Raw genomic sequence first — 57671 nt, 5'->3', positions numbered from 1 at the left:
GACTGTGGGCCCTAGGCCATACCCTTTTCCCTCAACGCTCATCCGATGGAGGTTCTACACTTTGTGGCGACCATTTTAGTCATTGAAGATGAACTCAGTGTTTTAAATATTTTGCGGGACATTTTAACCGTCGAAGGGTTTGCTGTAATCACAGCGACCGATGGGCAAATCGGCTTAGAAACGGCCTATGCGCAGCTCCCCGATCTCATTATTTGCGATGTAAATTTACCGCGATTAGACGGGTACGGTGTTCTCAAAGCACTCCATAGCAACTCAACCACCACCACTATTCCGTTTATTTTTCTGTCAGCCCGCGCTTCCCGTTCTGCCCAACGCCAAGGGATGGATCTAGGGGCCGATGACTACATTCCCAAGCCCTTTACCCGTCAGGAACTGCTCAATGCGATCCGGGGACGCCTCAGTCGCCGTCAGGGTCTCGCCCAACATTCAGCGCAACAGTTAGAGCAACTGCGACGCAATTTAACCATGGCCCTTCCCCATGAGCTGCGCACTCCCCTCCAAGGCATCATGACCTCAGCGGAGTTGCTGGGGGAATGTTGGGAAACCCTAGACCGCCAAGAAATCCGAGAAATTAGTGAGAGCATTCGTATTTCAGCCAGTCGCCTCCATAATTTAATCCAAAAGTTCTTGCTATACACCAAGCTCGATTTAGCCACCCACGATCCCGATGATTTTCACCTCTGGTATAGCCCTGTCACCGAGAAAAGTGACACGCTCATCACTACTTTGGCCCGACAAATTGCCAAACAATACCAGCGACCAGAGGACTTGAAGCTGGAGTTATGTGCGGCGAAGGTTGCAATCTCAGAGAAGTGGCTTGTTACCCTGGTGCAGGAAATTGTCGATAATGCGTTTAAATTTTCGGAGCACACTTCCCAAACCCAGAAACGCATTCTGCTGAAGAGTCGGATCAATGGCAATGTATGGCAGTTAGCGATCAAAGACCATGGTCGTGGCATGAGCCCAGAGCAGATTCGGGCCTTGGGGGCCTATATGCAGTTTGACCGTCAACAGTATGAGCAGCAGGGGTCTGGTCTCGGATTGGCGATCGCCGAACGGATCGCAAAAATTTATAATGGGACGGTGACGATTAAGAGTACTGTAGGGACAGGAACCACGGTGATTGTCACATTTCCGACTGCGACTTCGGAACAAATTCCGACAGAAAACCGCCTCAGTTAGTGCCCGCTGTTATTTTTTCTCCATGAGTCAATTACACAATGCCTTTACCCTGTTTGTCAGCCTGTTGGTGGAGGCGATGCCCTTTCTGCTACTGGGGGTAATCCTTTCGAGTGTGCTGTTGGTGTGTGTAGATGAACGCCAACTGATCCAGCGTTTACCGAAAAATCCAGTTTTAGGGGCTTTTATGGGCAGTTGCATCGGGTTTTTGTTTCCGGTGTGTGAATGCGGCAATGTGCCCGTGGCCCGTCGCTTTATGCTCCAGGGGATTCCCACGTCCGTGGCGGTAGGTTTTTTGCTGTCGGCCCCCACCTTAAATCCGGTGGTAATTTGGTCGACTTGGATCGCCTTTCGGGGCCAACCGGAAATCGTCCTCTATCGGGTGCTGGGTTCCTTGGCGATCGCCACCATCGTCGGCACAGTGTTTAGCGTCGAATCAGACCCCAAAAAGCTGCTCCAACCGAAACTGGCCCAACGCTTAAAATTTGTCCAGCAGGTCAACGAAAACCAGGCCCAGGCAGCGAACACCAGTCCTCTGCTCCAATCGGGGACATTTTTCCTCGGTGCCCAGCAGACAGTCCCCCTCGAAACAGTGGCGACCCAAATGCCAGCACCAGCGACGACCCAAGACCGGAGCTTTAAAACCCTCTTTGGGGCCTTGGTTAACAATATTTCTGTGGAATTGCGGGAACTGGGAGCGGTATTGATTTTCGGCAGTGCGATCGCCGCGTTGATCCAAGTCTTTGTGCCCAGGGAAGTGGTCTTGAGCCTCGGCCAAGGGACGATTACCTCCATTGTGGCGATGATGCTGTTGGCGGCGATTGTTTCCATCTGTTCGACGGTAGATTCTTTCTTTGCCCTGTCCTTTGCTTCCACCTTCACGACGGGTTCCCTACTAGCCTTTTTGATTTTCGGGCCAATGATCGATATCAAAGCAGTCGGCCTGATGCTCTCAATTTTTAAACCCCGCTTTATCCTGTATTTTTTCCTCTTGGCGGGTCAGCTCACCTTTCTTTTTGCCCTCGGCTATAGCTATTTCCTTTAGGGGGCCAGGGAATTTTTGCGGGGAGACGCGTTTCAGTTTTCCAGAAGTCCGCCGCAACGTACAATAAAGACCGTCTTCACAGTTTGAGTTCTATGCAGTACCACGCACAAGTTTATGTTACTCTCCGTCCCTCTGTTCTTGATCCGGCTGGTGCCGCTGTCGAATCAGGTCTAAGTCAATTGGGCCATGGGGGCGTCTCTGGGGTACGCATTGGGAAATATATCGAATTAAATCTTGCCGCCGCTGACGAAGCAGAAGCCAAGGCGAAAGTGGATCAAATGTGCGATCAACTGCTTACCAACCCAGTCATTGAAAATTATCGCTTCGACCTCACCCCCCTGAAATAACGATAAATTTCCGCCCGATCTTCCCTTGCAATCCTTCAATTAATTGGTAACGACACGATGAAATTTGGTGTAATTGTTTTCCCTGGCTCAAACTGTGACCGTGACATGGCAATGGTGACGGAAGGGATTTTTGGGCAGCCGACACGGATGGTCTGGCACCAGGAAACAGATATTACGGACATCGATGTGATTGCGGTGCCTGGGGGCTTTAGCTACGGGGATTATCTCCGCTGTGGGGCGATCGCCCGCTTTTCTCCGGTAATGCAGAGCGTCATCGATCACGCCAACCAAGGAAAATACGTGTTGGGGGTTTGTAATGGCTTCCAGGTGTTGACGGAAGTGGGTCTGCTGCCTGGGGCTTTGGTGCGCAACCGAAATCTGCACTTCATTTGCGATCGCCAATATCTCCGGGTTGAAAACAACGACCAGGTGTGGACAAGGGGTTATCGCCAAAACCAGGTGATCAATATTCCCATCGCCCACGGAGAAGGACGCTACCATGCCGACCCCGACACCCTCAAGGCGATCGAAGATAAAGATCAGGTGCTGTTCCGTTACTGCGATGCCCAAGGCAATGTAAATGAGGCTGCCAATCCCAACGGTTCTCTCAACAACATCGCTGGCATTACCAACCAAGCTGGCAATGTTTTAGGAATGATGCCCCACCCGGAACGGGCCGCCGATGGCAGCCTCGGTTTAGTAGACGGGAAAGGTTTATTTGAAGGGCTCTTAAATCTCGTCGCCGGATAGCTTGAAGATTAGGCGAAAGCAGCAAAAAACCGCTCTAGACGACCATTAAGGTGCGAAGCGAGTATCTAACTACCGAGGCTCAAAAATTAAGAGGGCGTCGGTTGAGACTCCAGGTAGCGTAGAAATTCTAGCAACTCATCATCGGATAACAATTGGCGCGATCGCTTGCCATAGGTTTCTAGCAAGTAAGTGCGGCCCTGCTCACTAGACCAGCGCAAGCGCTTAAGCTCCACATCGGTGCGGGCAATAATCTCAGAAAAATCTAACGCATCTGTCGAGCTGCCTGCCGACCCTAAATCTAAGCTCGTATCAGGTGTCGCTTGGGGCTGATTTAGGGGGATTTCGGGAGTCTGGTCTACGACCGGCGCCGGAGATGGCAAGGGTAAATCATTTTGATGGCTCGGTATTGAGACTGGATTTGTCGGGGTTGCAACCGTTGGTGTGGAGGCAGCCATGACAGGTGCTGGTTTTGCAGAGACGACCGGGGCTGCTGGAGGAGATTGAACGGGCATGGTCTGCTTCGCGGGGGCTGGTGCCGGAATTGCCCCAGATCCCAAAAGATTTAACGCCCGGATTCTTGCTTGATCCTCCGCCTGTTCCACAGAGGGGGCTGCCGCCAAACCACTGGCGAGTTTTTTCCCTTCCAATTCCACCACAACCCGCACAATAAACTGGCCATGTTCAATGGCTGCCAGTTCACTGATTAAGCCCCCGTAGGGATAACGCTGCCGAAAAATCTCTGGTGTCATGGAACGCAATAGGAAAAATTTGACTCAATTTATTAGTTGAGTGCAATTGTACCCTTATTCTTCCTGATTCAGGGCAATTTGGTGGTGAATTCCCTAGAGGCCATGGAGAGAATTCCCTTGACAGGGTACAATATCGAAAAAGCATTGTGACAAGATAGTCAACACATACGTCTAGTGGCTTGGTCATTTAGATTTTGCCCTTGTCCCAGCCGCGATTGTATCGGACGATCCTCCTTTAATCACATTGCTTGTTTTTCCGTCGGGTTTGCTTAGCCACAGGCAGTCCCTGCTCTTTTCCTGAAACACGTCTTTTTGGGTCAGTTTCAGAACCAAGTCCCCGCCATAGCCGTTTCCTAAACGTAATGACCTCTAGAAGGGTTGGTGTGGGAGCTCCCCTGTTCGATGTTTGCTCAAGTTTTTCGACTGTGTACTTGCGAACTTGTCATTTCCTGAGGTGTTATCGGCCTCGCCCCCATTAGGCTTTGTTTCTTTTGTGAAACGGGCCATCCTTTCGGAAAGGGCATTGTTTTGATCAGTCAACCTTGGGGTTCCTGGGGAATTTGTGGCGTTTCCCATCAGAAATACAGGTCTGTTGACTGTCTAGGTTTAATGATAGCGACAAACAACAGACTGATACTGCTTTTCTGGTGGACTGTTGTCGTTTCACTTTACTTTCTAACGAAAAGGATAGTTTTGCATGGATTTTTCAATCGCCACACTGCTGTCTTTCTTTACAGATGACAAATTGGTTGCCGGTAAATTCCTCGAAAAGAAATTAGAGTGTCGCTCTGAGGAAGATACAGAACAGCTCCAGATTATTCTTGATGCCCTAGAGCGCTCGAATATTTTGGTGAAGGAACGGGGTAAATACCGCCGGGTGCCGGAAGCGGATGTGGTCGAGGCAAAGCTACGGTGTTCGAGTAAGGGTTTTTGTTTTGCGATCCAGGATTCTGAGGATGCTGATGATATTTATATCCGGGAAAGTTATCTCAGTAATGCTTGGAATGGCGATCGCGTTTTAGTCAAAATCATCAAAGAAGGAACGCGGCGGCGATCGCCAGAGGGAGTAGTCCGTTTAATTTTAGAACGGGCCAATCCTTCCCTCCTAGCGCGGGTGGTCCAAAAAGACGAAGGCTTCCGGGCAGTGCCCCTTGACGATCGCCTTTTGTTTGAACTTGAACTCCAGGACGAAACAGATCGGCTCCAGCAGGCCATTGATCACCTCGTCCATGTTTCGGTGGTGCAATATCCCATTGCCCAGTACCTCCCCCAGGGGTCTGTCACCAAGGTGTTGGGGAGTGATGCCGAGGCCGCCGCTGACACCGATATTGTCTGTTGTAAACATGATTTACTGCGCCAATTTCCCGAGGAGGTTTTGGCTGCCGTTAAAGACATTCCCACAAAACTAACCAAAAAAATGCTCGCCAAGCGGCGGGATTTTCGCGACCAATTGACCATCACCATCGAGGATGAAATTCACCTCACCCCAGAAAACCAAGCCTTCATTGAAAATGCATTTACGCTCCAAAAAACTGAAGCTGGACAGTGGCAACTGGGCATCCACTTAGCGGACGTGGCAGAATTCGTTCCGGCCCAGGGTGTTTTGGATCGGTGGGCGAAAAAACACGGCACGGCAGTGTTTCTCGGTCAAATGACCATTCCGCTATTTCCGCCAGAATTTAAGGAAAAGGTGGAGCTTCGTCCTGGGGGCGATCGCCTGACGATGTCCATTCTCCTCACCTTTGATGACCAGGGGAACGTGGCAGAATTTGAAATTACCCCCAGTGTGATCCGCGTTGACCAGAGCCTGAGTTACCAAAAGATTCAGCATCTCCTCAGTAGTGGGGAAACCGCAGAGGCTGAACTGGCCGATGTGGCAACCCTGCTGAATGATTTAATTTTTAACCTCAGTCCTTTAGTCAAAGCCCAGCGCCTGCAACGGGGCGGTTTCCAGATTTCTCTACCCGAAGTAACTTCTGCTTTTAAAGATGAAGGGCGTTTCGGGACGATGATTGTTTCACCGAGCTTGCCGGTGCGGTCTCTCTTGGCAGAGGTGATGATCCTGGCGGGTCGAGCCGTAGCCCAACATATGCTGGCCCTAGAACTGCCAGCCATCTATTGCTACCAAGCGAATCCTGATTTTGAGAGCCTTGAAAATCTCATTAAGTTGGGCAATAATCTGAACCTGAAGCTCAAGCTCGAATCGGAAGAGGAGCTGTTGCCCCACGATTATCAGCACTTTATCCAAGAGTTTAGCCAGACGGACATGACAAAGATCCTGAACTATCTGCTTCAGGAAACCCTCGATGTTCCCCGCTATGGTGCCCATCCCCACCCCCATTTTGGTCTGGCCTACCGGGACGGTTATAGCCGTGTCTGTGCACCGGGACAACGCTATGGTGACTTGGTGATGCAGCGCATTTTAAAACTCATTTTCTCTGAGGGGCGCGATCGCCGTTCGAGTCGCGTCAAGGTCGGGGTTAACCTCGGCAGCAGCACTTGTCATAACCAGGTGAACTGGAAAGTGCTACCAACGCCGATCCAAACGGAATTAGAAGAAACCATTGCCAGCCTAATTTTGCAACTCAACGACCAAGAGAAGGTGGCCGATGACGCCGAAAAAGATCTCCAGGGACTCCAAAAGGCTGAAAAGATGAAAGCCCACACGGGGCACACTTTTAAGGGATTGATCACCGGGGTGCAGTCCTATGGTTTCTTTGTGGAAATTGAGGATCTGCTCGTGGAAGGTCTTGTCCATGTCAGTTCCCTCAAGGATGACTGGTACGAATATCGCGCCCGACACAGTTGTCTAGTGGGTCGGAAAAATCGCACTGCCTATCGCCTCGGCAATACCGTCGATGTGGAAGTGAAGAGTGTCGATTATTATCGGCAACAGATTGATCTGGCGATCGCCAAAAATACCAATTCAGACCCAGATGACGCGGTTGCGGAAAATTGGGAAGAAGAATAATCACCTGTCTATGACTCAACTGACGGGGGAAGCGTTAAATGCTTCCCTCTTTTTTTGTGACGATACGGCCCCCGGTGGCCTAGGGCATCCACTCCAGGAAAAAAACCACCTTACTTTCCTTTGCCGCACTCGAATTATGTTTTTGAATTTCCGTCGCCGCCCGCCAGTGGGACGTGAAGGCATAGCCGGCCCCTAGGGTCGTGATCCCCATTTCCTCTGGGGTCGCTAAGTTAACAAACTGTTGACTCAGGCTAATGGTCGAGGCCCCAGAGCGCGACAAATTAAGCTGCAACTTGGCGCCCACCTCTAGGCCTTCCCGTTCGTAATCTGGGCCAGAAAAGGATTGATAGCCGAGACTAGGGGCAATATTAAAGCGGTTGCCGAGGGGGAGTAAATAATAGTTGGCACGGGCGGCCACCTGGGTGCGATCGCCACTAAACAGGGTGTGACCTTCGGCACTGAGGGTCAGGGGAAAATCGGGTTTTACAAAAATATCTTCAACGCCGACACTGATGCCCCCCTGGTGATCATTGCTGGGAAATTGGGCATACCCAAGCCGCCAGCGGGTCTGAAAACTCGGTTCGTGGCGAATGCTATGGAGCACATCGGGAATCCCTTCTTCGCTCCATCGTTGCAGTACGGGGCTATTGTCAAAGGTTTCTGGGGGCAAATCAAGTTGCTCTGGGGTGAGGGTTTGGGCTAGACCTAGAGGGGCAAAGGCGATCGCCAAACTATTGGCCAGCACAACGTTCTGTAATCCGTTTCTCAAGGTTAATGCTCCCCACCACAACAAATCTTTTTCCTATCCTAGACTATCCCGCAAACAGATCGAGGGGGAAATGGCCATAGGTACCAGCAAGTTCCGGTTCAGGGGATTGCAGCGCCACTAAAACGCCCCGATACTGCCCCACATAGTCATCGAGGTAATGGCTCATTTTTTGAGTATTGAATTTTAAATACACCGGGCGATCGCCCCATTCGCCTGGATCAATGGTGATCGCCGCATCGTGGCCTAAACCCCGGAGATACTGCTGCACCGTTATTGTGGCGACGGCAACGTTATCCGCGCAGATGCCAATATTTTCCCAGTCCGCCGCCTGACAAGCCAAACGCAAATTTTGCCGGAGGGTTTCCCGTTCGGCTTCTGATTCTCGGACGGGGGTAGTCACACAGCTTTTTTGCTGCAAAAGGGCGATCGCCGCCGTCAACTCTGGGGAGATACTCATCGGTTATGTCACAAAATAGGCTCGATTTAGCCTAGCAGACTCCTTGGGGCTAGATCCATTCTCCATCTTCATCGGGGTCTACCCTAGGGGAAGCTTCCTCTTCGGAAGTGTAGGGGGGCGTCAAAATTCGATAGTCAGCATCATAGACAGTACCCGTTTCATCTGACGCTTTGGCAGGCTTTGCAGACGGTTTTGGGGCCGGTGGCTTTGGCATCGCAGCTTCTGGGCCAGGACTAGGACGGGGACGCTGGGGTTTCGGTTGGGGACGAATCTGCGGTTCTCCTTCACCACCTGTCTGGGGCGGCTGGGGACGGGTCGGCTGTTGGGGAGGTGATTCAATGTCCCAGGTTTCTTCGTCCTGGGTTTCTAGTTCCTTGTCAGTCCAATCATAATTGGCGCGGCTCCGTTCCCAATCGGAACGACCAGTGCGGCGATCGGGCTGGCGAGGGGGACGTTGTTTCAGGCGTTCAAGGCGAGGATTCGGGCGATCGCCCCGATTATTAGGACTAGGATTTGTCCCTTTTAAAAAAAGCTGCAAAAGCAAACTCAGGAGCAACCCAAGCAAGACCGCTGCGATAAACCAAATACTGAGGGGCAACTGCCAGGGAACGGTGCGATTAAATAAAACGAGACCCAGCGCCTGACTATTTTGCAGCAGCAGAACCGCTCCACCCCCAAAGCAGAGTAGCAACAACAATAACAGTGGCGACCTAGACTCCATATAGAAATAAAACCTAAAATTGGCGGCGATCGCCTAGGGCGTTTCCGGATTTTCGGTGGGAGACTGGGCCGGAGTTGTCGTGCCAGTGCGTGCCAAAGCCTCGTCCACTTGGGCTAAGAGATCCTTAAGCACCTGTTCATCCGGATATAACTCCACCAACCGTTGCAAATGGGGACGTGCCCCTGCTAAATCCCCCAGGGCTAAACGGGCTTGTACCAAACCTTGCAGCGCATTTGTATTGTCTGGCTCCCGTTCTAAAACGGCTAGAAATCCGGCTTCTTGTTGCTTCAGTTGAGCTTCTTGATCCGCCTGGGGATTCCGAGCCACTTCGGTTGTCGGTTGTCGCACGCTATCAATGATGCCCCCGATCACTGGCACCATCGCAGTTCCCGCAAAGGAGCCTGCACCAATAAACAGGATCACTTTTGTCCAAAATTTCTGTTTCTTTTGCTTCGCTTCAACGGCTTTATCAGAAAAAAGAGGCATGGGTTGAGGGGGATGACTTAAAAATCCTATCTATTTTAGCCCATGGCCATGGGAGTTCTAGAAAATGGGATTTAATGGGAAAGGCTGCCATTTCCCGAAGTTTTTTAACCCTTGCTCTATGTCTGCTTCTAAGTCTCCAGCCCCTTTATTGGCCTACTTCACCGCTTTTTTTTACATTCTCTTTAGCCTCATTCCCGATAGCCATAGCATGATGGTGGCCTGGTCATGGGTGTTTGTGTGGCAGGTGGGTCTGTTCTGTCCTTTGTTGTGGTTTTTGGTGCAGCTATGGGATAACCGCCGCCTTTATCTGTTGGGCAACGGGTTTGATCAGGGTCTAATTGCAATTTTAGTCAGCTTGGGGATTTCCACCCTGGGGGCAGAGTTTCCCCAGCAAGCCCGCTGGCAAGCCTGGGCCTGTTTAGGGTTTATCGCCGCGCTCTATCCCATTAGTCGTTGGCTGAATAGTGTAACTGGTCGTTATCGATTATTTTTGGGGCAAGGATATTTAAGTTTGGCCTTCGTTGCTTTTAGTTTGGCGCTGTGGCTGAGTCGGACATTTTTACCGGAAATTGAGCGGCTCCGGGATTTGGGTGTTGATGGGGCGGTGCAACAGTTTGATTTTTCGCTGCTGGAACTGCGTAACTGGGCTCCCTTGGGTCACCAAAATTATGTGGCCGGTTATCTCATTCTTTGTTTACCGACCCTCCTGGGCTTGGCGATTTTACATCGGGATTGGCGGCGCTGGCTTTGGCTGACGGGGGTGGTAATTGGGGCGGTAGATCTCTATACCACGAGCTCTCGGGGGGGGTGGCTTGGGTTGGCGATCGCCTCGGTGGTGGCCTTCGGGTTTGCCTGGGGGTTTAGTCAGATTCGCAAATTTTATTTACTGCTGGCGGGGATTATTTCCATGGGGGTTTTAGGGATTTTTGTGCTGACCAATAACCGCCTCTACAATCTCGTGGTGCCGATTTTGCAGGGGGAATTTGGGGAATTAAATTACCGTTGGGTCAATGCCCAGGTGGGTGGGGCCATGGGTCTCGACCATTGGTGGACGGGGGCTGGTTTAGGAAATGCGTTCTTGTTGTATCAAAATTACCGCCCAATCACAGCGGGTCGCCTTTCGGAAATTATTTATCAACTCCACAGTACCCCGGTGCAACTCTGGGCGGAAATGGGCATCTGGGGCTTGGGTTTGTTCTTTGGTTCGATTGTTTTTCTGGGGGTGATCCTCTGGCGACTGCGGGGCCGTGTTAAAGGGATGGCACGGGAAGACCGCATTTTGTTAGGCAGTATTTACACCGGGCTAGTTGGCTATTGGGCCTTGAGTTGGACGGATTACCAACTGGATAATGTGGCCATTAGCGGCATCATTACAATTCTGGTGGCCCTGCTCGCGGCGATCGCCCGTCAAGATCAACCCCAAATATCTCTCCCGTCCCAACCAAACCCAGAAAAATTTTTAGGAAAACCCCGTCTCGTCGCCCTCGGTCTAGTGGGGATTTACGGCGCTGTGGCCATCTGGTTAGCACCGATCCAAGCCGCCTGGGAGCGATCCAGCACTGGATTTTTAGCATTGCGCCAGGAAACCCCTGATTATGACCGTTTTGTGGAAAATTTGACCGCCGCCCATGACCTCGCTCCCTGGGAACCTTACTATTCTTATCAGTTGGGTTGGAACCTCGGTGAATTAGCTCTCCAGACCACAGACTTAGAACAACGGCAACGCTATCTCCAGGAGGCAATCCAGTGGTTTGACCAGGGCAACCAAGCGTCTCCCTACCGGGAATTTGGCCGCAGCAACGTGGCCTGGCTCCACATCGCCAACAATGAACCCAATCTAGCAACGGCGGAATTTTACCAATCGGCCCAGCTTGTGCCCGCGAAACGAGGCATTTTCTACGGGTTGGGGTTAAGTTTGTTGGCCCAGGACAAAACAGATCTTGCGATCAAGGCGATCGCCTTAGAAATTCTTCGTGATCCCCCATTTATCACCAGTCCCATTTGGCGAGGCGGGGGCTTGGGAGAGCTTTATCCAGCGGTGGTGGCGCGGGTGATGGGTCACTACGAACAGCTACTGGCGCAATATCCCGATGATCCGTTGTTACATCGCTGTCGGGGTGGCATCGCCTGGTGGATTGGGGATTTTGCCCTGGCCGAAACGGAATTTCGGCAATATTTCGACGCCACGGCCCTCAGTTTACTCCCCGGTCGGGAGGCCCTGGGTCAGGAAACGGCGATCGCCCTGTTGCAAGCCACCTGGGAAAACCCAGAAAAACGCTTAGAACTCCTAGAGGAAGCCTGGGCTAAGGTTTCGCCCCAACAGCCCCTCACCGACCAACAACGGCAAGAATTTTTAGCCACCATGGCCAATAGTCCAGATTTTGCCACTTGGATCCGCGTCGGTGCCCCAGTCCTCCAGTACCGTCGCCAGCGCAGTGGGTTTAATGTGAACAGTCGCCACATTGACGGGGACAATCCCACGGATTTTTGGACGGTAAGCGAAAACCTCGCAATTAACACCTGGTTCGGCGAATTTTTCCCGTCTGTTGTCTATGAACCTCGGTTTGACTTGCAATTACAACCCCTCAGGGACAGTCTTTATGCCGCTTTTGAAACAAACGCTAACCCCTAAAAATTGAGCCAATTACTCAGGCCAGCGGGTAACGGCAAGAAAATTAACGCCACAAAAACCAGGGTAAACATTCCCAACAGGTCGCGGCGATTGTCCAAATCCGTCACATCGTTAAGGGCGGGCTGGTTCGCGATAGGCATCAGCAGGGCGAAAATCGCCAGAAAGAGAAAATTCGGCTGCACAAAGGCGATCGCAATCATACAAATCCTTGTCACCTGGGCAATAATGCTCGCCGTCCGCTGGCCGAAAACGGCATGGGTCATCAAACCACCATCCAATTGACCGATGGGTAAGAGTTGCAAGCCCCCCAACATCAGGGCCACATAACCGGCGATCGCCACCGGGTGTAAATCCAGGGCCATGTCCGGGGTGAACTGATTTCCTAGGGCCAAACGGCTCATCAGTCCCAGGAGGAGAGAAAACCTTGGATTAAATTCATTAAAGGCCAACAGCGTTGATTCCTCCGGCAAGGGCACCACTTGGGACAAGCCCAGGCCCACCCACAAACAAGGCAGGGTCAGGATCATCCCCACCCAAGAGCCCGCCACCGCAAAATCAAACAAAGCTTGGCGATGGGGAATGGGGGATTTCCGCTGGGTATAGGCCCCCAGGGTACCGATAAAGAAGGGAATCGGGACGAAATAGGGGAGCGTCGTTTTAATTTTGTAATAGGCCGCCGCACCGTAATGGCCCAGTTCATGGCAACCGAGAATTGCGACTAACAGCAGACCATAGGGTAAGCCCTGCCAAAGCATACTCGGATTCTGTTGGATCACCTCCGGGGCGACCCCCTGCAATTCCAAACCCATCACGGTGGTAGTAAATAAAGTAATTAACACCAAGGCGATCGCCAAATCTGGGCGCGTTAGGGGTTCCTCTTTGGTTTGGGATTGTTGGGCTGCTTTCCAAGGGTTGGGAACAAGGGCAAAAAACGGTTGACCCCGCAGACTTTCTTGGAAGACCACAATAAAGCGATCGCCAAAGAGCTGTTCGATATTATCCCGAATCGTTTGGTAGGCTTCCTGGGGGACCGCCCGCAACTTGCCCCGACAGAGGATCGCCTGGGGATAGTAGTCAATATTCTGAAGATAATAGACCCCCCAAGGAAAACAATCCCGGAGTGCTTTTTCCTCCTTGGTACTGATCGGGCGGAGCTTAGAGCCTTCCTTTTTCAGGGCAGCAGCTTGGTCTAATTTTTCTAAATCTAGGCTTGGGGTCTGGGGTGCAGCGGGTGGCGGGCTGGGATTCGCAGATTCGTCCGGTTTAGGTTTACCCCAGTCCAACAAACTCCAATACATAAACGGCGAAAGGATTAACAGTGGCAACATCAGCAACAAGGGCATCGGCTGGGTCGCCCCAAAAATTAAAATCCAGACTAGCCAGGCGGAAGCAGGCAACATCATCACCAGCCAGAGTAAGCTTAATGGTGCTTTATTTTCTGGTGGTACAGTGCGGCGGATGAGGGCGTAGGTCAACACCCCCATAACGAAGAAAAGCAGCCAAACTTCCATGAACTTTCAATTGAATCCTTACTAGAAAATGTGTGGCACAAGCAAAATGATTGCCCCTGCTTTGTGGCGATCGCCCCTAGAGAGAAAATTGTCGAAACCTCACCCCAATGCAACAATGGTAGCGACTGTTTAACATTTCAACATGAGTAGGGACTCCCCCCGTGCAGACTCCCCCCAAACCGCCCCGCAAACTTTTTGAAGACATCTACGCCTTTGCCCCTAATCGAGAAACCCTCGGTGGCACAGCCTACTTTATCGCAAAAGCCGGTGGTGGTCTGTTGGTTGATTGTCCCCCTTGGCACCCAGAAACCCTCAACTTTTTGCAGGCCCAGGGCGGCGTCAAAACCCTCTACATCACCCAGCGGGCCGCCATCAGTAACCAAGTCGCGAAAATTCAACAGGCCCTCGGTTGTGCGATTGTGATCCAAGAGCAAGAAGCCTACCTGATACCAGAGGCTGACGTGACGCCCTTTCGGGATAATTGGCAGGATGGTGATTTTCGCGGCATTTGGACACCCGGATTTTCCCCTGGTGCTTCCTGTCTCTATTATGGCCAATGGGGAGGCTGTCTGTTCACGGGGCGGCATCTCCTCCCCAACCAAAAGGGTGAAATTCTCGCCCTGCGCACCGCCAAAACTTTCCACTGGGGCCGCCAACTCAAAGGCATCGAAAAGTTAATCGAAACGTTTAAAAATCAGCCCCTAGAATATCTGCTGCCCGCTGCGAATACGGGTTTTCTCCGGGGGACAGGTTATCTAGCGGGGGCCTACCCCCAATTACAACAGGCGATCGCCTTGTCCCAGGCCCAACCCCTTGTCCATCTCTAAAGCGGCCAATCTTAGTGAAATTAACCAAGGGGCGATCGCCCTCTGCTGGTGGCTCCCATCTCAGGCAATGCGACTATATAATAAAGGCTATGTGGGAAATCATTGCCCGGCCTCACCCAACGGTCATCAAGGTCTGCCCCTGATTTTTCCCCAGTTTTTTTCCTGTTCATCCCCCAAAACATTAGCATCGAGCTTCCATGGTTCAATCAACTACCTCCTATCAACACCTTTCTAGCCAAGCCGTCCCCTACAGCTATTCCATGGGTGGGACGGTGGTGCCGATGGTTGTCGAACAATCTGGCATGGGAGAACGGGCCTTCGATATTTACTCCCGTCTCCTGCGGGAACGGATTGTGTTCCTCGGTACCGCCATTGATGACACCGTTGCTGACTCTGTGGTGGCCCAGTTGCTCTTTTTAGACGCTGAGGATGCCGACAAAGACATCCAACTCTACATCAACTCCCCCGGTGGTTCTGTTTACGCAGGAATGGCGATTTACGACACCATGCAACAGATTCGCCCCAATGTGGTGACCATTTGCTACGGCATCGCTGCCAGTATGGGCGCTTTTCTCCTATCAGGGGGCACCAAGGGTAAGCGGATGGCCCTGCCCAGTTCTCGGATTATGATTCACCAACCCCTCGGTGGTGCCCAAGGCCAAGCGGTGGATATCGAGATTCAAGCTAAGGAAATCCTCTACATCAAAGATAAATTAAATACGTTGATCGCCGATCATACGGGTCAACCCTTTGATAAGGTGGCAGAAGATACCGAGCGGGACTTCTATATGTCCGCCGAAGAGGCTTGCCAGTATGGTTTGATCGACCAAGTGATCGCCCCGAACGCCGCTTAACCCCATCGCTCACGTTATCCAGAGGCCCTACTCCAAAACCCATGTCTAAATACGACTCCCATCTCAAATGTTCCTTTTGTGGTAAGTCCCAAGAACAGGTTAGAAAGCTCATTGCTGGGCCAGGGGTCTATATTTGTGACGAATGTGTCGAGCTGTGTAATGAAATCCTCGATGAGGAGCTGATGGAAAATGCAGCGGGCATGGGGATGGGGCGATCGCCTGAAAAAAATCCCCCCAAGGCTCCCCCCGAAAAAATCAACTTTGAAGACATTCCCAAACCCAGGGAAATTAAGCATTACCTCGATGAACATGTCATCGGCCAGGATGAAGCGAAAAAAGTCCTTTCCGTGGCTGTCTACAACCATTACAAGCGCCTGAGTTTGATGGAAGATGACGACGCTGATCCCGTCGCCGATGGCATCGAACTTCACAAATCCAATATTCTTTTGATCGGGCCAACGGGCTGTGGTAAAACCCTCCTCGCCCAGACCCTCGCGAAGATCCTTGATGTGCCCTTTGCCGTCGCCGATGCCACGACCCTCACCGAGGCGGGCTATGTGGGCGAAGATGTCGAAAATATTTTGCTGCGCCTCTTGCAGGTGGCCGATCTCGATGTGGCCGAAGCCCAGCGGGGGATTATCTACATTGACGAAATCGATAAAATTGCCCGCAAAAGTGAAAACCCCTCCATTACCCGTGATGTGTCCGGGGAAGGGGTACAACAGGCCCTGTTGAAAATGCTGGAGGGTACCGTCGCCAACGTGCCCCCCCAGGGAGGCCGAAAGCACCCGTACCAAGATTGCATTCAAATTGATACCCGCAATATTTTATTTATTTGTGGTGGAGCCTTTGTCGGTCTCGATAAGGTGATTGAGCGGCGGGTCGGCAAAAAAAGTATGGGCTTTGTGCGGCCCGGGGAAGAAGGTAGTGCCAAGGAACAACGTACCGCTGAATTGCTCCAGCATCTTTCTCCGGAGGATCTCGTTAAGTACGGGATGATTCCAGAGTTTATCGGGCGGATTCCGGTGATTGCGTCCCTCAGTCCCCTCGATGAGGAAGCGCTAGTTGAAATTTTGACCCAGCCGAAAAATGCCCTCGTCAAGCAATACAAAAAACTCCTGAAGATGGACAGTGTGCAGTTGGAGTTTGAACCGACCGCTATCCGGGCGATCGCCCAGGAAGCTTACCGCCGCAAAACCGGGGCTAGGGCGCTCCGGGGCATTGTCGAAGAATTGATGCTCGATGTGATGTACGAACTGCCTTCCCGTAAGGATGTCAACCGCTGCACGATTACACCGGAAATGGTCGAAAAACGCTCTACGGCTGAACTCCTACTTCATCCGTCCTCCTTACCCAAACCAGAATCTGCTTAGGGCCAATGGCGATCGCCCAGGTGCGGGGAGTCCCCCACTATTACGAATGGATTTGTTGCGGGGGCTGCGATCTTCCCAAACCAGTGATGTTATTTGTCCACGGTTGGGGCGGGTCGAGCCATTATTGGCGCAACACTGCCACGGCCTTCAGTGAATTTTTCCATTGTCTGATCTATGACCTGCGGGGCTTTGGTCGTTCTGAGCTCCCCGTCGATTACAGTGGTGACTATGCCCTAGACGATTATGCTCTGGATCTAGAAGTACTGCTGCGGCAGTTAGACATCAACAGCCCAATTATTCTCAATGCCCATTCCATGGGGGCTTCCATCGGGGCAATTTTTGCGGCGCAGTTTCCCCAACGCCTAGACCGGGCCATTTTGAACTGCAACGGGATTTTTGAATATGATGCCCGCGCCTTTGGGACGTTTCAGAAAATTGCTGGCACCATTGTGCGCTTACGGTTTCCGTGGTTGCGTCAGGTACCGGGGCTGGATCGGTTGGCGATCGCCCGTTTTTTGCAGCAACCAATTGCACCCACAGAGCGGCGGCAATTCCTGGAAGATTTTTTGAGCGCTGATAATCGTGCCGCCGCTGGCACCCTGCTGGCCTCGGTGAATGAAATGATGGTGACCCGCTTGCCCCAGGCGTTTCGCAATATCCAATGTCCGACCCTGTTCCTCGCCGGGGAAAAAGATCAAATCATTCCGGCGGCCATGGCCAAAAAGGCGATCGCCTTAAACCCAAACTTTCGATACATTGAAATTCCCCAGGTGGGACACTTCCCCATGCTCGAAAATCCCCACCTCTACCAAGCCGAAATCCAGCAATTTCTCAGGGACAAATTTCCCGGATAGTATTTATTCTTGGGATCCCTCAAAGAATGATACGCTCTAACAGAACCTCAAAAATTGACGAGAAAATTCTGATGCGTATTTTGTTTGTTTCTGCCGAGGCTGCTCCCATCGCTAAAGCTGGAGGTATGGGAGATGTGGTGGGATCACTGCCCAAAGTTTTACGGCAGTTAGGACATGACGCGAGAATTTTCTTACCCTATTACGGCTTTCTCAATGACAAACTGGACATCCCTGCGGAACCCGTGTGGTGGGGCAGTGCAATGTTTAATACGTTTGCCGTGTATGAAACCGTATTGCCCAATACTGATGTCCCCCTTTATCTGTTTGGCCATCCCGCCTTTGATGGACGACATATCTATGGTGGACAGGACGAATTTTGGCGCTTCACCTTTTTTGCCAATGGGGCCGCTGAATTTATGTGGAACCACTGGAAACCCCAAATCGCCCACTGTCACGACTGGCACACGGGTATGATTCCGGTGTGGATGCACCAATCGCCGGATATCAGTACGGTATTTACGATCCACAATTTGGCTTACCAGGGGCCTTGGCGGGGTTTCTTGGAGCGCAACACTTGGTGCCCTTGGTATATGGATGGTGATAATGTGATGGCCTCGGCGCTGATGTTCGCCGATCAAGTGAACACCGTATCTCCCACCTATGCCCGACAGATCCAAACTAAAGTCTATGGTGAAAAATTAGAGGGTTTGTTGTCTTGGATCAGTGGTAAAAGTCGCGGCATCGTGAATGGCATTGATGTGGAACTATATAACCCTTCTAACGACCAAGCCCTAGTAAAACAATTTTCTACCACCAATCTTGAGGATCGGGCCGCCAACAAAGTGATCATCCAAGAAGAAACGGGGCTAGAGGTCAACTCCAAGGCTTTTTTGATGGCGATGGTCACCCGCTTAGTGGAACAAAAGGGAATTGATCTGCTACTGAATATCCTGGAGCAGTTTATGGCCTACACCGATGCCCAGCTCATTATTCTCGGCACTGGCGATCGCCATTATGAAACCCAACTCTGGCAAACTGCCTACCGCTTTAAGGGGCGGATGTCCGTGCAACTGCTCTATAACGATGCCCTCTCCCGCCGGATTTATGCTGGATCCGATGTCTTTTTGATGCCGTCACGCTTTGAACCCTGTGGCATTAGTCAAATGATGGCGATGCGCTACGGTTCTGTACCGATTGTGCGCCGCACCGGGGGCTTGGTGGATACGGTTTCTTTCCATGATCCGATTCACCAAACCGGGACAGGTTTTAGCTTTGATCGCTACGAACCGCTGGATATGTACACCTGCATGGTGCGGGCTTGGGAAAGTTTCCGCTACAAAAAAGACTGGGCTGAACTACAAAGACGAGGCATGAGCCATGACTTTAGTTGGTACAAATCTGCCGGGGAATATCTCAAGATGTACCGCCAAAGCATTAAAGAAGCCCCGGAATTAACGACCGATGAAGCCGAAAAAATCACCTATTTAGTGAAAAAACACGCCATTTAAAAATGACTTTCAAAACTTTGGAATAAATCTTTCAGCCAAGTCATCGCTTGGTTACGGTTTGTTTTCACTTCCAATAACCTTACTCCCTTGGGTGGCAAAGTAGCACAGGTTTGCATCAGGTCAGCTTTGGTTTGGATCGCCTGATATGCAATGCCATATAAATCGCATACTTTAGAAAATTCAACGGTTTGGGGCGTCGCAAAATAATCCTCAAAAATATCTTTTTCTTCGGCGATGGGTAACATTTCAAAGATGCCGCCGCCTTGGTTATTGATCACAATAATCGTCAGGGAGCCGGTAAATTTTGATAATGTCAAAAAGCCATTGATATCGTGGAGGAGAGCGAGATCTCCAGTGAGTAATACAGCAGGCGAATGATTCTCTGCAATGCCCAAAGCCGTTGACAGGGTACCATCAATGCCATTGGCCCCCCGGTTAAAGTAAGGCAAAATTTGTTGATCATTCAACTGCCAGAAAAATTCGGCATAGCGTACCACCATGCTATTGGCAAAGAAAATAGCTGTTTCCTCTGGTAACGCTCTAGCTAAACAGTAGGCGATCGCCGCTTCGTTGAGATTTTGTTCTGCCTGGAAAACTGCGGCTAATTTGGCGCGAATTTTTGCATCTTGGGTCTGCCATAGATCCAAGTAGGGCAAACCTTTTTCGTTGTCGGGAAAGATCCCCAAATACTTCATGGTGCGAAGATTAACGGCGAGATATTGGTGGGGACGATGGAGGGGGTCAAAATTATCGGCCCGCTCGCTCAAGATATAGGTTTGAATCTGCTGCTTTTCGAGCCAGGCCCGCAAAATTTTACTGGTGGGTAAAGCGCCAATTTGAATCACAATTTCTGGTTTGAGGGTTTCTGCTAGGTTTTGATCCCGCAAAATAAAATCGTAGGTGATGACTAAACCCTGGGGAAAATAATGGGCATAATTCCGCACGGGGGAGAGGGCTTCGGTTAAAACTGGAAAACTCAAATAACCCGACAACTGGGCGATCGCCTGACAATATACATCGGGATCATCGGGCTGATTCACCCCAGCAATAATTAGCCCCCGGGCATAATTTTTCCAAGCTTCCGTAGGCAAAATATCCGCAGAAAATTCTGCCTTTTCCAGGGGCTGAATCCCGGCAAAAAAATCCGCCTTGAGCACATCTTTGAGGTGCGTCACTGAGCCATCGGCAATGGGGGCAAGGGGATCCCGAAACGGACAATTGAGATACACCACCCCTTTCTGGGGAAACTGCGATCGCCGCCAAGCTTGCACCATAGTTTGCCGGGCATAGCGCAACATTTCAACGGTGCCCAGGGGCGTCGCCATTTCACTAAACCACTGGGCAAAATTCCCAAATAGCTTGATCTGATCAATGGTTTGCCCCGAATGACAATCCCGCAATTCCGGGGGGCGATCGCCTGTGAAGATAATTAAAGGCACCGCACTCTGGTAGGCTTCGATCACCGCTGGATAGAAATTGGCCCCCGCTGTCCCCGACGTACAGACCAGCACCGTCGGTAAACCAGAACTTTTCGCTAAACCCAGGGCAAAAAACGCCGCCGAGCGTTCATCCAAAATCGGGATCGTTTTAATCTGGGGGTGACGGGCCAGGGCAACGGTGAGGGGCGTAGAGCGGGATCCAGGACAAATCACCGCCGATTGCAAACCTAGGCGCGCGAGGGTTTCTACCATCACACCCGCCCAGAGACTATTAAGATTACTAAAATCTAGACCCATACCTTTCGTGTTGAATTATGCTCCCAGATCAACCAGGGTACAATTAAAGCACTGATTTTCAGTCTTTTGGCATGATTTTTACCCTCTGGTTTTTCTCCCCAGGCATACCTCGAACTTGAGTCCGAAAGCACAATTCGCCATGAGTATCGCCAGGGATTGGTTTATGCGATGGCCGGTGGTAGTGATGACCATAGTCGCATTGCCATTAATTTTTTAACGGCGCTTAATTTGCATCTCCGGGATGGCCCATGCCGATTTTTTGCGGGGGACGTAAAAGTTAATTATCGAGACCAGTTTTTTTATTATCCTGATGCTTTTGTCACCTGCGACCCCAGGGATCAACAAAATCGCTATGCAAAACAATTTCCCAGGTTAATCCTTGAGGTTTTATCTCTAGCCACAGAGAACTTTGACCGCGCAGAAAAATTCCAAGATTATCAACGGATTACGACCTTAGAAGAGTATGTTTTGATTTCCCAAACGCAACAGGAAGTAGAGGTCTGGCGGCGATCACCCCAGGGTTGGACGAGTCAAATTTACCGGACGATTGATCCGGTCAAGCTCACCAGCATCCACCTTGAAATGCCCATATCAGAACTGTATCGGGGCACCAGTCTCGAAAGCCGCATTTAAGATGCCGTCGGATTTTTGGCGCGGGCTTCGAGATCTTCGAGGGTTTGCAAAACCAACCGCTTTGCTTCTAGTTGCCAGCCCCAGCGTTGAATTTGGATGGCAGCGGGTAGGGCGATCGCCGGGGCGAGGAAATCGAGGGGCTGCTGGAGGGAAATGCCGAACAGTAAACCCAAACCCGCAATGCCCCAAAAAGGTAAAGCGACTGTCTGTCGATTTTCCAGCACCATTTTTCCGAAAAATCCCTGGGGCATCTGGGCCAAAAGTTCATCCTTAATTTGCTGCTGTTGTCGAGGATTCAACATAAACGCAAATTTGCGGCGCAACTTTTCAATCTTGCGGGCGTCGGTACTGTATTCTGTCAGTTCATTTTCCGCCATCTGAATCAATTTCTCTAGCTGAGCCATGGTGCTTTGGGCCTCTCTCTTTAAAAATCTCTGTTTATTGTGGCATTCCCTGGGATTTTCTCCCCGGCTCCCAAAAGGCGATCGCCATTACTATTCAGCTTCGTTTATCATCAACCCCTAATTTTTTCATCATTCCGACGGTTTTTTCTACCGCTGTTTCGATAAAAATTTGCTATTGTAAAGAAAGTTTAAGTAAGTTATCCAAATTTATAAACAAGTCTACAAATCGCCAATAAATGTGTGACGCAGACAACAAAACCACAAAAGTAAATCATGCTAAAGATAGAGCATTGACCAAAAAGCACCATGAGTATCCCAGGCTTGTTCCAGAGAACCGCTGCCCGTTTTCAAACTATGAACTCTCCCACCGCAAGACGTCTCCGTTTGACGCTATTTTGTGACTTCGATGGGCCATTGGTCGATGTTTCGGAGCGATACTATGGTACGTACCAAGCCGCTCTCCAGCATACGCAACAGATTTACGCCCAACAGGGCATCGCCATTCCCCTCAAATACCTCGGCAAAGACCAATTTTGGCAAATGAAGCGCCAACGGGTCAGTGATATCGAAATTGCGATGCAGTCCGGGCTCCAGGAAGAGCAAATTGCCTTTTTCCTCGACCATGTCCGCACCATCGTCAACGATGAAGCCCTACTCCACCTCGACAAAATGCAGGGGGGCGTGAACTGGTCTTTGGCCTTACTCCATTCCTACGGGGTGAAATTGGTACTGGTGACGCTCCGGGAAGAACAGCAGGTGCGGAAAATGCTCGATCAATATGGCCTAAAACGTCTATTTAGTGGGATTTACGGTAGCGACGATCGCCACACGGCCTATGTGAATAATGTGGATGTGAAAACTGCCCTCCTCAAGGAGGCGATCGCCGAACAAGGAGAACTAAGCGATCAATGGCTCATGGTGGGCGATACTGAAGCAGATATCATCGCCGCAAAAAATATGAACATTCCGGCGATCGCCGTGACCTGTGGCATTCGCGATACGGCCTACCTCAAAACCTATCAGCCCGATCATTATTGCAATGATCTTCTCTCTGTGGCCCATTTTCTGGCGGAGCGCTATGGTCACTCTCCCAAGCCCCAGGGCCATCACTACTGCCTATCGAGCATTCTCACGTAATCCCACCAACGCACCAGAGGCGTACAAAGGAGCGGTGCCCAGAGGCTACTTAAAATTGCCGTTGCGAGGCCGATCCGTTGCAGTTCACCCCAGAGCATCCCTGGGGAACCCAACCCCCACAGCAGATATTGAAATGCCATAATCACTTCTGCGGCTAGGGTCATCACAAAGACCAGCAGCGCCAGAATAATAAAGTCTTCCTGGAGATAGCGTTGTTGTCGCCAGCGGGAAACAAAATAGGCGACCAGCACGAAGCCTGGAAGGTGGGAAGGCAAGGCACTCACCATTAAGCTGTCATGGATCCAAGCAGCGGCGATCGCCCCCAGGAGAGCATAAATCATCTCCCGCTTCACACTCCAAGCAATCACCCACATCAAGAGCCACTGGGGACTAAAACCGAGGATTGTCATCCCAGGAATGCGGAGTAACAAAAGCTGGCTACACAGCAGCAGCGAGCCAATGCTCACCAAACCATTCATCCAGGGCAGTGCCCCTCTAGGGAGTTTGCGAAACATCTTGCTCCGGTTGCAGCTCAAAATTTAAGGGCTTCTGCTCAAAAGGTGCCACCAATACCCATTCCAGCGACCCCAGCGGTACCGTCAACTCCACCGTCGCGATGGGGGCTGGCCCCGCATTAAAATCAATTGCGGCAATGCGACCAATGGGGAGGCCTGGGGCGTACAGGGTGCTCAGGTTTGAGGTGGTGACCATATCGCCCACCTTGACATCTGGAACCTTCTCATAGAAAACCATCTGGGCCTGTTGGGGATCGTTTTGGCCCCGGAGGTAGCCCTGGAAACGACTCCGGGACAACATCACACCCACTTGTTGGTTGAGGTCACTCACCAAAGCAACGCGACTACTGTGGGGGGTAACTTGTACCACCCTGCCCACAAGTCCACCGATGCCGGTCACAGTGTCCCCGACCTTGATCCCGGCTTGGCTCCCCTGGCCGATAATAATTTGCTGCCACCAAGCATCGGCACTTCGACCAATGACCGGAGCGGCGATCGCCTCTGTCTGGAGCGTTTGTCGATAATCCAATAAGTCTTGTAGCTGTTGGTTCTGGGCTTCGAGTTCCTCGACTCGATTTTGCAGTTCCCGCAGCTTACTGTTCTGGAGCAAAATTTCCGTTTCAGCGGCGGTGAGATTGCCTTGACGCCGGAAGAAAAGCCCATAAAATTCCTGAATTGCGCCCCCCTGGGTCTGGCGCAAAAATAAAGCAGCCGAAAGGCCAACCCCAATAAAAATTAAGGTCATCCCATAGCGTTGCCACCAACGGCGGAACATTAACATTCACTCAAGAAAACGATGTAATCCATCCTAGGCTATTCGTAGCGAGTATGGCTCTTAAAGACCCGCTCCATATCCTTATCTTTAAAGTTTTCCAAAACACGACCTGTACCCAAAGCAACACAGCTTTCAGCATTGGCCGCCACATGGGTAACGATGCCTGTTTCGTGGCTAATCAGGGTATCGAGTCCCTTGAGCAGAGCGCCCCCCCCGGCCAGCATAATTCCCCGGTCAATAATATCAGCAGCCAATTCCGGCGGAATCCGTTCTAGGGTGCGCTTCACGGCTTCAACGATAATCGAAAGCGGTTCAGACATACTTTCACGGATTTCAGGGGCCTTGATGGTGACGGTGCGGGGTAATCCAGACAGTAAATGTAAACCGCGCACTTCCATGATTGGTTCTTCTTCGTCGGTGGGATAGGCAGATCCCAGTTGAATTTTGATATCCTCGGCGGTGCGCTCTCCAATGACCAAATTGTGGACTTTTTTCATGTAGAGCATAATCGAGTCGCTGAGTTCATCCCCCGCAACCCGTACTGATTCGCTCAGAACAGTGCCCTGTAAACTTAAAACGGCCACTTCTGTGGTGCCGCCACCAATATCAATAATCATGTTGCCGGTGGGTTCAGAAACGGGTAGCCCTGCGCCAATGGCAGCGGCAACGGGTTCATCAATGAGATAGACATCACTGGCCCCGGCTTCTTTGGCTGCTTCTTCGACGGCCCGCCGTTCTACCCCTGTAACCCCACTGGGAATCCCGATCACCATCCGGGGCCGAATCAGGGGATTGCGGTTATCGTGAACCCGCTTAATAAAGTGCTTTAGCATCGCCTCGGCGGTGTCAAAGTCCGCAATTACCCCATCCCGGAGGGGACGAATGGCAATCACATTGTCGGGGGTGCGCCCTAACATGCGCTTGGCTTCTAGGCCGACTGCCAGGACTTCTTGGTTATTTTTGTTGATGGCCACAACAGACGGTTCCTGGAGGACAATCCCTTTACCAGAGACGTATACAAGGGTGTTGGCGGTACCGAGATCGATACCCATGTCCCGTGAAAATGAAAAGCGACTAAATAAACCCACTTGTACGCTGACCCCTTATCTGCTGTGTGTTGAGCTGGTTTTGAACCTTGAACACATTTACATGATTTACATCGATGTATTGTGTCGGCGGATCTTTAGCGAAAAATTATAACTTTTGGATTTTATTATGTTTGTTCACCGGCGTCTAGCGTCTATGGACAGCTCCCATGGGGATCAAGAGATCAAGGCGATCACCTATTTATCACCAATTTTACAGGGCATTTTATTCGCCATGACTAATCTTGCCAGAAAGGGACTTCGGGGGGCTGATTCATCTCTTCGAGGGTTTTCCAGCCCGCTTCCCATAGTCGTTGATCCTTGAGTTGTTTGGCATTGATCCAAAATCGGGTATCAGGGTCACAGGAGGATACTAATTCGGCAAACACCCATTTCCCTTCATTGCGGCGGTTCATCACCTGGAAATGTCGCCAACCGAAAGTCTTTTGGGTGGCGGTCCATTTAGACCCAAGGAGATGGGGAAAGCGTTGTTTGTGTTTCTTCGCCATGGCTGAATTTATAGTCTCTCACGCCTTAAAATCAGGGTCGTTTATTCTAGCTTAGTGGGAGGAGCTTTTCGGATCAAAGGCGTCTCGGAGGCCATCGCCAAGGTAATTTAAACTGAGCACCGTCAAAAAAATCGCTAAGCCTGGAAATAGCGCCATGTGGGGAGCTGTGGTGACGAAATTTTGGGCATCATACAGCATTCGCCCCCAAGTCGGAATGTCCGGTGGAAACCCTAAACCAAGGAAACTGAGGGTTGATTCGGTGATGATCGCGTTGCTCACGGACAGGGTGGCGGCGACGGCAATGAGACTGACCAGATTCGGCAGAAGATGTGTCCTGAGGGTGCGGAGGGGATTGGCCCCCATAGCCTGGGCAGCGGTCACAAATTCTCGGTTTTTGAGGGTCAAGCATTGGGCGCGGACTAACCGGGCGATCGCCATCCAATTCAGACTGCCGATCACCAGCACCACGAGGAGAAAGGTGCCCCATTCTGCCCCGGCGATCGCCCGGAGGGATTCCCGAAACAGATAGACCACCAGGAGTAACACCGGCAGTTGGGGGAGGGATAGAAATAGATCCGTCAAACGCATCAACAATTGATCGAGCCAGCCACCATAAAAGCCGGCGATCGCCCCAATCACAGTCCCTAAACTAATCGCCACAGCCATCGCAGCCAGCCCGACCGTCAGGGAAACTTTGCCCCCAAACAACACCCGCGTCAATTGATCCTGTCCGAGGTCATCGGTGCCAAAGGGGTGTTCCCAGCTTGGTGCCAGGGCACTTCTGGCGAAGTCAATGCCATCGATGGGGGTCTGGTAAATCAGCGGTAGGCCAAAAACCAACAAGGCGATCGCCCCCAGGACAATCCCCCCAAGTACCGCCAGACGATTGCGGCAAAACCGTTGCCAACTGCGCGTTTTATTCCACATCCTCGTTATCGTAATAGAAAGGACGCACCCGGGACGTGAACCCAGACGCCTTAAATTTTTTCAGTTGGAGGGGTTCCGGCTGATTGGCGGCGACCGATACCGGGATCTGAAACTCACTAATGCCCGGCGGTACTTCTAAAATGGTGCCCACACGACCACGATTCTCAAAGGTCGGCGAACCATTGGCATCATAAATACGCCCAAACACATCCGCATCAACAATATATTTACCCGATGTGTTTTTCGCTTTGCCTTTAATCATGAAACAGTTTGCATCTTCATTGGAGCCGCTGGTCACAATTCCCTGCATCTCTGCGGGACAGCGCTCATAGCTCAAGTCAGACAACTGAATCGGCGTGAGGGCCAAGGCCTGGCTGAAGGGAAATAGCCCCAAACAAAGCCATAAACATCCCGCGAGAAAGCTTACGATGATGCTGCGTCGTTCCATGGATTTCCCTCAATGTCGAAAATTTCCTCTAGCATAACAATTCTATTTTTTTCCCAAGACTTCCGCTAGATTACAGTTCCAATCTGGCGCATCCGATGGCGGAAAAGCAGAGTATAATAATTGATTGCCCAAAATCACCAGATTCTATTTCCCATGCAATTTATTGACCACGCTGAAATTGAAGTTATCGCCGGAAAAGGGGGAGATGGAATCGTTGCCTTTCGTCGCGAAAAATACGTGCCTGCTGGTGGCCCGGCGGGGGGCAATGGCGGCTGGGGAGGTTCAGTGATCTTTCGGGCAGAAGAAAACCTGCAAACCCTCCTCGATTTTCGTTATGCCCGCACCTTCAAAGCACCGGACGGCGAACGGGGTGGCCCCAATAATTGCACCGGGGCATCTGGGGAGGATCTGATTGTGGATGTGCCCTGCGGCACGGTGATTTACGACCGGGAAACCGACGAAGAAATTGGTGATTTAGTTTTCCACGGACAAACCTTCTGCGTCGCCAAAGGCGGTAAGGGAGGCCTGGGAAACAAGCATTTTCTCAGCAATAAAAACCGCGCCCCGGAATATGCTCTCCCCGGCTTAGAAGGGGAAATCAAGCAACTGCGCCTAGAGCTGAAATTACTGGCAGAAGTGGGCATTATCGGCCTCCCCAATGCCGGGAAATCGACCCTAATCTCTGCGTTGTCGGCGGCCCGGCCCAAAATCGGCGCTTATCCGTTTACAACTTTAATCCCTAATTTAGGCGTGGTAAAACGGCCAACAGGGGACGGCACGGTATTTGCGGATATTCCAGGTTTAATTGAGGGGGCACACCAGGGGGTGGGCTTGGGCCATGAATTTTTACGTCATATTGAGCGCACGAAGGTTTTGGTGCATTTAGTGGATCTCAATGCGGAAGATCCAATTAAAAATTACGAAACGATCCAAGGGGAATTAGTCGCCTATGGTCGCGGTTTACCAGAACTCCCCCAGATCATTGCCCTCAATAAACTCGATGCAGGCGATCGCGAATTTGCGGAGTTCATCACGGAGGAATTACAGCGGCTGACTGACGATAAAATTCTGACCATTTCAGCGGTATCCAGAACCGGCTTAGAACAGTTGCTACAAGAGATTTGGGACATCTTAGACAAACTTAAAGAGGTCAGCCAGAATGAAGCACCAGAAACCTCAGTCATGGATCTTGAGAGTCCTCGCATTGCAGATGAATGATGCGGGGTTTGATGGCGATCGCCGGATTGCCACCATAGATAGTCATCGGGTCGAGCGATCGCAAGGCAACACTTCCTAAACAAAGCACCGCCCCTTCGCCGATGGTGACACCGGGGGCAATGCTACTACGGGCCCCCAGCCAACTGCCCTGTTCAATGTGGATGGCACGGGTGATTAGTTTAAAGGTGGGGTCGCTCCAGTCGTGATTACCGGTGCAGAGATAGACATCCTGGGAAATACAAACATGGTCGGCAAGGGTGATTGGTGCCAAGTTATCAAACCAAGTATTTTCGCCAATCCAGCAATGATCGCCGATGGTCAGTCGCCAAGGAAATTTAACGCGCACGCCGGGTTTAAGCCTTACCCCTTGACCAATGGTGGCGCCAAAGCGTCTCAATACCCAAACTTTAAAAGAGGATAGGGGGATCAACCGAGTTCGCACCACAGGATCACCGATAAAAAACCATAAGAGTTGCCTTAGAAAGGAGGCACCGGGAGTGTAGTTTCCGGTGGTATAGCGGTCGAGATGGATGAAACTCACAACAGCAATTTTTAAATTGAGCGAAAATTCAAAGGCATGGATGGTGATAATGCCTTAATGGCCGAAGACAAAAAAGGCGATCGCCTTTTTTACTCTCCATATTCCTGAAGAAAACTGAGAAAATCGGTTAGGGCTGCTCTGGTGTCTGGGCTAGGGGCAAGTTGATGCCGTGTTTGGAGAAGGAAGAATCGATTTTGGATTCGAGCATGGCGAGCCGCTCGTTCTCTTTCCTGATCTGCTCGGTCTCGTTTTTCAATCTCTCGGTGTCGGCTTCGATTTCCAGCGTGCCACTCAAGGCCGAGATTAGCCAGGAGAGCCGTTGTCCCCAACGTGAACGCCAGGAAACTCCACTGGAGGATGGTGAGGGGGCAGAGTTGGATTGGGATTGTATCGGTGTTGGCATAGAACCTCAGGAGGGCGGCAACGGCATAGAGAAAGGTGGTGAGGGCACGGGGTAACAGGGCTAAAAAGCTTACCATGATCCCATTTTAACCTTTCTGATTTGGTGAAATACTTACAGGTTGCTTGAAAGAAATGCTGCTCCCAACTGGGGATGTAGGCTGGCTCCGGTACGGCCGGTGATGATCCAGAGGATTGCTCGCCCGATATCACGGGAGACACGCCAGAGGGTTTCGTTAGGCTGGTTGGAGGGAATGGGGATGGGGGTGGTAATAATGCCGCGACTGCCGAAAACAAAGAAGGCGATCGCCTGGGCACGACGCATATGAAAATCAGAGGTGATTAGGTAAACGTGCTGGATGTGGCGATTGCCAAACTCTTTGACAAGGGAGGTGAAATTGGTGACAGTATCGATGGCGCGATAATCGAGATGAATGCGATTGCGATTGATGTTTGCGGCTTGAAAGATATCCTTGGCGATTTGACGAGATTGACCGCTAGAAACCCAAATATCGAGAGTTGGGTGTTGCTGGGCAAAGCTTGCGGCAAATTCCTCACGACCGCGATCTCCACCAAGCACAAAAATCGCTTGCGGTTGGGGAACCTGCTTAGCTGTCAGGGCAAGGCGGATAACAATACTGCTGCATAAAATGCCAACGATGAGCAGACTACTGACAAGCAAAAAAAAGAAGGGGTGTTTGCGTACATATTGGCGTAGGCGATCGCAGCACTGCATATCAATATCAGGCTAGGTTATGGGTTTCGTCGATGAAACAGTGGGTAAAACACAATCTGGTAGGGGTTGCTGCTTCACAATGGCTTTATAGGCAGTGGCGAGATTTTGCGCGATGGCTGGCCAAGCATAGTTCTTCAGGGCAAAACGCTGACCATTTTGACCCAAAATTGTTCTTTGGTGGGGATTTTGGAGCAGTTGACGAATCGCTACGCCCAGAGCGGTTGAATCACCATCGACAATAAGTCCAGCTTCGGCAGCAGCAATATCTGGCGCAATTTGGGTTCCGGCAGTGGTGATCACTGGGAGTCCGGCAACCATTGCTTCGGCGAGGACAATACCAAAGTTTTCGGAGTAGGTGGGGAGAACAAAAAGATCTGAACCTTGCAAAAGTAAATCTTTATCCTGGCCTGTGACAAAACCAGTAAAAGTAGTATGACTGGTGAGCTTTAGGGTTGCGGCTAAATCCTTGAGAGTTTTGACGTAAACAGGCGTTCCCGATCCCGCCATAATCAAATGAAAGGAATAATCTGAGCTGAGCTGTTCTAGGGTTTGCAGGAGAAGATCGGGACGCTTTTTGGGATGTAAGCGTGACAAAAACAGAATGATTGGAACATCCGTAGGAATTTGATATTGCTGACGAAGCTTCTGTTTCGCGTCGGGAATGAGAAGAGGAGGGGTAACCCCCAGTGGCAAAACCATCTTCGGCGTTTGGATACCAAATTGGCTAACGTCTTCTGCTTCACCGTTGGATGTGCAATGGATTGTGGCGGCTCGATTGAGATTGCGTCTTTCGATAACTGTGCTGTAGATTTTCTTTTTCAACTCTCCTTGAGCGAGTGCCCACGGCGTAAGTTGACCAATGGTATTTACAAGATAAGGAGTACCAAACTGACGGGCGATCGCCGCGCTACAAGAGGATGCATAGGAAAATAAATAGTGTGTTTCTACTAGATCATAGTTTTTTTGATGCTGCCAAAGCCACCGGGTTAGTTCCGTAGAAAACAGAAACTCTTTCATTCGGATTGGAAAACGAGGAAAAAAATAAACGGGTACATTGTGATAAATTACCCGCTGTCCGAGGGGAACGTCGAGTACAGTATCTTGATCATCATTCGTTGTTGCAATTTCGGCGTCAATTCCTACTTTACGCAAGGCACTGACAAGATTCAGAGCAACTTGGGTCGGGCCACCAAGTTTTAAGCTGAGAGAAGGTAAAACATGGAGAACTTTTATCACAGCTGGCATTATCGCACTAGGCGAAACTTTCGAAAGATTACTAAAGCAATCACGGGGAGTATAGCAGTTGTTAACCAGAACATACTTCGCATGGTAATAGCAGCACCAAAAAATCCTAGGGCATATATAACTAAGTCGTAATCGGAACTTCCTCGAATGGCTCTGCGGTTCCACCAAGCCGCTAAAGACCCAAAGAAAAGCGCCATTGCCAAGACACCAAACTCACCTGCCATCATGTAACTTTCACCAATGAAGGTGGTGGCAACAGTCCAGCCATCAGCCCCCACCACTTCTTCAATGCTAATGCTCAAACCTTCTGGTTTACCGGGCCAAAGTACTCTCGGAATTGGTTTGACTAAAGCCCAGGAAATCACCTCAGAACCCAAAAAGTTATGTTGTTCAGGAAATGCCTCAATGACAGGCCCCAAAGACATCAGATTGTAATCAACAGAAAATGTTTCACGAGTCTCCCCCTGCTGGAGATAAACCTGTCTAGTTATATAATTATGTAAACCAATTCCTCTAAATTCCAGCATATGGTAGGACAAAAATGAAGTCATTACCACAGCCATTAAAACTGGAAATAAGGTATTTCTCAGGGTATGTCTAGGCAGAGTAATCAGATAGCCAATTAAAGCTGTTGCGACATAAACAACAAAAATATTACGAGTACCGCTTGTAAATCCTTGAAATAAGACCAAACCGAAAATGCCAACCGTTGTCCATTTTTGTAAATTCGAGAGGTTATTTCGGCGATTCCACATGACTCCAAACATAGGCGGAATCGCGTGAATTAATAGAGCTAATTCAGAAAGAAAGACAAACCAACCACCATATTTTCCTCTAGCCCAGGGCTCTGCAAAGCGAGGGCCAATCATCGCATTAATGAGGGCAATTGGATTAAATTGCACTGATAGCAGCATGTATAAAAATCCCAGGGAGGCAGAAATAACGAAGAGACGAAATAAAGTAGAACTAGAGATATTCCCAAAGTTTTTAACTTGAGAAGCACTGGGTTTTGGTTTTACTAAATGACGCCCTAATGCTAAACCAGCCATTCCCAGTAGTACCATATCTAAGGACTGAGCAGTTTGAATCGTATCCACAGCTAAATTGAACTCTTCTTGGGGGAAAAGGAATTCAAGCAGAGTTAAACCATACAGTCCTAGTAAACAAAGTAAATCTGTGCGAAATAGATTATAAAATCCCTTTCGGCTGTCAAAAAAAATATTAATTAGTAATGCGATACCTACGGCAATCGCCGATATTCTCGCCATACCTGTGGGTGTCGCGGCTGAAGGGTATAGGGTAAAAGCTAATATCAAGCCTGCTAACAAACATGAAGTCCCAGATAAGGTGGGATGGGGCGCTAGCAATAGTCTAGTTACGCCATTAGGCTCAACGGTTGGTTGTATTGGCAAATTCGATGGATAATGGGACTGAGTCATGTAAAGATTGGGTTTTCTCAGAGAATATTATGATGCTTGGAAATCAGAGTCTTAAATTTTATTGAAGAGCTCGACTAACTGAGTGGCTTTGAGATCCCATGTTAAAGTTTGTTGAACGAGTTGTCGCGCATTCTTCCCCATTTCAAGTTTTTGAGAATCTTGGCTAAGCATTTTCCTCAAAGCCATTGCTGTCGCTTCAATATTTCTTGGAGGAACAGTTAAACCATGAACACCATTCTCGATCACATCATTGATCCCACCATCGTTACAACAAATAATGGGTGTCCCTGCTGCCATTGCTTCGATATAAACTGTCGCAAAGGGTTCGTTCCAACTCACTAGAGCAAAACAATCTGCCCATACCATTTCCTGTAGGACTTCTGCATGGGGTTTGCGCCCTACGAGTTGAATGCGATCGCCAATATTACAGTCTGCGATTTTTTGACGAATATTGGCTTCATCTGGGCCGGAACCAATAATTCGCAAAATAGTATCGGGAAATTCATCGGCAATCCATGCAAAGGCTTCAATCAATAAAGGGATCGCTTTGCGTTCGGAAAATAGGGCGCAGGCAAGAATAATTTGTTTGTTTTGAGTTTCTGGAGGTCGGGGAATTTCACTAAGATGGGACGGCGGTAAGTGAACACCATTGTGAAGCGTTGCGGTATGGACTGTGGGAAGAAGCGTTTGCATATCGGCTTCCATACGCTTGGAAACTGCCATCAAAGTATGGGCATGATTAGCTACTTGTGCAAAAGCTTGTTGACGTTTGAGCAAGTGGTGACAATCTCTGATTTCGTCAAAGTCATGTTCGAGAATAAATAGGGGACGTTGGTATTTTTTTGGGAGGTGAGTGATTAACCAACCGTTGGGCAGACTATGGTGACAAAAATAAATATCAGGCTGAAATTCTTCGATGATTTGTATCAGTTTTTGTTGGGCGGAACGGTTGGCGATCGCCAAATAAGGCGCTGGATTTTCATACATCCACTTTTTAATCGGATTAATCGGATAGTAGAGCCAACGGGGATAGAGAACCTTAACCCCGCCCTCCCATTCATATTCTGATTCTGGTGGGCAATTGGCGTAAGCTTTTGCCCCCTCGGAACGAGCCAACCATAAAGGAACCCAAGAGGTAAAAGAAACCACCAGTAATTCGATTTCTGCTTGTTGAACAAGGGCTTGAGCTTGACTTAACGCCCACGTTCCCATGAGGGGATTATCTGGTTTCGGGAAATAGGACGCTAAAAATAAAACTTTCATCACTGCATTTCACGCCAAAACTCGTTTAAATAGATCTAGCCATCGTTCTGCTCCGACTGTGGAAGACCATTGGAGTGATCGCCGTTGGGAAGCTACACTCGCCACTGTAATCCGCGCTGGCTCACTCACATAATAGTGCAACGCCTCATGGAGTTTTGCTACATCCCCTGCCGGAAAGATAAAGCCATTTTCACCCATGGTCACCAAATCTGGTGCGGAACCCACTGCATCGGAACAAATAATCGGCAAACCCGCCCCCACAGCCTGATTGACGACCACACCCCAACCATCGTAACGACTTGGTAAAACAAAAATATCCGCTTGCCGAAAAAACTGGGGCAAATCCTCTGGGGCTTGAAATCCAGCGTAATCAATCTGTTTTTTTACAAATTCAGGTAATTTTGCCATCATTTGCGGTAATTCTGCTTTTCTTCCCACCAAAACCAACTTTGCTTTCAAACCCGCTTCAATCAGGCGAGCAAAAGCAGTAAGTAATAAATCTAAGCCTTTACGCTCGATCATTTGCCCACAAAATAAAATCGTGATCAGCTCCCGTGGACGTTGAGGAATATCCTGTTGAAACGCATCTAAATTGCAATAGTAGGGAATCGGCACAACTAATTTATCGGGATAACGGGATTTGTAATCTTGAACGGCTGCTTCTCCAATAGCGGCGATCGCCTGACAATAATTTACGCTATTGGCAAAAGTTTGCTGCAATTTCCCCTTAATTCCCGTCGCCGCCCCCACCATTTTTTCACCCCAAAAAATACAGGGGATTTTCTTCGATTGAGTTCTAAGAATCCATTGGGATACAAAACTTTGATAGCCATTTAAAACGATAATATCCGTATCATGAAAATTTGGCAAATGCCAATTCAAGTGAAACCGAGAAGCACCCCAACGAAGATCAGTTCCCACTAGAATAGTTTCATGCTCCTTCAGCGGTTTTTGCGGCCAGGGAGAATCATCGACAGACATTTCTAAATAATTAACCTTTAAATTAATTTCACTACATTTAGCTAAAGCGGCAAATAAATCTCGCTGATAGGGTGATGGCAAAATTGAGTAAAAGACAGTCCGAATTTGAGGAGACATAAAAATCAAAACTTTAAAGGCAAATTTATTTTCAGCAACGAAGCTTTCAATTTACGTAACTTGCTGATCAAAAAATTAATGGTTTAAAAAAGGTGAATCAACACCCTTTTGCACTAGTTTGTATGCCCGAAAAAATCCCAATATCAAACCTAAGATAACAGGAATTTCTCGCCAAGGTCTTTTTAGATTTGTTTTCATCAAAACTGTTTTTCTCAAAATATGGTTGTAGAACAAATGGGAATACATCCCCTTTTCACCATGTCTCAAAAAAAAGATCCAAAAGCCAGTAGAAGTACGAGCATAGTCAACTTTATTGGTCACATCACTCATCCGTAGTCCCCCCATTGGAACGCGCAAGTGGATCAACCATGCCTGAGGATCATAAACACCGATATACCCTAATTTATTCAATCTTAAAATCAAATCATAATCATCACCATAGGAATTCCCTTGGTAGTTTTCATCAAAGCCAGAAACCTCTAAAAATACACTTTTTCTCATCGATCCATTACACGTTGAAAACGTACATACTTTTGTTGGCAAAGTGCTATTACGATCAAACCATAAAGCCTGTTGTAGTGAAGAAAAACTCAAGTGACGAAGTTGGTTTGCTTCAGAGGTTTCATTGGTTTGATCATTTTCTTTAAAACCAGCCTGACATTCGCGACCAATCACAATATTTATCGTATGATCTTCATAATTTTTAAGATGTTTTTCAACAAAAAAAGGATCTGGAATTTTTACATCATCATCAATAAAAATAAGCACATCACCTTTTGCTTTATTTACTGCAATATTACGTGCTAAAACCACTTCAGCTCGATCAAGAGTAATCCATACAATTTTAGAGTGTGTTTTGAAAGAATCTCGTTCTTTAACGTACTCAGATGGCCATTCTAGATTTTGATCGACAACAATAATTTCAAAATCGTCACTATTTTGTCGCAATAAGTCGCTAATTGTATTTAGCAATGGTTGATAACGACGATAGGAAGGAAGGACAATTGAAGCTTTCATATTTTTATACTGACAAAAGAAAACTTGATTTGACAATTCTAAAATAGATGTAGACAAAAATGATTTTTGTAAATTACAATAACAAAAAAGTCAAAGTATGGAATTTAATCTAAACATTAAATTTTTGAGTGAATAATTATTATTTTGAACTATTTTTTTAGATAGAACTCGAATTTTTTGAGGATTATTTTTTAACAGCAATAAAAAATCGACAATTTCTGAAACTATATCCTCCTTTAGTAACAAACCATTGATGTCATCATGAACGACTTCGCCACATTGTTGAGAAGCGACAATTGGCAACTTCCAAGCTTGAGCTTCCAATTGAGTTAACCCAAAACCATCGGAGAGAGTAGGGAATAAAAACACATCCGCTTGTTGATAATATTTAGCTGTTTCACTACGATTCACATGACCTACCCAACGAATTTGAGGATGGTTTTTCAGGTGAGGCGGAATATTAATTTGCTGAGAACCGACAATCCAAAATTCAATCGGATATCCTGACAGTTTTTCCACTGCTGACAAAACTGCTGCAATTCCTTTCCGCAAAATCACTTGTCCTAAAAACAAAACCCTCAAGGGACGCTCTGGAGAAAATGATTGTGGATAGGTGCGGTTAAAGTTTTTTGCTGCGGTTGGTGGAGTATAAACTAGAGGAACCACCTGGATTTTCTCAGAATTAATCCCCGCTTTTTCTAGTAGCTGGCGCGACCAATGGGAATTGACCAAAATACAATCAGCCAATGCACATTCTTCTCGCCATGTTTCCCAGTAAGAAGCCGGGACTGGTTCCCAATTTCCCCGATATTGGGGGTATCTTTGATATTCTGCAATAACAATCTCTTCTTCTAAAGGACCGGGATCGATTTGTCCCAGAATAGTCAACCATCCCTGTTGTTTGGCAAAGCGAAATATTTCTAAAGCAGCATAGCTATAAGAGAATAAAATAGGTGGAGTTTTTAAATAATGCGGAGCTAATTTTGTCAGCCTCTTGATTGCCTGATGTTGAAACCAATAATTACGGGCAATCATGCGCTCCCAGGCTGAAGTTTTTTGTAATTTTTGGCTAATTTCAAACCCAATTAGGGAGAGGTTAAAAGCATGAACTGATGCCTGTTGTAGTGTAGGATGAAAGCGTTCTTTTAGTGCTGTGGTAGGTGAAAAAGGTAAAACTGCGAGTGGAGATTGAGGAGTAACCCAAGCATCGGTAATGAGGTGAGTTAACTGGCCATTTTCATGTAAAGCTCTAGGAATAGCGTAGTGTTCTCTAGCTCCTATTTGGCAACAAATCCAATTGGAAATATTTAGTTTTGAGATGGTGCTTGTCACTGGTTCAAACCTTTCTAATAGTACAATCTCATGGGATATTGAAAGAAACAGTAACAGCTTTTTTGCGTAACTGGAGATAAGAAAGTAAAGATTTACCAGAAACAATCTGACGTTTTTGATGGTGTCGTCTAATTAGCTTAGGAATGGTAAATACACCTTCCGTAATTCCTGCTGTTCTTCCGTGTCTGATTAACCAAATAATACGGTTAATACATTGTGCAATTCCTAACCACCAAAATTGGGCAGGGTATCTTAAATAAGCTAGTAAAGCCTGATTCGTTATGCTGGCAGCAGTGATTTTGGGATTTTCATGATGTTTTAGGGTAGTATTATGAAGCACCCTCAACCAAGAGCTTTCTAAAATTCCCCATTCCATGTTATGAAGGCGTAGAGATAAATCTACTTCTTCCATACCATAGGCTACAGGTAACTCCACATAACCCTGAGTTTGCTGAAATATTTCTTTTCTATATGCACATCCACAACCAACGAAATCTGATACCCAGTTAGCCGTTAATTTATCATCTGTAACTAATTCATTAATATGAAAGATGTTAGCTGTTATAACTGCTGCTTTTGGAAAAGTATTGAAGAGGGCTTGTAGACGATAAAAATAGTCTTTATCTATGGGATAAGAATCATCATCTAAACTAGCCACGATGGAATTGGTAGCATGGGCGATTGCAATATTTCTGCCTCCGCCTGGCCCGACTTGTCGAGGATTTTTAATGATTTTTATATCTTGAAATTTACTTTTTTTCAGACCTTGTTCAGTTACGGTATCATTTCCATCTATATGAATAATGATTTCATTTGGTTGAGGATTACATTCAAAAATTTTTTCTAATGTTTCTAGAAGCTTAGACAACCTATTATAAGTTGGTATGACTACGGTAATATTACAAGTATTCATAGTATTAGCTAGTATCTATACTTAATTACTTTAGCCGGAACTCCAACTGCGATCGCCTTTTCTGGTATATCTTTAGTGACAATGCTACCTGCACCAACTACAGCATCATTGCCAATAGTCACGCCTTTCAGGATGGTAACATTAGCACCAATCCAGACGCGATCGCCTATTTTTGTGGGTTTGGAAACCATCGGTTGTCTTAAAGGTGGTAAAGCTAAATCGAGACCATGATCGTGATCAGTAAGATAACAACCAGGGCCAATACCACACTGTTGACCAATAGTTAACGATAAAGTCGCATCCAGAAATGTATTGCGGTTGATGTAAGTATAAGCACCAATATGAATTTTAGGCTGGGGTAGAGGTTCACCGCTACACAGTAATGTTACACCTTGATCCAAAGCGCAGAAACTTTCGATTTCAATATCATCAAAGTTGCGGGGAATGTCAATCTCTCGCATCCAGACGTAGCCATGTAGTTTTACACCTATAACTCTGTAATATAAGTTACGCCAACGGCTCCCCAAGGCTTGTTGAATTCGCTGTATGAACAGCAGTCCAGCAGCAGTTATTTTCAAGGTTAACTTCCGTGTTCCAAACTACATGACGTGTTTTTTGAGGACAGGATTTGTGCGATCGCTTGTAGTTTACCATGCAACACTAAAGGTAAGGATACCCAACCAGTTGTTGATGTTAAAGATGCAACAATGCCAAACAGTTGTAAAACTGTTAACTTGACATAATCTCCTAAACTACATCTTTGCAGAATTTGCGTCATCACGTAATGACGGTTAACCAAATCCATCTTTGCTAACACACCGGGATTATTTTTATGATCTCCTGGTTGACTGTCGTGAAATATCCGCGCAGTTCGAGCGTTAGCTAACTTCCATTGTTTGCCCACCATCAGCGACAGAGTGAGATCCTCCATCAGAGAATATCCTGTGAAGTTTTTCGGAAACAAGGGTTGCGGTAATGCTTGTCGCCTATACAGAGTGCAAGTAGTATTTAGCCATTCCACAGGCACAATTTCTGGTAAATTCGGCTCATCTTCTGGTAGCAAATTTAATCCAGGTCCGATACATTTACCAGCATAGGTTGTTTCTGAACGACCATGTAGAAAGCGGAACAGGGAACGACTAATTCTTCCTGGTGGTAAATAGCGTTGATTTGTAATCATGGCATTAACACCACCCAGGAGAGGATCACTTTGCAACGCTGTCCACAATCTCGCTAAACAATCTGGCTCTAGTAAAATATCATCATCCATGAGCCAAATAAAGTTTTGGGTAGCGTAAACCATTGCTTGGTTACGTTGAGTAGCTGCACCTATTTCTGTGGCGCGATAGTATTTAATCTGGGTAGCCAGTCCGGGAATATCACTGTGACAGAGATTTTTTGTTTTGTCATCAGTAGAGCCATCGAGGACAATAATCTCGGTAGATTGCACTGATTGTTGTGCCAAGCTGTCAAGTGTCCGAGCTAGGGGAGCGCTACGGTTGCGAGTCGGTACAATAGCAGAAATTGGGAGTAGCATCACCATCTCAGAGCCAATTGCAAATTTTTACTAAAAATACACTAACAGCAATTTATATAAATTTATACCTCAATAATCTTTTGAAATTTGCTACTTGTTCCGCAACATCAAAACCAAGTAGTCGATAAACTAGACGATAAGATTGAGGTGCAGCTTTTCCCGTTGGTAGAAATTCTTTATGAGTATTCGTGATTTTTGTAATCACCTGATTAGCCCAACTTTTATCTGACAACCAGATCATTCTCGCATTTTCAAATCTAGTTTGATTGATAGCATTTTGCCTCGCTCTAGTTATTTGGTTAGTAACTTTGAGATGTTGCTCAATTTTGTCTTGAATAGCTAACAATTGCCGATGGGTTTCTGACTTGTCTCGTTTACAAACTGTTGACTCACTCCACTGGACATAAACAGAACCAGCTTCACCAAAATAGTCAAATTTTTTACCTGCTATCAAAAGACGCAAATACAGTTCATGTTCCTGACAGCATGGCTGATCAACTTTCCATCCTCCCACATCAACAATTGCTTGCTTGCGCCATAAGGGACTACCCGTTTGAGGAAGATACCATCTAGCCAATAAAATCCAAGGGTCATGAGGTTCAGGAATTGGTAAAACTTCTTGCCAAGATTTATCCTGCTGGTGATACTCAAAAATACTGGGACTGTATACGATGTCAGTTTGAGGAACCTGAGAAAGATATTCAACTTGTTTTGCAATTTTATCTGGTAGCAAATAATCATCTGCATCCAGGTATTGCAACCATTCTCCTGTGCTAAGTTCTAGCAATCGGTTTCTGGTAACATTAGCACCTTGATTTGAACCTGATTCCCAACGAATCGCATCACCAAAGCTTTTAATAATTTCTAAACTTCCATCTTTAGAACCATCATCTACAACAATTACTTCTTTATTCTGATATGTTTGATTTAAAGCACTTTCTATTGCCTGAGCAATCCACCGCTCGGCATTGTAGCAAGGAATAAGAATACTGACTTGAGGATTCATAGGTTATTTTAATTGCTAAAAAACAACCAGTCATTTTTTTAAAGATAAATAAATTGCTGGCATTGATGTTTAAATAATTCTTACATTTCTACCAAAATTAACCATTTTTTGAATTAAAAATTTAAAGAAAACTCTTCTTTAATATTTGAAGTCAAAAATCGAGTACGACGTACATTTCCTAGAAAATGACGTATACCATACCAAGATTTATGTGATTTGTATAAAGAACTATCATTGTCGCCATGACTATGGATATATACTGCTCCAGGAAAAGGAAGGACTGTGAGAGGAGTTCCCAATGCTGCTAATCTTTGCTCAATAACTGTATGGCTATGTTTTAGAACAACACATTGACTAATATCTTCTGAATTCAGACTCTTTGGAAATTTTATTACTTGGCTATTAACAATTGCATTTGTTCCGCAGTTAAAATGCTCATCAATATATATCCAACTACTGCCATACCTATATTTATATCCTTTTTTGATAATCCATCCGTTTGTACTCTTATTAGAGTTAGCATATTGAGATAATTTATTACTCACTAAGTCATCAGCGTCCATAAACATAATAAAATCAGTGTTCAACTCTCCTACTCTCACCATTCCTATTTGGAGTTTCTGCCACTTATCTTTCATTGTCAAATCAGTTACAATTTTTGATGGAGGAGGGAAATCAACATTGATAAATTCCACTCTGTCATCATAAGAGTATTGCAATTGAGGCATTTCGTGGCATACTACAATGATTTTAAAATCCGGATCAATTTGCTGATAGGCGGATCTAAGAGAAGTTTCCAATAATTTAGAGACTGTTTCCCAATTATTTGACACCTTTTTTGATTTAAGAGCAATAATAAAACACAGCAAGACTACCGTCCTCCTTAATTTAGCAACGTGTTATCTGATAAATTTGGTTAGTTAATTTTCCTATTTTTTCCCAGTCCAGGCGATCGCACTCTTGTTTAACTAACTGACTTAATGCACTCAAATCTATCTGTGTACTTTCTTTGAGAGCGTGCAGTAAGCCTTGGTTATCTTCTGGTTCATAAAATAACCAATCAGCAGTCCCTATGGTTTCCACAATACCACCAGTACGGGGAGCGATAATTGGTTTCCCATAAGACATAGCTAAAATGATACTACCCGACGTTAAAATTTTCTCAAAGGGAAGCACTACTACATCGGCGGCACTAAAAAAAAGATGTATGCGCTCATCTTCTATAAAATCTCTGTGCAGAATCACCCCTTCTGTTTCAGAGACTTGGGTTGCTATTTTTTCTCCGTAGACAGGATCTAAAGCTTGTCCTGCTATTAATAGGGTGCTTTCTCCCAGCAGGTTCTTATTTTCCCGCCAGACTTGCAATAAACGTTCAATTCCTTTATATGGACGTAACATACCTAAGTTTAGGTAAATGCGCCCTGATTGGGGAAGTCCCAAAGCTTTCCTTGCTTCTAATTTATCAATTGGACTGTTGTAAAATTCTCGATAGTGTCCATGAGGAATCACCTCGGTTTTGAATTTATCAAGCTGATAAGTTTGAGAAAAGTGTTTTAACGCCGATTCATTATGAAAAATAACCCGGTCTGACAGTTTGAGTAAAATCCGTTGAGTCCACTGTTCTAAACCAGGAAACTTAGAATTGTGAGAAGTATAGTCGTGACCTGTCCAGACTAATTTTACACCTCTCAACTTAGTCAGCAGAATATCAATTAAAAATTTAGTAGCATAGATTGATTTATTCAGCCGATTTTCTCCTTTAATATAGGGGCTTAACCAATGAAGATGTAATACATCTATCTTATTTGGATGGTTGTTAATAGCCCTAAAAATAGGTAATACTCGACGGTAGCCAAAGGGAAAGACAACTTCTACTCCTTCCGTTTGCAGTGCTTTTGCTAAGAGTGTTTGATAGGGGTTATCAATGCGGTAATCTGGCATCATCAAAACTCTTAAGTTTTCTGACGAAGGAGTATCATTACTCATTTTTATAACTCCTTGAGAAATTTGTTTTGCACCAGATGACGAATCCCCTCGCTATACATCAAGTGTCTAATTTTGCCGACATAATGGCGACAGGGAGAACCATTAATACTACCTTCTAAGTGAACATCATAAGCAGGGGGTAACAGTTCTACACCAAAACGAGAACTGCACAAAGCATAAATTGTCTGCTCAATGCGCCAGAAATACCCAATAATATCAGGAAGTCCCAAAAATTCCTCTATCCAATCAAAAGATAGCGATCGCTTGTGAATTAGTCCCAACCCAGAATTAACTCTCTCTGCTAAATCAAAACCTAAATGGGTTTTGACTTCTTCTGGTTCAACTGTGTAGGAACTGGCTACATCACCATTGAGTGTATTGAGTTGATAGTCTGGATTTTCGATGCGGTTGAGTAGTTCGGTGGGTGCTGCAAAAAATAAGATGTCGCTGTCTAGTAACAACATGCGATCGCTCTCCAAATATGCACCAAAGTCAAATACTTTAGGTGATAAATGATTGTTTTTTCTAAATTCTAAACAACGTGGATATGATGATAATAATGGCAAAACTTTGTTATCAGCTTGTTTTTTGTCAATAATCCGGGCATTGGGAAAATGATATTGTAAAGTAGCGATGTTTTGTTGAGTGAGAGTTCCATCATCATGAATACATAAAGCATATTGACGTTGGGAAAAATGATAAAAAGACTTTAAAGTCCAAATCAAATTTAGCCAATCATTTGCATAAGTAAGAACATGAATTTCACAACTTAAATCGCAAGTATTTACTATTGGACGAGAATTTAATATCTTGTACCTAACTGTATCTCGATAGTAAGCGGTGTGCAGCCCATGTTCATACTTTTGTTTAAATTTGAGAACGAGAGAGCCAATAGACATAGGAAATACACTTTAATTGTCAATGAGTTGACTATTCCGCAATAAAATATCCTGAAGTTTTACTTAAATTATAAATCGTCCCTAAAAATACGTCTTTGATACGTTGACGAAATTGAAAAGTCAATAAAATACCAGGGTGATTTAACATAATCTTGAGTAAATTAAAGTATCTTTTTGCCTTTGGTTCTCCTGTTGTTAAAGAAATTTCCACTTGTTTTAAAAATACAGATTGGTATAGCCACTTGCCCCGTAGTAACCGTTGCTTTTGAGGTGATATTTTTGTTAAATTACTCCAAAGAAATGGATGAACAACCTGAAGTAATTCTTCCGCTACTTTTTCACTTTGATTTGATTTTTGATCAGATGTAAATCGGAAACAAGAAAATTCACTATTGACACTGCCAACTGTACCTTCTGCCTCTAAAATTCTCAACCAATAATCATAATCCATTACGAAGTTGAGTTCCTCTTTAAATAAACCAATTTTGTCTGTTATGCGTCTTGTCCAAAAAATTTCTGGTTGAACAAATTGACATTGCTTCCACCATACATCCCATAAATCTAAAATCTCCTCTAACTTTTTGATCTTACCAAATTGCTCACCAATTTTTTCACCTTCCTCATTGACATAACGACATATTCCGTGTAGCAAGTCAGTATCAGGAAATTGGCGAAAATGTTCAGCAACCTTAAACAGTGTGCCTGGTAAATAATAGTCGTCGCTGTTTAAATAGGCTATAATTTCCCCTGTTGCTTTTGCTAAACCCTTATTAATAGCGTGAGTTTGTCCATTATCAGGTTCACTTACCCAATAAGTAATCCATTGTTCATATCGCTTGATAATCTCAGATGTATTGTCTGTGCTACCTCCATCGATAATGATATATTCTAAGTTAGGGTATCCCTGTTTTATTACTGAGCAAATAGTTTCTTCAATAAAACTACCTTGATTATAACTAGGAGTAATTATACTAATACGTGGAAAAATCACATTACTTATTTTTCCATTATCATTAACTTTTTTACTGCAATTATCAATATTCATAAATTATTGTTGAAAGTTCAAAAAAATATTCATTTTCAGCTAGCTATTTTTTGCATAGCTAATTTTTTACCTTGTTGTGAAGCATCATAAAAACGTCTGCTTCTTGAGTCCATTCGTAATCGCTTATAGAATTCAAATAGCTTTTGGCTTCTGCTTGATTGGTTAGGATATTCTCCCCATATTGCTTTCAAAATCGTGCTTGAACAAGTAATTTCTTTAACTAATTGGAGTAAGTAATCTTCTTGTATACGATGTTCAGGAATTAAATGGGTTAATCCTAAAGAAGTAAATTGTCCTGTACCTAAACCAATCGTACAAGCTGTAAGTGCTAAATCTGTATCACCACATGATGTTAATAACTTACCCTTACGATCTAAATTGGTTCGTTGAGAATCTTGACGTAATAGTTCATTATATTTCTCTGCTACTACTCTACGAACACAGAGTCCTGCTCCACAAGGAACTGTATAATTGTGATGGATCAGATTTGACCATCTATCTGCCTCGAAATCTCTAATAGCTAGAAAATCCCAGTAAGGTTTTGTCCAATCTGGAGGTGTAACTTCAAACTCAGGTTTAATCTTCCCACCCCAAGCACCAATAAAGGGGTAATCTTTACTAATTTTAAGAACTACTTCTAAATAATCATCATCTAAAACATTATCATCATCTACAAAAACTAATATTTCTGCTTTAGCTTCTCGTATTCCCCTTAATCTAGCAGGGGTTAAGCCAAGTTCATCTTCACGAATATGGCGTGAATGCGGATGCCAACTCAGGTCAATTTCTGATGAAAGTAATTCATCACTCACATTATCTATTAGCAGCATTTCCCACTTATTCAAAGATAAACTTTGCTTTTTTAATGCCTCTAATACTCTTGCAAGATAATCTTGTCGGGGGTTATGAGTGCAAATAATTATACTCAAATAAAAATACATAGTATTATTTATTTATGATTTTTCGTGTGTAGAACAATTTTCAGCAAACGTTGACCAAAATCAACCGCAGGGTTGCGAGGTACTTTCTGGCGAATACGTTCGCCTGCTAACTGCCCCATAGCTTGCCAATTGTGTCTTTGCTCCCAAGCACGCTCTATGGCTTCATCGAGATGTTTTACTGTTGGGGCTTCAGCAATAAAGCCTGTTTCTCCATCATCTAAAACCTCTTTGTTACCAGCTACATCAGTGACAATTGCCGGACGACCACAAAGCATACATTCTACCAGTGCTAACGGTAAACCTTCGTAGCGAGAGGGTAATATTAAAGCATGGTGAGACTGCCAAATATCTTCTACGTTACTCACATGGCCAGCAAATTTGATTTTTGATTCCAGTTGATATTGAGATACAAGTTGTTTTAGGGTTGTTTCCATCGGACCGGAACCAAATAAGCTGATTTGAAGCGGGCGATCGCGCCACTTTTGCTGTGATAGCACATCGACGAGCAAATCTTGACCTTTGGCACGGGGATCAAGTCGAGCAACACAGGCTAGTCGCCAGGGAGATGATTCTGTTGGTTCAGTCCAGGGAGGGGCTGCATCATAGTTGACTTGAAAAGGATTACAGACTATTTCTGCATTAGTTAAGGATGTAGCAATTTGTTTCTCAAATAAATGTTGATTCCCTTGAGAGACAAAAAAGCACCGCATTGCCGACTGAAATATTTTTCGGCTTCTTTGTGCTGTTTCAGAGTCAGTCCAAAATATTTCAGCATTTGCCTGCCCAACTGTAACGAAAGGAATGCTTTGTTCGAGACAGACTGATGCAAAATATTCAAATTCAATATCAGTAATAGCACCAGAGGATAGACAGACAAGATCGGGTTTTATCTGTAGTAACCAATTTTGAAATAACCTGTGGGTCATGTCAATCGGCTGTAGCAGCTTCAACCGTTGAAAAACTCGCCTTAATAGGGAGGGTGCTATATACCGACGGACTTTAACTGCTACACCAAGGCGTTGAAGTTGTGTGAGTTGTGGTCTGGGCTGAGGATAGTCCCTGACAGATGCACTGATCGTATGACCTTGACTAGCTAGCCAGATAGCGGTTTGTGACCAGAGTTCTTCCGAACCACCCCAGGGGAAACCTGCCATTGTTGAGACAAAAGCAATTTTGAAGGTCATATTACTTGGACATCTTGAGGTCAGTAGAAACAGTCACAATATTAATAGTTGGGGTTAGTTTTAGCCAATTATAAAATGCTGAACTTTGGATTTCAGCCGCTTTACTTTACTAAAAACACGATCGCTTATGGTAGGTTTACGGCGATCGCGTCTAGCTAAAACTGGATGGGGTGGAGGCAGAGGTATCTTTCTAGGTATAGGTATGGGATAACGAACGGTAGAGCGATCGCTCAATTCAGCAATCACATTCAACCAGCGTTGATAACAAACTTCTTCACTATAGTTTTGAGTAATTAATAATTTTGATGCTAGAGAACATCGTAACCATAAATCGGGGTTATTGGCTAAATTAATAATCGCTGTAGCGGCTTGTTCCGGGGTATCGTCAACTAACAACCCTGTTTGGGTATGCTTCACGATTTCTGGAATACCACTGGGAATTGATCGCACCACAGGAACAACACCACTGGCCATCCCTTCTAGTAAAGCCACTGGTAAGCCTTCATAATCGGACATCAATAATAAGGCTTGACATTGAGCAAGTTGGGCTTGAACTGCGGATGGTTCTAAGCGACCTAAAAAATGAATGCGATCGCCTAATCCTTGGGCTTTTACCCATTCCTCGGAAGTGGTTCGCGCTGCCCCATCTCCTAGTATTAAGCATTCAATGCGGGAGTCAAGGCGGCAGGCTTGCACCATAGCTGCTAAAACTAAGGAAATGCGCTTTTGCTCTTCCACCACTCGACCGCTAAAGGCGACGCGAAAAGGTGAGTCAGAGAAAGAAGCTGTATGAGGAGATAGTGGTGTGCCAGAAGGAACAGTGTAAGTGTATTTTGCTAAGTGTTTCTCTTTTGCTAAATTGCATATATACTCTGAGACACCAACCAGCATTCCTCCACTGGTTTCTGGGGTAACCATTTCAGCAATTGCCCAATACAGAGGATCATCAGACCTCATTGACAAAGCCCAAGGTAAACCAAATCGACCAGCAATAGATCCGGCGTAATACATTGATTCTAGACATTGGGGTAAGAAGATTTGCGGTTGATGACGGTTGAGAAATGCGAGTATGCCACGAACGTCGTCTTCAGTAAATAATGAGCGCGTTTCAATTTCAACAGAAATTCCAGCATCACGCAGGCGAGACAATATGCTGGACTCCTCTATATCTTTCCCGAAGTGATGAAGCAAAAGGTTAACGGGAACACCATCACTATGAAGACGTAGCAACATCCTCTCTAACCAAGATGTAACGCCACCGACATCGTTTTTAGCACTATAATGTCCAAATGCTATTGGCTTTGAGAGCGATCGCAATTTATCTAAGGGATACATATTCAGTTACTTCAGTAGTGACGCTTTCGAATATTGACTAAAGGACTCCGTGATTTTTCTAGATCAAGGAGTATTAGAGGATTGAAATTAGGGCGATCGCCTATTTGCCGACATCAACATTGGTTATCGATTTTTAGGCTTGCGATGAACTACGAAATGTCAATGGGGCTGGGTATCAAATTAGGTATAGAAGGCGATCGCAATTTATCTGAGATGTTCACTATCTAATAAATTCACATAATTTTTTATAAGCCTAGAAATAAACAAACCTACATTATTCATTCACGAAATGCAAAAACATCTAATCTCAAGTCTTTAGCATTATACACAGGTCGAGAGATAAAAGGTTGTTGCGCAGTACTCTCGTCAAGAACATGAATTCTAAATCCTGCATCTTCTAGCAAAGAGAAGAATTTACCAAGGTTTTGAGGTTTATCTATAAATGAGTGATACTCAACAAACATATTTTCTACATTATGCAGTAGGTCTTTACAATCAAGTAAAACTTCTAGTTCAGCCCCTTCGATATCAACTTTTAACATACTGCATGGTTGTTGAAGGTAATCATGAAGACGCTTGACAGGGATAGTTATTTTCTCCTTGTCTTCTGTTACTTCTTCTGCCAACTCAGCAATATGCCCACCATCAGTACCATTTGCTAGAAATTCTAATTCACCTTCAAAAGTCCAAAGTCCTGCCTGAATAAGAGTTGTAGAAGAAAATTCCTTACAGTTGATACTTAGTAAGTCAAAAATCTCTGGATCTGGCTCGAATGCAATAATTTCTGCATCAGGAAAAATCTTTTTCCAATAGTATATAGTAGCTCCAATATTTGCTCCACAGTCAATAATCCTTGGGGTCTGTAGATCTGTGGTAAATTTACAATATTCTTGTTTAAAAAAACAATTATATACTTGCAAAACAGATGCTGCATCAACACTAATGATTTTTTGGCCAAGCAAATTAGTCTCACATTTAATTTTTCTTGGAATAGAACGAAGCCTTTTGATTTCTTGATTAATCTCTATATCTGTGTCTGCTTCTCTAGTAGCAAAGATAAATTTTGATTTTCTAAAAATATTTAGCAGTATAGGAGGAGTTGCTAAAATAGTAAATTTTTTAAATGTACTGATTAACATTGATAATCTCCTTTTTTATCCCGAAACCTTAGCAATCTTGCTGGAACTCCTGCCACTATGGAATACGGAGCTACATCTTTCGTGACTACGGCGCCAGCAGCAATTACTGAGCCTTTACCAATTCGAACACCATCCAAAATTACACAACGAGTTCCAATCCAAACATCATCTTCAATAATAATTCCCTTTGTAGACAAGCCCTGATTCATAATGGGGACATCTATTGTTTCAAAATTATGATTGGCAGATATTAATGTACAGTGGGCTGCTATTCTAGTCATCTGACCTATGCTGATACCGCCATGACCGTAAACAATAGTTCCAGGATTGAGACTAACTTGATCTGATAATATTATGTCGCCGCCATATGTCGCAATTATGCACCCACTATGAATCAGACATTTACTACCTATTGAGATAGAACCATTTGGATTATTCAAAAAGTTATCATCAAAATTCAAGTAAGAACAAGCTAATGTAACATTAGAGTGAACTTCAGTAGCAAAGCCAATTGAAATTCCACTATGTGCTAAAATTTTACATTTACTTGAAATTTTCACTCCTGCTCGTTTCAACTTTTTAAGCCACAGATATCTCTTTAAATATAATTTAAGTTCCATTATAAATATTTAGTTTATGATCACTTAGGTATAATCCATTCTCTTGGCTGAAAATATAAAGAATCAATCGTATTCTGGGATGTATTTTCTATTAGTTCAAACTGGTGCGATTCAAGTACATCTAATATGAAGTGTCCTTCGAGACTGATATAGATTTTCGCATCGTAAAATCCTTCTTTCAAGCAAAGAAATGGGAAAAATAAATTGATTTCATGAATGCCTTCATCAAGCGCAAAAACATTTTCGTCAGTATAAGAACTAAGTCGCAAAACTTTCTGATTCATATTTGCTCTGTCATGAATCAGAATCTCTACTCTCAGCCCTTCCAAAAACTTATTTGCCTGAATTTTAATTTTTAAAATTGTGGGTAAGCCAGAACGTATATTATTGTTGATTGCATTTCCTTCTAGATCACAGAAATCGATAGATAAAATTTTTGCAATGTCCGCATGAAAACGATTAGATGTTTCACGATTATCATCTCTGGACTGCTTTAAACTATCTTTTTTTTCTGATAAAAGTTGATTTTCATAAAAACTGACAACTTCTTTGGGTTTTCCTGATGTTATTAGCTTACCTTTAGATAAATATATTGCAGAAGATGATACTGCAAGAATCGCATTAGAGTCGTGTGAAACCAGAATGAATGAACAAGTTTTTCTTAACATTGCTAAATGTCGATAACACTTAGCTCGAAATTTCATATCGCCAACCGCCAAGACTTCATCAATCAATAAAATATCTGGTTTTGTATGAATCGCACTAGCAAACCCTAACCTCGCCGCCATGCCCGAACTATAACTCTGCACTGGTGCATCAATGGCTTCCCCAATCTCCGCAAACTCTACAACCTGATCAAACCGTTCATCAATTTCCTGCTTTGATAAGCCCAAAATTGACATATTCACATAAATATTTTCCCGTCCCGTCAAAATTGGGTTAAACCCAGCTCCCAAGGCAATCAACGGCGCAACCCGCCCCTTAACCTCTACCGAACCATGATCCGGCTTAATCAAACCACTAATAATCCTGAGCAGCGTTGTTTTCCCTGCACCATTCGCCCCCACCAAACCCAACGCCTCACCCCGGCGCAGTTCAAAACTGACATCATTCAGCGCCCAAAACTCACCCTTGCGTAACTCTACATCTGTTCGCTGAGCGCCAAACACCTCACCAGCTATATCTTGTATCCCATAAAAGAGCGACTTCTTCAGATCTCGACAAAACCGCTTAGATACATTTTTCACCGATAAAACAACTTCGTCATCTTGTGATTGTTCAAAAGTGTCTTGATCAGATGTCAGCAAAGTCATAGCTAGTAATAAATATAAAATTAACTACAAATACAATCAGGGGATAAATTACGAACTCATCCGCTCTACAACAAACGGAATTGCCAAGCGATACCATACCCAAGCTATTAGTAACAACCCAAACGCCAAACCACTAACACCCCAAAAACCAGCTGGGTTAGTAACCATACCACTCGTCGCTAAATCCCGTGTCGTCACCAACAAAGGCGTTACCGGATTCAAATTAACAACCGTAGCAAACAATCCCTCCTTAGGAACCGGATAAATCACCGGCGTCAACAATAACCAAGGAGACACAATCAGAGGTATAGCCTTGGACACATCTCCATACAAAGCCCCAAGAGGAGCTAGGAACAACCCGATGGCCGTACCCAACATTACTAAATGAACCAAAGCTACTGGCGCAAGCAAGATACTCCAAGGCACGGGAATCTGGAACCAAACAAACAAACCCAAGATCAAAATTAACTTAATACCAAAATTAAAAAATACTTCCCCCAATTTAGCTAAAATAATCGCCTCCCTCGGAAAGTTGATTTTTGCCAGCATTGGTTTAGCCGCCCCCACAGCCCCAATTGGACCATTTAATGATTCCACAAAAGTTTGCCAGAGTGCCATGCTAAACATTACATAGGCCGGATAGGGAATTTCAGTCTCTCCGATATTTACCGCCCCAGCATTGCGCGCAACCAGCAACCCTGCCGCCGTAATCATGGGGGGTAAAAATGCCCACAACACCCCAAACAAAGACTGTCGATATTGAGCACTAATATCTCTCACCAATAAGCGCCATGCGAGCTCCCTAGAAGCCAGTAAATCCCGTCCCATCTCTCGAAATAATTGCCATGGGTGGCGAATGCGACTTTCTGACGTATATACAACTCGCTGAGAAAATGTCCTGTTTTTCTTCATTTTGAAAAAATTAGACTACAGTATCAGCAGTAACACATTCTTGAAGCACTGTACCCTTTAAATAAAGCGTCTCGGGAGAAATATCAATTTCATCCATGCTCCTAATCCCCTAATCCACCTGCACCAAAAATCCATCCAAATCAGCCACCACCGCAAAATCCAATAGCGCCTCGCCCAGTTCCTCCAATTGCCCCACAGATAAACATCGAATTTTTTCGCTCTGTGATGCAGATAATTCCCCAAAGCGCCGTTTCAACTGACGCATCACCAAATTTGCTGCCTCCTCCTGACGACCTTCTTGAAGACCTTTAGCAATGATCTCTTGGTAAAAGCGAGAACGAGTAATATCTGTCTGTTTCAGATCGAGAATTTCCATAATCATTTCCTGGGTCAAATCTGGGTATTTATTTGTCAGTATAGTCTCAATCAAACTCAATCGACGGTCAAATTCCGCCTCCGTTTCTGCCGTCTTCAACAGGGTTTGGCCGAGCTGCATACTTCGCTGCTTCTCTGTCGTCAACAACTGCAACAGCATCAAATTAGGACTCAAGTCTGACCTGTCTTTCAGGTCACTCAAGTACAGTCGCGTTACCCGCTGCTCTAATAAATCTTGATAGGGTAATTCCGAACCTAATCCTTGTCCTCTACTCCGTAAAATCAGTAGTCCTCGCCAGTCACAGTCAACATTATACTGGTACAAATAAACGAATAATTGCGCAAAATAGCGACCATAAAACCGCTCATCGGCTTGCATTTGCGCCTCTGCAAACACGACTGGAATCCCGCGCTTTTCAGTGACGGGCAAAAACAGACCATCCAGGCGAAATTCCTTTTCCTTAACGACGGGGGCGCTGTAGGCAAATTCCCAGTCAGGATCAATACCAGGGATTAATTCTGCCAACATCCCTGGCTGGGATAAAAATAATTCGTAAAACCATTTGTCTGTTTTCATCTGGGTGGCTCTGATTCTTCCCCCAATGTTCTTTAAATTCTTGGAGAGCTGGCGATTTCCGTTTTCACGGCCTGCATCTGGCTCCCTAAGCGTTCTAGACGATGCAATTCGTTTTCTAAGTCAATGATAATCTCGGCGATCGCCACTGGTGTGATTGCTCGCATATAGACATTCTCCCATCCGCTTCACTTTAGCGAGAAACGAAGCATCCACTAAAGGGGCTGATGAGAATAAGGCCAGACAATTTAGCAAGCAATAACTTATTCCATGGCTCCTACAATTCTTAGGCGAGATCTGGCCAAAACTCAGGCGACAAGACTTCAGCGAGGCTAAACGGACAACTTTCTGGAAATTGTTCATCTGGTAAATCCGTTGCGGCGATCGCTAGATCCCGCGCTTCCGACCAACTTTCCGTCATTGCTTCCTCTAAACGAGACTTGGGACCTGGATTACGCCGTAACAACTTTTCAATGGTAGTGCGCTGAACCCGAATGGTGGCGCGCCAACTATTAGAACGTCGCCAGTGCTGTATTTGCCATTTGAGGAGATGGGCAATCAATTGTACTAACCTTGATTCTAGATTCTAGTTGATCATAATGTCGTTTCCCCAAATCATCGAGCTCCTCGATTAGATGGCTTAAGTCTAATTCATGAAATTTTTTGTGGCGTAGCAATTCACATTGTTGTGCTGTCCATGTATAAAAATCAGTGTCATATAACGAAGAACTCATGATGCCAATTCCCCAATTTTTTGGATTAAGTGACTTGGGGCGATCGTCCTTGATATAACTGCCCTGAAAACCATTACTCTCAATGGATTAGAAAATTGCCTAAGGCCAATAATTGGTATCTCGAACTTGTTCAGTCTAGGCTGATGTTTAGCCCAGGTAAAACCTCTTCTCCAGATAAGGTCGCCGGTAAATTGACGATTTGTATGGTTTGATTGGGGCGATAGATTTCCACCTGTTTTTGTTGTGGATTAATCAACCAACCTAGCCTTAAACCAGAGCCTAGGTATTCCTGCATTTTATTCTGTAAGGGTTTTAAGCGATCACTTTTTGACCTCAGCTCAATGACAAAATCTGGACAAATTGGCGGAAATCCTTCTCGTTCTGCGTGGGTTAGTTTTTCCCAGTTGCATCGGGAGACCCAAGCCACATCAGGGGAGCGATCGCCGCCCTGGGGCAAGCTAAATATTGTGGAAGAACTAAAAACAATTCCGAGTTGACTCTGATCATTCCAGAGAGAAACTTTGAAAATAAGATTCGCTTCTTGGGCACCGCTTTCACCCCCAACTGGAGACATAATAACGAGCTTTCCTTGGGGGTCTCTTTCTAAGTTGAGGTCAGGATTGTTTTGGCAGAGCTGATAAAATTGCCCTCGATTTAACGAAACAATTGGCTGAAGGTCTAAAACGGTAGCCATAATGATGCAGATTAGAGGAGTAAGCTAATTTTAACAACTTGTTCTCATTGAGGCGATCGCCCTCTAGAGGATCACTCACCAAGGGAAATAACGCGACTTAACACATCTTCGATATCGTAGGGGCAATCTTTAGGAAAATCTAAATCCGTTTCCCGGATCGCGTCAGCACGGGCAAGCCGATACATTTTTGCTAGGGATACCTCATCATTAAGATAGCGTCGCAGACTCGGACTGTCCTCAAGATATAGTTCAATATTACTTCGTTCTCGATCAATCGTATTTCGCCAACTGCGAGACCGTTTTTGGGGCTGATGATCCCACTTTAATAGGTGGTGTAAAATCAGCCGGATACTGCTAAGGAGGTGATCGCGTTCTCGCTTGGACAAATCCCGCACCTCTTCTACCAAGTTTTCAATATCAAGGGCCGTAAAATCCCCAGCGGCAAGAAGATCGGCCATTGTTTCTGCCCATTGACTAAAGTCTTTTTCGTACAGTTGTTCCATGGGAGTGTAAGTTTTTTTTGTTTTAGTCTAGCCGGATGTTGAGGATGACAAGCAAGGCGATTGCCCTTAGGAGAACAGGTCGCCATATTCCGCCAAGAGGGCCAAAGCTTCTCTTAATGCCCGTCGGTTTCGGTCGGTTGGGTCGAGCTGGAATTGTATTTCGGCAATACGGCATCGAGTTTCGATTCTAGTTCGGCGAGCCTCGCGTTCTCTTCTCTCAGCATTTTCAGTCTCTGCTCGTGTGCGATCCTCGCTTCTTTGTTGCTCTGCCTCAACTCTTCGTTGCTTTTCTTCAGCCAAGCGGTTTGTTTCTCGATTTCGACGGTTCCACTCAACGCCGAAATTAGCCAATGTAGCCAGGAGGGCCGCCACAGTGAATCCATTGCTCCACTGTCTGGGGTTGGCAATGAGTCCGAGGAATTCAAAGTCGGTTTGGTCATAGAACCTCAAAAAGGCGATCGCGATCAATAACACCGTTAAGACGGTTGAGGGCAATAATGCCAGGAAATTTAACCACATCTAAGGCTAGGGGAAGATAATTTTATTTTAATAGTTCATTTGGCGATCGCCTTTCATCAAACCATCAGAAGAATTAGTGAAGAATGATTTCACTTTAAGGGGTAGAGCCCTGGGCGATCGCCACTATCAAAAGATCCCCTTTAAGTCTTTGTCTATTACCGTTTGACGGAATTTTGCAACACCTCTAAATATTGCGCTGCAATTCGCTGCGGTGTGAAGTTCTCTTCTAAATATCGGCGTCCTGCTTGGCCCATACCCTCTGCCAAGGGGCGATCGCCTGCCAACTGCCGAATGAAATCTGCTAGCCCTTGGCCATCCCCATTGGCGATCGCCCGGCCACAATTTGTTTTCTGCACTAGATCTTTTAAATAGCTCTTAGGCGGACAGACCACGGCAATGGGCCGACCCGCTGCCAAGGCTGAATAAAGCTTGCTCGGTGCTAACAGGCGTTCCATCCCCGGACTCAAACTCACTAACGACAAATCACAGGCCGTCAAGGAATAGGGCAACACTTCTTTATCTTGGTAGGGCAGCAGCAGCAGGTTCGATAACCCCAACTGTTCGCGCTTTTCCATTAACACCTGCCGCTTGGCACCATTGCCAATACAGACAAACTTAATCGGTTCATCCTTGAGTAAAATGGCCGCTTCGAGGAAGGTTTCAACATCGTGGCAACGGCCCAGATTGCCAGAATAGAGCACCGTAAATGGCTGAATCAGTCCGTACCGCAGGGCAAACCAATTTTTTTGTTTGGGGATCGGCACGATTAAGTCCGGATTTGCCCAACTGTGGATCACGCTGACCTTTGACTCGATCTCCGGGCAGAGTTGGGTAATATGTTGCTTTTTCGCTGGGCTTAACACCACAATGCCCGTCGCCCGTCGCCACACCCTGAGGTTCATATTTTGCCAAAATCGCGCTAACCAGTGCTGTTCTGGGATCACGCCAAGCTTAACGGCAATATCGGGGTAGAGATCATAGAGCAGACAAACATAGGGCACTCGGAAAATCAGGTTCGCAAAGTAACCCACGATGGGTAAAAAGGGAGGGGCCGTCGTAATCAACAGCAGTTCTGTTTTGCGCCCACATCCGACGAGATGGAGCACTGTCCGCAATAGGAACAAAATGCCATTGATCGCTTTGCCGCGAATCCGCTGGGGCCAGAGCTGTGCTGTCCGCGATCGCCTGACTTTCAGACTATCTACTTGCTCAAGGCGTGGAGCATCTGTCGCTTGAAAGGCGTATCCGGGTTGCCCCGTAAAGATATCAACATCTAAACCTTGCTGGCTCAGGTGCCGCGTCAATTCCTCGATGAGCTGACCTGTCGGGGCAAAATCAGGGGGGAAAAACTGGGTGAGCACCATTAAGCGGAGTTGTGGTTCATTCCTAGCCCCAGAAGACTGATTAATAGTTGGCTGGGAACGGCTAGAAACCAAGCGCTTGAGGTAATGAACAAACAACATAGATAAACTTTTTTTAAAGGGGAGATAAAGCTAAAGATTGGATCGGCGAAGCAATGAACCCATGCACTTTTGCTTCATCTTCACCATTAGGCGATCGCTGAACCATTAACCAAAAAGGCGATCGCCCTACACGCAAAGCTTTCTAAGCCACGTTTTTAGTGATCCCCTTGTAGCTGGGAGATCGTTGCGCGGCAATGCAGCAAGCTTGGGTTGTGAAAAAAATAGACAGACGAATCCTGGGACTGTTCTACCCTAGACGCCGAACTGATGGCATTGCTAGTAGTAGAAGCAGGGTAGAGAAACTGAGATCAAATAGACCATCGAAGCTCACTCTACGGTGGGAAGCCTTCATCGCTCCCTCATGCTTTCTTCATAATTTCTTCAAACTGTATCCTATCTACGCTAATTGGTCGAGGTCAATTTACGAAGCGGAAATCTTTGATTGTGGTAGAACCCTGACATTGCGAT

At 46.2% G+C, this 57671-nt stretch carries 60 protein-coding genes and 1 pseudogene (1 of these 61 running past the window's edge); 14 read left to right on the top strand and 47 right to left on the bottom strand.

The window, feature by feature from the left end:
• The first annotated feature begins 63 nt into the window (after positions 1-63).
• The 4 genes from FEK30_RS12035 (at position 64) to purQ (ending at position 3342) form a co-directional block, all read left to right on the top strand.
• A complete protein-coding gene (locus FEK30_RS12035) occupies positions 64-1203 on the top strand; it encodes a hybrid sensor histidine kinase/response regulator (protein WP_168191147.1) in 1140 nt (379 codons plus the stop codon).
• A gap of 22 nt (positions 1204-1225) precedes the next feature.
• Positions 1226-2245 (top strand): permease, encoded by a 1020-nt coding sequence (locus FEK30_RS12030; protein ID WP_062434180.1) that lies wholly within the window; start codon positions 1226-1228, stop codon positions 2243-2245.
• A 92-nt stretch (positions 2246-2337) separates the two neighbouring features.
• A complete protein-coding gene (purS, locus tag FEK30_RS12025) occupies positions 2338-2592 on the top strand; it encodes a phosphoribosylformylglycinamidine synthase subunit PurS (protein WP_012307160.1) in 255 nt (84 codons plus the stop codon).
• Between the two features lie 57 nt (positions 2593-2649).
• Positions 2650-3342: a phosphoribosylformylglycinamidine synthase subunit PurQ gene (purQ, locus tag FEK30_RS12020; protein WP_138073317.1), complete on the top strand. Its 693-nt coding sequence runs from the start codon at positions 2650-2652 to the stop codon at positions 3340-3342.
• Between the two features lie 86 nt (positions 3343-3428).
• Here the strand turns inward: purQ and FEK30_RS12015 are convergent, their stop codons facing one another.
• A complete protein-coding gene (locus tag FEK30_RS12015; RefSeq protein WP_099238584.1) occupies positions 3429-4091 on the bottom strand; it encodes a slr1353 family protein in 663 nt (220 codons plus the stop codon).
• A 697-nt stretch (positions 4092-4788) separates the two neighbouring features.
• Between FEK30_RS12015 and FEK30_RS12010 the strand changes: the two genes are divergently transcribed.
• The gene (locus FEK30_RS12010; protein WP_138073316.1) at positions 4789-7062 is read left to right on the top strand and encodes a ribonuclease R family protein; all 2274 of its coding nucleotides are present in this window, start codon (positions 4789-4791) and stop codon (positions 7060-7062) included.
• Between the two features lie 79 nt (positions 7063-7141).
• Here the strand turns inward: FEK30_RS12010 and FEK30_RS12005 are convergent, their stop codons facing one another.
• Genes FEK30_RS12005 through FEK30_RS11990 form a run of 4 tightly spaced genes read right to left on the bottom strand, consistent with a single transcriptional unit; the run spans position 7142 to position 9495 of the window.
• A complete protein-coding gene (locus tag FEK30_RS12005; RefSeq protein WP_255447876.1) occupies positions 7142-7831 on the bottom strand; it encodes a hypothetical protein in 690 nt (229 codons plus the stop codon).
• 43 nt (positions 7832-7874) lie between these two features.
• Positions 7875-8288: a DUF1824 family protein gene (locus FEK30_RS12000; RefSeq protein ID WP_138073315.1), complete on the bottom strand. Its 414-nt coding sequence runs from the start codon at positions 8286-8288 to the stop codon at positions 7875-7877.
• A 49-nt stretch (positions 8289-8337) separates the two neighbouring features.
• A complete protein-coding gene (locus FEK30_RS11995; RefSeq protein ID WP_138073314.1) occupies positions 8338-9009 on the bottom strand; it encodes a hypothetical protein in 672 nt (223 codons plus the stop codon).
• Positions 9010-9042: 33 nt separating this feature from the next.
• Positions 9043-9495, bottom strand: a complete 453-nt coding sequence (locus tag FEK30_RS11990; RefSeq protein WP_045442532.1) for a tetratricopeptide repeat protein — start codon at positions 9493-9495, stop codon at positions 9043-9045.
• Positions 9496-9613: 118 nt separating this feature from the next.
• Between FEK30_RS11990 and FEK30_RS11985 the strand changes: the two genes are divergently transcribed.
• On the top strand, positions 9614-12127 hold the full coding sequence (locus FEK30_RS11985) for an O-antigen ligase family protein (protein WP_255447875.1): 2514 nt from the start codon (positions 9614-9616) through the stop codon (positions 12125-12127).
• On the opposite strand, the gene FEK30_RS11980 is transcribed toward FEK30_RS11985, so the two are convergent.
• Positions 12124-13638: a site-2 protease family protein gene (locus tag FEK30_RS11980; RefSeq protein ID WP_138073312.1), complete on the bottom strand. Its 1515-nt coding sequence runs from the start codon at positions 13636-13638 to the stop codon at positions 12124-12126. The two genes, FEK30_RS11985 and FEK30_RS11980, sit on opposite strands and share 4 nt — an antisense overlap.
• A gap of 161 nt (positions 13639-13799) precedes the next feature.
• Here FEK30_RS11980 and FEK30_RS11975 point away from each other — a divergent pair, with 161 nt between their 5' ends.
• From FEK30_RS11975 to glgA, 5 genes are all read left to right on the top strand, one after another.
• Positions 13800-14465, top strand: coding sequence for an MBL fold metallo-hydrolase (locus FEK30_RS11975; protein WP_138073311.1), 666 nt, complete (start codon positions 13800-13802; stop codon positions 14463-14465).
• Positions 14466-14662: 197 nt separating this feature from the next.
• The gene (gene clpP, locus FEK30_RS11970) at positions 14663-15319 is read left to right on the top strand and encodes an ATP-dependent Clp endopeptidase proteolytic subunit ClpP (RefSeq protein WP_030008130.1); all 657 of its coding nucleotides are present in this window, start codon (positions 14663-14665) and stop codon (positions 15317-15319) included.
• A 41-nt stretch (positions 15320-15360) separates the two neighbouring features.
• Positions 15361-16692 (top strand): ATP-dependent protease ATP-binding subunit ClpX, encoded by a 1332-nt coding sequence (gene clpX, locus FEK30_RS11965; RefSeq protein WP_012307148.1) that lies wholly within the window; start codon positions 15361-15363, stop codon positions 16690-16692.
• A 5-nt stretch (positions 16693-16697) separates the two neighbouring features.
• On the top strand, positions 16698-17546 hold the full coding sequence (locus FEK30_RS11960; RefSeq protein WP_138073310.1) for an alpha/beta fold hydrolase: 849 nt from the start codon (positions 16698-16700) through the stop codon (positions 17544-17546).
• Positions 17547-17617: 71 nt separating this feature from the next.
• Positions 17618-19054: a glycogen synthase GlgA gene (glgA, locus tag FEK30_RS11955; protein ID WP_030008132.1), complete on the top strand. Its 1437-nt coding sequence runs from the start codon at positions 17618-17620 to the stop codon at positions 19052-19054.
• Here glgA and menD read toward each other — a convergent pair.
• Positions 19051-20790: a 2-succinyl-5-enolpyruvyl-6-hydroxy-3-cyclohexene-1-carboxylic-acid synthase gene (gene menD, locus FEK30_RS11950; RefSeq protein ID WP_138073309.1), complete on the bottom strand. Its 1740-nt coding sequence runs from the start codon at positions 20788-20790 to the stop codon at positions 19051-19053. The genes glgA and menD overlap by 4 nt on opposite strands.
• Before the next feature lie 111 nt (positions 20791-20901).
• Here menD and FEK30_RS11945 point away from each other — a divergent pair.
• Positions 20902-21423: pseudogene (locus FEK30_RS11945) on the top strand (Uma2 family endonuclease); the annotation flags it as partial.
• On the opposite strand, the gene FEK30_RS11940 reads toward FEK30_RS11945, so the two are convergent.
• Positions 21420-21827, bottom strand: a complete 408-nt coding sequence (locus FEK30_RS11940) for a hypothetical protein (RefSeq protein WP_065710726.1) — start codon at positions 21825-21827, stop codon at positions 21420-21422. The pseudogene FEK30_RS11945 and the gene FEK30_RS11940 overlap by 4 nt on opposite strands.
• Positions 21828-22133: 306 nt before the next feature.
• Here FEK30_RS11940 and FEK30_RS11935 point away from each other — a divergent pair, with 306 nt between their 5' ends.
• Positions 22134-22964: an HAD family hydrolase gene (locus FEK30_RS11935; protein ID WP_099237296.1), complete on the top strand. Its 831-nt coding sequence runs from the start codon at positions 22134-22136 to the stop codon at positions 22962-22964.
• Here the strand turns inward: FEK30_RS11935 and mreD are convergent.
• The 6 genes from mreD to FEK30_RS11905 form a co-directional block, all read right to left on the bottom strand.
• Complete coding sequence (mreD, locus tag FEK30_RS11930) at positions 22937-23479, bottom strand: rod shape-determining protein MreD (protein WP_045442536.1); 543 nt, start codon at positions 23477-23479, stop codon at positions 22937-22939. The genes FEK30_RS11935 and mreD overlap by 28 nt on opposite strands.
• Positions 23460-24260: a rod shape-determining protein MreC gene (gene mreC / locus FEK30_RS11925; RefSeq protein WP_062434141.1), complete on the bottom strand. Its 801-nt coding sequence runs from the start codon at positions 24258-24260 to the stop codon at positions 23460-23462. Before mreC ends, mreD begins: the two co-directional genes overlap by 20 nt.
• A gap of 32 nt (positions 24261-24292) precedes the next feature.
• The gene (locus FEK30_RS11920) at positions 24293-25342 is read right to left on the bottom strand and encodes a rod shape-determining protein (protein WP_012307139.1); all 1050 of its coding nucleotides are present in this window, start codon (positions 25340-25342) and stop codon (positions 24293-24295) included.
• Between the two features lie 236 nt (positions 25343-25578).
• The gene (locus FEK30_RS11915; RefSeq protein WP_062434138.1) at positions 25579-25848 is read right to left on the bottom strand and encodes a TIGR02450 family Trp-rich protein; all 270 of its coding nucleotides are present in this window, start codon (positions 25846-25848) and stop codon (positions 25579-25581) included.
• 51 nt (positions 25849-25899) lie between these two features.
• Positions 25900-26775: an ABC transporter permease gene (locus FEK30_RS11910; RefSeq protein WP_138073308.1), complete on the bottom strand. Its 876-nt coding sequence runs from the start codon at positions 26773-26775 to the stop codon at positions 25900-25902.
• Positions 26765-27223, bottom strand: a complete 459-nt coding sequence (locus FEK30_RS11905; protein ID WP_012307136.1) for a hypothetical protein — start codon at positions 27221-27223, stop codon at positions 26765-26767. Before FEK30_RS11905 ends, FEK30_RS11910 begins: the two co-directional genes overlap by 11 nt.
• A 153-nt stretch (positions 27224-27376) precedes the next feature.
• Here FEK30_RS11905 and obgE point away from each other — a divergent pair, with 153 nt between their 5' ends.
• A complete protein-coding gene (gene obgE, locus FEK30_RS11900; RefSeq protein ID WP_138073307.1) occupies positions 27377-28441 on the top strand; it encodes a GTPase ObgE in 1065 nt (354 codons plus the stop codon).
• Here the strand turns inward: obgE and FEK30_RS11895 are convergent.
• From FEK30_RS11895 to FEK30_RS11745, 33 genes are all read right to left on the bottom strand, one after another.
• The gene (locus tag FEK30_RS11895) at positions 28404-28982 is read right to left on the bottom strand and encodes a putative colanic acid biosynthesis acetyltransferase (RefSeq protein ID WP_138073306.1); all 579 of its coding nucleotides are present in this window, start codon (positions 28980-28982) and stop codon (positions 28404-28406) included. The two genes, obgE and FEK30_RS11895, sit on opposite strands and share 38 nt — an antisense overlap.
• 89 nt (positions 28983-29071) lie before the next feature.
• Positions 29072-29461, bottom strand: a complete 390-nt coding sequence (locus FEK30_RS11890; RefSeq protein WP_138073305.1) for a hypothetical protein — start codon at positions 29459-29461, stop codon at positions 29072-29074.
• 35 nt (positions 29462-29496) lie between these two features.
• Positions 29497-30117: a YdcF family protein gene (locus tag FEK30_RS11885; protein WP_138073304.1), complete on the bottom strand. Its 621-nt coding sequence runs from the start codon at positions 30115-30117 to the stop codon at positions 29497-29499.
• Positions 30118-30129: 12 nt separating this feature from the next.
• On the bottom strand, positions 30130-31362 hold the full coding sequence (locus FEK30_RS11880) for a glycosyltransferase (protein WP_255447874.1): 1233 nt from the start codon (positions 31360-31362) through the stop codon (positions 30130-30132).
• A complete protein-coding gene (locus tag FEK30_RS11875) occupies positions 31362-32801 on the bottom strand; it encodes a DUF8712 domain-containing protein (RefSeq protein WP_138073303.1) in 1440 nt (479 codons plus the stop codon). Before FEK30_RS11875 ends, FEK30_RS11880 begins: the two co-directional genes overlap by 1 nt.
• A 51-nt stretch (positions 32802-32852) precedes the next feature.
• Positions 32853-34064, bottom strand: a complete 1212-nt coding sequence (locus FEK30_RS11870; RefSeq protein ID WP_138073302.1) for a glycosyltransferase — start codon at positions 34062-34064, stop codon at positions 32853-32855.
• Positions 34065-34073: 9 nt separating this feature from the next.
• Positions 34074-35162, bottom strand: a complete 1089-nt coding sequence (locus tag FEK30_RS11865) for a glycosyltransferase family 4 protein (RefSeq protein ID WP_138073301.1) — start codon at positions 35160-35162, stop codon at positions 34074-34076.
• Between the two features lie 75 nt (positions 35163-35237).
• Entirely contained in the window at positions 35238-36179 is a 942-nt protein-coding gene (locus FEK30_RS11860) for a glycosyltransferase family 2 protein (protein WP_030008213.1), read from the bottom strand.
• Positions 36180-36269: 90 nt separating this feature from the next.
• On the bottom strand, positions 36270-37511 hold the full coding sequence (locus tag FEK30_RS11855) for a glycosyltransferase family 4 protein (protein ID WP_138073300.1): 1242 nt from the start codon (positions 37509-37511) through the stop codon (positions 36270-36272).
• A gap of 28 nt (positions 37512-37539) precedes the next feature.
• Positions 37540-38424: a glycosyltransferase family 2 protein gene (locus tag FEK30_RS11850; RefSeq protein ID WP_138073299.1), complete on the bottom strand. Its 885-nt coding sequence runs from the start codon at positions 38422-38424 to the stop codon at positions 37540-37542.
• An 8-nt stretch (positions 38425-38432) separates the two neighbouring features.
• A complete protein-coding gene (locus FEK30_RS11845) occupies positions 38433-39002 on the bottom strand; it encodes an acyltransferase (RefSeq protein WP_138073298.1) in 570 nt (189 codons plus the stop codon).
• A gap of 2 nt (positions 39003-39004) precedes the next feature.
• Positions 39005-39961 (bottom strand): glycosyltransferase family A protein, encoded by a 957-nt coding sequence (locus tag FEK30_RS11840; protein WP_138073805.1) that lies wholly within the window; start codon positions 39959-39961, stop codon positions 39005-39007.
• Positions 39962-40013: 52 nt separating this feature from the next.
• Positions 40014-40967 (bottom strand): glycosyltransferase, encoded by a 954-nt coding sequence (locus tag FEK30_RS11835; protein WP_138073297.1) that lies wholly within the window; start codon positions 40965-40967, stop codon positions 40014-40016.
• A gap of 113 nt (positions 40968-41080) precedes the next feature.
• Positions 41081-41836, bottom strand: a complete 756-nt coding sequence (locus tag FEK30_RS11830; RefSeq protein WP_138073296.1) for a glycosyltransferase family A protein — start codon at positions 41834-41836, stop codon at positions 41081-41083.
• Positions 41837-41855: 19 nt separating this feature from the next.
• On the bottom strand, positions 41856-42953 hold the full coding sequence (locus FEK30_RS11825; RefSeq protein WP_138073295.1) for a glycosyltransferase family 4 protein: 1098 nt from the start codon (positions 42951-42953) through the stop codon (positions 41856-41858).
• 2 nt (positions 42954-42955) lie between these two features.
• Positions 42956-43852 carry a hypothetical protein gene (locus FEK30_RS11820; protein WP_138073294.1) on the bottom strand — a complete coding sequence of 299 codons (897 nt, stop codon included), beginning with the start codon at positions 43850-43852 and terminating at the stop codon, positions 42956-42958.
• Positions 43853-43883: 31 nt separating this feature from the next.
• The gene (locus FEK30_RS11815) at positions 43884-44897 is read right to left on the bottom strand and encodes a glycosyltransferase family 2 protein (protein ID WP_138073293.1); all 1014 of its coding nucleotides are present in this window, start codon (positions 44895-44897) and stop codon (positions 43884-43886) included.
• A 35-nt stretch (positions 44898-44932) separates the two neighbouring features.
• Entirely contained in the window at positions 44933-45838 is a 906-nt protein-coding gene (locus FEK30_RS11810) for a glycosyltransferase (protein WP_138073292.1), read from the bottom strand.
• A gap of 8 nt (positions 45839-45846) precedes the next feature.
• Positions 45847-47022, bottom strand: a complete 1176-nt coding sequence (locus tag FEK30_RS11805; protein ID WP_138073291.1) for a glycosyltransferase — start codon at positions 47020-47022, stop codon at positions 45847-45849.
• Between the two features lie 60 nt (positions 47023-47082).
• Complete coding sequence (locus FEK30_RS11800; RefSeq protein WP_138073290.1) at positions 47083-48357, bottom strand: glycosyltransferase family 4 protein; 1275 nt, start codon at positions 48355-48357, stop codon at positions 47083-47085.
• A gap of 278 nt (positions 48358-48635) precedes the next feature.
• Positions 48636-49496, bottom strand: coding sequence for an FkbM family methyltransferase (locus FEK30_RS11795; RefSeq protein WP_138073289.1), 861 nt, complete (start codon positions 49494-49496; stop codon positions 48636-48638).
• Positions 49490-50116 carry an acyltransferase gene (locus tag FEK30_RS11790; RefSeq protein WP_084150040.1) on the bottom strand — a complete coding sequence of 209 codons (627 nt, stop codon included), beginning with the start codon at positions 50114-50116 and terminating at the stop codon, positions 49490-49492. The genes FEK30_RS11795 and FEK30_RS11790 overlap by 7 nt, the downstream gene beginning before the upstream one ends.
• A 20-nt stretch (positions 50117-50136) precedes the next feature.
• Positions 50137-51429, bottom strand: coding sequence for an ABC transporter ATP-binding protein (locus tag FEK30_RS11785; RefSeq protein ID WP_138073288.1), 1293 nt, complete (start codon positions 51427-51429; stop codon positions 50137-50139).
• Between the two features lie 48 nt (positions 51430-51477).
• Positions 51478-52341, bottom strand: coding sequence for an ABC transporter permease (locus FEK30_RS11780; protein ID WP_138073287.1), 864 nt, complete (start codon positions 52339-52341; stop codon positions 51478-51480).
• A gap of 109 nt (positions 52342-52450) precedes the next feature.
• On the bottom strand, positions 52451-53293 hold the full coding sequence (locus FEK30_RS11775) for a DUF2887 domain-containing protein (protein WP_138073286.1): 843 nt from the start codon (positions 53291-53293) through the stop codon (positions 52451-52453).
• Between the two features lie 32 nt (positions 53294-53325).
• A complete protein-coding gene (locus FEK30_RS17145; protein ID WP_255447872.1) occupies positions 53326-53457 on the bottom strand; it encodes a hypothetical protein in 132 nt (43 codons plus the stop codon).
• Between the two features lie 119 nt (positions 53458-53576).
• On the bottom strand, positions 53577-53852 hold the full coding sequence (locus FEK30_RS17140) for a DUF29 domain-containing protein (RefSeq protein ID WP_255447871.1): 276 nt from the start codon (positions 53850-53852) through the stop codon (positions 53577-53579).
• Entirely contained in the window at positions 53803-54024 is a 222-nt protein-coding gene (locus tag FEK30_RS17135; protein ID WP_255447870.1) for a DUF29 family protein, read from the bottom strand. The genes FEK30_RS17140 and FEK30_RS17135 overlap by 50 nt, the downstream gene beginning before the upstream one ends.
• Before the next feature lie 130 nt (positions 54025-54154).
• Positions 54155-54718 carry a Uma2 family endonuclease gene (locus FEK30_RS11765; RefSeq protein WP_138073285.1) on the bottom strand — a complete coding sequence of 188 codons (564 nt, stop codon included), beginning with the start codon at positions 54716-54718 and terminating at the stop codon, positions 54155-54157.
• A gap of 71 nt (positions 54719-54789) precedes the next feature.
• Positions 54790-55221, bottom strand: coding sequence for a DUF29 domain-containing protein (locus FEK30_RS11760; protein WP_138073284.1), 432 nt, complete (start codon positions 55219-55221; stop codon positions 54790-54792).
• Between the two features lie 113 nt (positions 55222-55334).
• Positions 55335-55661: an MreC domain-containing protein gene (locus FEK30_RS11755; RefSeq protein ID WP_181445660.1), complete on the bottom strand. Its 327-nt coding sequence runs from the start codon at positions 55659-55661 to the stop codon at positions 55335-55337.
• 234 nt (positions 55662-55895) lie between these two features.
• On the bottom strand, positions 55896-57203 hold the full coding sequence (locus tag FEK30_RS11750) for a glycosyltransferase family 4 protein (protein ID WP_138073283.1): 1308 nt from the start codon (positions 57201-57203) through the stop codon (positions 55896-55898).
• 416 nt (positions 57204-57619) lie between these two features.
• On the bottom strand, positions 57620-57671 hold the 3' end of the coding sequence (locus FEK30_RS11745; protein ID WP_072008006.1) for a hypothetical protein. 440 nt of this gene lie beyond the right edge of the window; only the last 52 of its 492 coding nucleotides appear in the window; its start codon lies off the right edge, out of view; the stop codon is at positions 57620-57622.

The sequence above is a fragment of the Picosynechococcus sp. PCC 11901 genome (assembly GCF_005577135.1).
In the GTDB taxonomy this organism is placed as follows: domain Bacteria; phylum Cyanobacteriota; class Cyanobacteriia; order Cyanobacteriales; family MRBY01; genus MRBY01.
This window is presented reverse-complemented; position numbering and strand designations above follow the sequence as displayed.

Coding starts and splice junctions, on each gene's coding strand:
- FEK30_RS12030 (WP_062434180.1), top strand. CDS start 1,226: ATGAGTCAATTACACAATGCCTTTACCCTGTTTGTCAGCCTGTTGGTG.
- purS (WP_012307160.1), top strand. CDS start 2,338: ATGCAGTACCACGCACAAGTTTATGTTACTCTCCGTCCCTCTGTTCTT.
- purQ (WP_138073317.1), top strand. CDS start 2,650: ATGAAATTTGGTGTAATTGTTTTCCCTGGCTCAAACTGTGACCGTGAC.
- FEK30_RS12015 (WP_099238584.1), bottom strand. CDS start 4,091: ATGACACCAGAGATTTTTCGGCAGCGTTATCCCTACGGGGGCTTAATC.
- FEK30_RS12010 (WP_138073316.1), top strand. CDS start 4,789: ATGGATTTTTCAATCGCCACACTGCTGTCTTTCTTTACAGATGACAAA.
- FEK30_RS12000 (WP_138073315.1), bottom strand. CDS start 8,288: ATGAGTATCTCCCCAGAGTTGACGGCGGCGATCGCCCTTTTGCAGCAA.
- FEK30_RS11995 (WP_138073314.1), bottom strand. CDS start 9,009: ATGGAGTCTAGGTCGCCACTGTTATTGTTGTTGCTACTCTGCTTTGGG.
- FEK30_RS11990 (WP_045442532.1), bottom strand. CDS start 9,495: ATGCCTCTTTTTTCTGATAAAGCCGTTGAAGCGAAGCAAAAGAAACAG.
- FEK30_RS11985 (WP_255447875.1), top strand. CDS start 9,614: ATGTCTGCTTCTAAGTCTCCAGCCCCTTTATTGGCCTACTTCACCGCT.
- FEK30_RS11980 (WP_138073312.1), bottom strand. CDS start 13,638: ATGGAAGTTTGGCTGCTTTTCTTCGTTATGGGGGTGTTGACCTACGCC.
- clpP (WP_030008130.1), top strand. CDS start 14,663: ATGGTTCAATCAACTACCTCCTATCAACACCTTTCTAGCCAAGCCGTC.
- clpX (WP_012307148.1), top strand. CDS start 15,361: ATGTCTAAATACGACTCCCATCTCAAATGTTCCTTTTGTGGTAAGTCC.
- FEK30_RS11960 (WP_138073310.1), top strand. CDS start 16,698: ATGGCGATCGCCCAGGTGCGGGGAGTCCCCCACTATTACGAATGGATT.
- glgA (WP_030008132.1), top strand. CDS start 17,618: ATGCGTATTTTGTTTGTTTCTGCCGAGGCTGCTCCCATCGCTAAAGCT.
- menD (WP_138073309.1), bottom strand. CDS start 20,790: ATGGGTCTAGATTTTAGTAATCTTAATAGTCTCTGGGCGGGTGTGATG.
- FEK30_RS11940 (WP_065710726.1), bottom strand. CDS start 21,827: ATGGCTCAGCTAGAGAAATTGATTCAGATGGCGGAAAATGAACTGACA.
- FEK30_RS11935 (WP_099237296.1), top strand. CDS start 22,134: ATGAGTATCCCAGGCTTGTTCCAGAGAACCGCTGCCCGTTTTCAAACT.
- mreD (WP_045442536.1), bottom strand. CDS start 23,479: ATGTTTCGCAAACTCCCTAGAGGGGCACTGCCCTGGATGAATGGTTTG.
- mreC (WP_062434141.1), bottom strand. CDS start 24,260: ATGTTAATGTTCCGCCGTTGGTGGCAACGCTATGGGATGACCTTAATT.
- FEK30_RS11915 (WP_062434138.1), bottom strand. CDS start 25,848: ATGGCGAAGAAACACAAACAACGCTTTCCCCATCTCCTTGGGTCTAAA.
- FEK30_RS11910 (WP_138073308.1), bottom strand. CDS start 26,775: ATGTGGAATAAAACGCGCAGTTGGCAACGGTTTTGCCGCAATCGTCTG.
- FEK30_RS11905 (WP_012307136.1), bottom strand. CDS start 27,223: ATGGAACGACGCAGCATCATCGTAAGCTTTCTCGCGGGATGTTTATGG.
- obgE (WP_138073307.1), top strand. CDS start 27,377: ATGCAATTTATTGACCACGCTGAAATTGAAGTTATCGCCGGAAAAGGG.
- FEK30_RS11890 (WP_138073305.1), bottom strand. CDS start 29,461: ATGGTAAGCTTTTTAGCCCTGTTACCCCGTGCCCTCACCACCTTTCTC.
- FEK30_RS11885 (WP_138073304.1), bottom strand. CDS start 30,117: ATGCAGTGCTGCGATCGCCTACGCCAATATGTACGCAAACACCCCTTC.
- FEK30_RS11880 (WP_255447874.1), bottom strand. CDS start 31,362: ATGCCAGCTGTGATAAAAGTTCTCCATGTTTTACCTTCTCTCAGCTTA.
- FEK30_RS11875 (WP_138073303.1), bottom strand. CDS start 32,801: ATGACTCAGTCCCATTATCCATCGAATTTGCCAATACAACCAACCGTT.
- FEK30_RS11870 (WP_138073302.1), bottom strand. CDS start 34,064: ATGAAAGTTTTATTTTTAGCGTCCTATTTCCCGAAACCAGATAATCCC.
- FEK30_RS11865 (WP_138073301.1), bottom strand. CDS start 35,162: ATGTCTCCTCAAATTCGGACTGTCTTTTACTCAATTTTGCCATCACCC.
- FEK30_RS11860 (WP_030008213.1), bottom strand. CDS start 36,179: ATGAAAGCTTCAATTGTCCTTCCTTCCTATCGTCGTTATCAACCATTG.
- FEK30_RS11850 (WP_138073299.1), bottom strand. CDS start 38,424: ATGAATACTTGTAATATTACCGTAGTCATACCAACTTATAATAGGTTG.
- FEK30_RS11840 (WP_138073805.1), bottom strand. CDS start 39,961: ATGCTACTCCCAATTTCTGCTATTGTACCGACTCGCAACCGTAGCGCT.
- FEK30_RS11835 (WP_138073297.1), bottom strand. CDS start 40,967: ATGAATCCTCAAGTCAGTATTCTTATTCCTTGCTACAATGCCGAGCGG.
- FEK30_RS11825 (WP_138073295.1), bottom strand. CDS start 42,953: ATGAGTAATGATACTCCTTCGTCAGAAAACTTAAGAGTTTTGATGATG.
- FEK30_RS11820 (WP_138073294.1), bottom strand. CDS start 43,852: ATGTCTATTGGCTCTCTCGTTCTCAAATTTAAACAAAAGTATGAACAT.
- FEK30_RS11815 (WP_138073293.1), bottom strand. CDS start 44,897: ATGAATATTGATAATTGCAGTAAAAAAGTTAATGATAATGGAAAAATA.
- FEK30_RS11810 (WP_138073292.1), bottom strand. CDS start 45,838: ATGTATTTTTATTTGAGTATAATTATTTGCACTCATAACCCCCGACAA.
- FEK30_RS11805 (WP_138073291.1), bottom strand. CDS start 47,022: ATGACCTTCAAAATTGCTTTTGTCTCAACAATGGCAGGTTTCCCCTGG.
- FEK30_RS11800 (WP_138073290.1), bottom strand. CDS start 48,357: ATGTATCCCTTAGATAAATTGCGATCGCTCTCAAAGCCAATAGCATTT.
- FEK30_RS11795 (WP_138073289.1), bottom strand. CDS start 49,496: ATGTTAATCAGTACATTTAAAAAATTTACTATTTTAGCAACTCCTCCT.
- FEK30_RS11790 (WP_084150040.1), bottom strand. CDS start 50,116: ATGGAACTTAAATTATATTTAAAGAGATATCTGTGGCTTAAAAAGTTG.
- FEK30_RS11785 (WP_138073288.1), bottom strand. CDS start 51,429: ATGACTTTGCTGACATCTGATCAAGACACTTTTGAACAATCACAAGAT.
- FEK30_RS11780 (WP_138073287.1), bottom strand. CDS start 52,341: ATGAAGAAAAACAGGACATTTTCTCAGCGAGTTGTATATACGTCAGAA.
- FEK30_RS11775 (WP_138073286.1), bottom strand. CDS start 53,293: ATGAAAACAGACAAATGGTTTTACGAATTATTTTTATCCCAGCCAGGG.
- FEK30_RS17145 (WP_255447872.1), bottom strand. CDS start 53,457: ATGCGAGCAATCACACCAGTGGCGATCGCCGAGATTATCATTGACTTA.
- FEK30_RS17135 (WP_255447870.1), bottom strand. CDS start 54,024: ATGAGTTCTTCGTTATATGACACTGATTTTTATACATGGACAGCACAA.
- FEK30_RS11765 (WP_138073285.1), bottom strand. CDS start 54,718: ATGGCTACCGTTTTAGACCTTCAGCCAATTGTTTCGTTAAATCGAGGG.
- FEK30_RS11760 (WP_138073284.1), bottom strand. CDS start 55,221: ATGGAACAACTGTACGAAAAAGACTTTAGTCAATGGGCAGAAACAATG.
- FEK30_RS11755 (WP_181445660.1), bottom strand. CDS start 55,661: ATGACCAAACCGACTTTGAATTCCTCGGACTCATTGCCAACCCCAGAC.
- FEK30_RS11750 (WP_138073283.1), bottom strand. CDS start 57,203: ATGTTGTTTGTTCATTACCTCAAGCGCTTGGTTTCTAGCCGTTCCCAG.